This is a genomic window from Lentisalinibacter sediminis, from assembly GCF_040706615.1.
In the GTDB taxonomy this organism is placed as follows: domain Bacteria; phylum Pseudomonadota; class Gammaproteobacteria; order Steroidobacterales; family Woeseiaceae; genus Lentisalinibacter; species Lentisalinibacter sediminis.
The window spans coordinates 56,938-114,608 of the sequence record NZ_JAPDRF010000007.1 but is presented as its reverse complement, the minus strand read 5'-3'; the positions used below and the strand labels follow the sequence as shown (position 1 = coordinate 114,608).

The window sequence follows — 57,671 nt, the reverse complement described above, 5'->3', positions numbered from 1 at the left end:
GGAAGCGATTCTCGATCCAGTTCTCCAGCCCGTTGGAGAACTGCTTCTGCCAGCGGTAGATCGGCCGCATCACGGGATTCGGCCGGAACTGGCCCGAGCGACGGACGTGGGCGAGATGGGCCGGCAGGATCAGCAGGCACTCGACCAGCGAGAGCAGCAGGATCGGGATGACGATCATCGGGATGTTGATGAAGAACTTGCCGATGATGCCGGGCACGAACAGCAGCGGCATGAATGCCAGCACGGTGGTGAGGACGGCGAATACCACCGGCGTCAGCACCTCCCGGGTGCCGGCAACGGCGGAGGTGAGAGGATCGTTGTAGCGGCTGCGGTTGGCGAATACCGCCTCGCCCACCACCACCGCATCGTCGACCACGATGCCCAGCGTCAGGATGAAGGCGAACAGGGAGATGATGTTGATGGAGATGTCCGCCATCGGCATGAACAGGAATACGCCGAGGAAAGAGATGGGCATGCCGAGCGTCACCCAGAAGGCCAGGCGCGGCTGCAGGAAGATGCCCAGCACGATCAGTACCAGCAGAGCACCGAGGCGGCCGTTGTCGATCAGCAGCCCGATGCGGTCGCGGAAGGCCTCCGAGGAGTCGTCCGTGACCACCAGGTTCACGGTCTCGGGCAGGTCGCCCTGGCGGGTGTCGATGAACTCGTGCACGGCGTCGGCCACGGTCAGCGGCGACTCGTCGCCCACGCGAAAGACCTTCAGCCGCACGGCCGGGTGGCCGTCGTAGAAGGCTTCGGTGTCGGTGTCGCGGTAGCCGTCGACGATGGTCGCCATCTCGCCCAGCGTGACCCGGGAGCCGTCCGGATTGCTGATGACGGCGATATCTTCGAACTCGTCGCCGAACTCGCGCCGCTCGGTGGTGCGCACCAGCACGTCGCCGCCGGCCGTCTTCACCGTGCCTCCGGGCAGGTCGATGGAGGCGGCGCGCACCCGCCGGGCGATCTCCGGCAGCGTGAGGCCGTAGCGGCGGAGCTGCTCCTGGGGCACCTCGATGCTGACCTCGGGCGGTGGCAGGCCGTCCACCTCGATCAGCGTGATGCGGGGGTCGTCCAGGAGCTCGCCCCGCAGCTGCTCTGCCAGTCCGTCCAGCTCACGCAGCTCCAGGTCACCGTAGACGATCAGGTTCAGCACCTGCTCCCGGTTGGTCGCCAGGGAGATGACGGGGCGCTCCGCGTCCTCGGGAAAGGAGGTGATACGGTCCACGGCGCTCTTGACGTCGTTCAGCGCCTGGTCGGCATCGGTGTCGAGCAGCAGCTCGGCCAGCACCACGCCGCGGCCCTCGTTCACGACCGAGCTGACCTCCTTGATGCCGTCGACGCCGCGCACGGCCTCCTCGACCGCGAGCACCACGCCTTCCTCGACTTCCTCGGGGCTCGCGCCCGGGTAGGAGACGCTCACCGTGATGATGTCGAGATCGATCTCCGGGAAGACCTCCTGGCGCACCTGCTGGGCGAACAGCAGCCCGCCGACGATGAGCAGCAGCATCAGCAGGTTCGCCGCCACGGCGTTGCGGGCCATCCAGGCGATGGGGCCCCGCATGCTTGTGGGATCGGCGCTCATCCCGTCACGGGTTCCCGGCAGTCTCTTCCGCCCCGACCGGGAGTTCGTCCTGCAGCCTGAGCTTCATGCCCGGCACCGGCGAAGCGAGCGGACTGGTCACGACCAACTCGCCGGCCTCCAGGCCGCCGGTGATCATCACCTGATCCGGCTTGCGCCAGCCCACTTCCACCCGACGGATGTCGAGCCGCCCGTCCTCACCGTAGACGTAGACCCGGTCGCCGGCGTGCAGCCAGGCACGCTCGAGCGCCACCACCTCGGTGACCCGGTCGCTCTCGATCTCGACGTCGACATAGCTGTCGAACAGGAGCGGCAGGCCGCCCGTCTCCAGCGCCAGCGGATCGTCGATGCCGACCAGGACCCGGGCAAGCCGTCCGGCCGGGTCCAGATCCCCCAGCAGCCGCAGCACCCGGCCCCGACGCACGGCGGTGTCGGCACCGCTGTCGTAGCGGATCTCGACCGTCGAGCCGCCACGGCCCTGTGCGTCCGGCAGCTCGAGGGCGCCGAGCCGGTCCACCGGCACGGCCGCGCGCACCCACGCCCGGTCGGTACCGGCGAGAGCGGCGGCCTGGCTCTGCGGCGTAAGGGTCTGCCCCGGGTCGACGTTCTCGGTCAGGACAAGTGCATTGAAGGGCGCCGTCACCCGGGTACGCTGCAGGTTCAGTTCGGCCTGGCGGAGTTGCGCCCGGGCCGCCGCCACCGCAGCCTCGGCGACGGCCAGCTGTGGCTCGCGCAGCGCCAGCGACGGGTCGGCGGCCTCGTCCCGTTCGTCGGCGAACAGCCGCCATTCCCGCTCGGCGACCCGCCGCCGGCCCTGCTCGAGCGCGAGCCTGGCCTCGGCATCCGCCAGCCGCGTGCGGGCCGTCTCCACCGCCAGCTCGTAGTCCTCCGGCTCGATGCGGAACAGCAGCTCGCCGGCCTCCACGAGCCCGCCGGGCACCAGCGCGTCGTTGAGTTCCACCACGCGGCCCCCCACCTGGGGCTGCACCACGACGCGGCGCGCCGGTGTAACCACCCCCTGCGCCGGCACGGTGAAGCGTTCGGTCCGGCTCTCAGCGGGCCAGGTCTCCACCAGGGTGCCCCGATCCACGCGGGGCGCCTTCTCGGGCTCGGTGCGGGTGGCCAGCAACACGGCCGACAGCGCAATGCCGCCGACCAGTACCACGACCGCCGCGAGGGCTTGCCGGCGGCCGGGGCTCATGCGGCCTCCTCGCGCAACAGCGAGACGCCGAGCGCCCGGCACAGCTGGATGCGGCCGCTGTACTGGTCGCGCCGGGCGCCGACCAGTGACTGCTCCAGGCTCTGCTTCGATTGCAGCGCGAGCAGCACGTCGAGGAAATCCACCTGCCCTTCCTGATACGCGGTGCGCGTCAGCGTCAGCACCCGCTCCGCCTCCGCCAGCTGGCGGCGCAGGCTCGTTACCAGGTCGTCCCCGGACTGGGTCTGCGCCAGGGAGACGGCCACTTCGGTCCAGGCATCCAGCAGCGCGCCCGCGTACCCGATCAGCGCTTCCTCAGCCTCGGCGTCGCGCAGGTCGATGTTGGCGCGGCGCTGACCGAAATCGAACAGGTTGGTGGTGACCTCCGCGCCCGCCTGCCACAACGTGTCGGCGAATAGATCCGCCAGCATCGTCTCCACGGAAATCAGGCTGCCGCTCAGCGACAGGGACGGGAGCCGCTGCGCGATACTGGCCGCCAGCCGGCGGTCGCTGGCGGCCAGCGCCAGACGGGCGGCGCGGACGTCGGGACGAGCCTCCGGCAGGGCGGCCGGCACGCCGGGATCCGGCAGCGGCGGCACGGCCGGCAGTCCCTCGTCGTCCGGCAGCGGGACGGTATCCGGCGGGCTGCCGAGCAGGGCGGCGAGCTGATGCTCCAGCACCCGCCGCTGACCGCGAGCGACGCCCAACTGGCCGTCCAGCCGCTGCAGCTGCTGGCGCTGGCGTCCAACGTCGGCGGCGCCGCTCTGGCCGAGGCCGAACCGCAGCCGGGTGAGTTCGAGGAACTTCTGCGAGGTCGCCACCTGCTCTTCCAGCAGGGCCACCAGTTCACGCTGCGCGAGCAGCGACGCCCAGGTGTCCGCGAGCTGCGCGCCGAGGCTCACCTCCAGCGCCGCCAGCGACTCCGCGGCCGCCTCCGCCTGCAGTGCTGCGGCCCGGTACTCGTTGCGCACCCGGCCCCAGACGTCCACCTCGTAGCTCGCCGCAAGCGACCCCTGGTACTGCTCCGACACGCCGCCGGCGGGGAACCCCGGGGGCAGCGCGTCGCCGGGGATCTGCGCCGCGAGGAAACCCGCGCCAACCGCATCCCCGCGGCTGCCCTCGATGGCGAGGTCCAGACGCGGCAGCAGCGGCGAGCGGGCACCCCGGGCCAGCGCCTCGGCCTGGCGCAGCCGCGCCACCGCCCCCCGCAGCTCGAGGCTGTCGGCCGCCAGGCGCGATTCCAGTGCGGCCAGGGAATCGCCGCCGAGATTCCGGCAGACCGCCTCCGCCGGTGCGCCCGGTGCCGGGGAGTCCGGCCAGGCGGCCGGCACGGGCAGGACGTCCTCCGCGCCCTCCGGCGCGTAGCGGGGAGTCGAGCAGGCCGCCACACCGAGGGTGACGGCCATGATTCCGAGGAGGCGCAGGGACATGGTCAGCTTCGGCCAAGAGGGATGCCAATGATAACGCAGGCGTAGTCGCCAAACGTGAGAGCGCAGGGTATTCGGGATGCCCCGCCGCCCGGATGCGGCGGCGCGAGCCGTGGCGGACGACGCTAGTCCTGCAGCTGGAAGTTGATGCGGGTGGAAACCCGCTGGTCGATGGGCCGGCCGCGATAGACACGGGGCCGGAACCGCCACTGTTCGACCGCGCGCAGGCTGGCACCCTCGAATACCCGTTCGGGCTGCGCCTCGATCACCTCCGCATCGGCCGTGCTGCCGTCGGCGAGCACCGTGAACTCCACGTCCACCCAGCCCTCCTGCTCACGGCGGATCGCCGCACGCGGATAGACGGGCGGGACGATATCCGTGGCCAGCATCTCGCTGCCCGGCAAGACCCGGGCGGACTCGCGCCGGATGAAGGCAAGATCCACCTCGTCCTGCAGTGCTGCGACGGTCGCCTCGGCGGCCTCCAAAGTCTGCGTTTCCAGCAGCAGTTGCTCGGCCTCCTCCAGCGCACCTGCATCGATGCGGTCACGGATGGCCACGGAGATGGCGCTCACCAGACGCGCACGGAACGCGGCGACGCCCGGATCGTCCGCCAGGGTGGCTTCGGCCTGCGCCAGCCACGCGAGGGCGTTGTCGTCCGGCGGCGCCACCAGGCGGCCGGCGGCGAGGCTTTCCCGGCCCAGCTCCAGCGCGTCCGGCTCGGGTGGCGGTGCCGGTTCTCCGGCATCCGCAGCCGCGACTTCACCGGCGACGGCCTCCGCCGGGGCGGCGGCCGCGCTGGCCGCCTCGCTCTCCTCCGCGGCCGCGGCAGCCGCTGCGGCCGCCGCCGCTTCCTGCCGGGCGCGCCGTTCGGCGGCCTGACGGCGGCGTTCGGCCTCGCGGGCGGCGGCAGCGCGCTCGGCCCGGATGGCGCCGATCTGCTCCCGCGCCGTTTCAACGAGCGCATCGTCCACCTGCGGCAGCGCCTCTGCGACAGCGAGGCGATTCGCCGCCGTTCCGTCGTCACCGTCACGGGCCGCCTGCACCGCCTCCATGACCAGCCGCTGCTGCCGCGCGATGAGAGTCTCCTGCACCTCGACGATGACCGGATGGCCCGGCGTGACACTCGCCAGTTTGCTGGCCAACCGGGCCGCCTCGCTGAACTCGCCTGCCTCCATGAGAGAGCGCACCCGGCCGGCGACCTCACCGGCCACCTCGGTCAGCTCGCTCGCGGCCTCGGCGTGCTCGGGCTCGGCATCCAGCACCAGGGAGTAGAAATAGAGCGCGTTCTGTCCCGCCGGCTCCACCAGCATGCCGGCACTCGCCGCCATCCGCGCCTTGCCGAGATTGACGTCGGTGGCCTCGCCGGCGGCGGCACTGACGGAGAGGCCGGACGCCGCACTCTCGCTCGACGGCGACGCCGGTGCCGGCGCCTCGAACAACTGCTCCTCTTCGCCGCCGAGCCGATCCGCCAGGAACCACGCCGCCGCCAGGCCGACCACGACGAAACCCGCCACCACCAGCAGGATGTCGGCGGTGCGGCGGTGGCCGCCCGCGGAGGAATCCGCGCGCCGTGTCACTGCATCATTCATTCAGCTACGCACCCACAGTCTGCGCATCCCCCGGATGCGGCTCACGAATTGCGCCAGCATCGCCGCCCCATGCCGTGGCGGCCGGTCTGGGACCACGGAGTGGCGTCGTGCGAGCTCCGGGTTCTCCAGCAGCTGGATGTGGCGCAATACCGCGGCGTTCACGTTCTGTACCAGCCGCGCCTCGTCCATCGGCTTGGACATGTAGCGGAACACCTGACCATGATTGATCAGCGAGATCATCTCGGCGGCATCCCGCTCGTCGCTGACGACGATCGTGATGAGTTCCGGCAGATAACGCTTCAGCGTCGACAGCATGTTGCGCAGCATCGCGCCGTCGGTGCAGAAGTCCGTGACCAGCACGCCGGCACCGTCATCGGAGAGCATCTCCGTGACCTGCACCAGCGTGGACGCACGGGTGACCCGGTAGCGCTCTGCGAGTATGCGCTCGACGCTCTCCGCGAACGTGGCATCGGCGGTAAACAGCGCCACGCCCACATTGTCCATGTCTTCGCAGGCGCCGCCGCGCCGCGAACCCGGCGCCTCGTCGCCGCCGATCACGATGGTGTCGACGAACTCCGTCCCCGAGTCGCCGGCCAGGATGATCTCGGTCTCCGCCGGCTCGTCCTCGGCCGGCTCGTCCTCCGCCATGCAGGCGGTCACCTCCTGACGCGGCGGATCCTCCCTCTCCAGCTCCAGGGCCAGGTTCGGGACCGTCGCCGCATGATCCTCCTCCCGGACTGCGCGGGGCGCCGGCTCCCCGGCTGCCGGCGGGATCGGCTCGGGCGCGAGTTCGGGCTCGGGTTCCGGCTCGGGCTCGGGTTCCGGCCCGGGTTCCGGCTCCGGCGGCACGGGAGCCGCCTCCAGGACGGTCGCTGCACGGGCCGCCGCCCCCGACTGGCGCGCGGCCTGTACCGCCTCCGCCAGCGTCTCGCGCAGCTCCTGCGGCGGGCAGGGCTTCGACAGGAAACGGAATACCTCGCCGATGTTGATGGAGCCCTCGATGGCGTCCAGGTCCGCATAGCCCGTCAGCAGGATGCGCACCGCCGAGGGCACGCGACTCCGCACCTCTCCCAGCACCTCCACACCGGAGAGCCCGGGCATGCGCTGATCGGCGATGATCACGTCCACGTTCTCCTGTTCGGCGATGCGGATCGCCTCGGCTCCGTCGGTCGTGAGATGCAGTTCGTAGTCGCGGCGGAACAGTGCCCGCATGGAGTTGAGCACGCGCTTCTCGTCGTCGACGAACAGGACCTTCGGCTTGCCGCCGGGTTCGTCGTCGGGCCTGTCGATGCGCGCGGTCTGGGCCATCCCTTGCCGATCCCCTACATCGCCGCGGCGCGTGGCCGCGCCGTGGCCTGGTCCGTGGATTCGTTCGCGGCGTCGGCGTCTCCCATCGCCTCCACCGGCAGCTTCACCGTGAACACGGAGCCCTGCCCGGGCTCCGACTCGATCACCAGTTCTCCCATGTGGGCCGTGATGATCTTGTCGACGATGGACAGGCCGAGGCCGGTGCCCTGACCCACTTCCTTGGTGGTGAAGAACGGGTCGCGGATCTTCGTCATGACGTCCTCCGGTATGCCGCTGCCCGTATCCGCGATGCTGACCAGTACGTGTCCGTCCTCGTGGCGGGTGGAGAGCGTGATCTTCCCCTCGCCCTCGATGGCGTCGGCCGCGTTCTTGATCAGGTTCAGAAACACCTGGTTGATCTGGGACGGAGCGCAACGCACCGTAGGTACGTCACCGTAGTCCTTCTCCACGTTGACCTTGTGCTTGAGCACGTTCTTTGCGATCAGCAGCGACTTGTCGAGACCCTCGTTGACGTTGAACTCGCCGACCGTGGCACGGTCCAGCCGGCTGAAGTCCTTCAGGCTCTGGGCCATCTCGGCGAGCTGCTCCAGGCCCTCGATGCTGTCGCCGACGAGGTCGACGGACTCTTCCAGGTCGTCCCGGAGGCCGTCCTGGTTGAGCTGGCGATCCATGGCGCGCAGGCTGGCGACGAAGGCCTCCCGGTCCTGGCGGCCGTTGCGCAGCTGCTCCAGCAGCCGGCCCGCCTCCGCCGCGAACTGATCGAAGTGCTCCAGCCGTTCCTTCAGCAGGGTCGCGTTGCTCAGCAGGTACCACAGCGGCGTGTTGATCTCGTGGCTGATGCCCGCCACCAGCTCGCCCAGCGAGGACATCTTCTCCGCGTGCACCAGCTGGGACTGGGATTCCTTCAGCTCCTCATAGGCCTTCGTCAGCTGCTCGGTCCGGGCCTCCACTCGCTCCTCGAGCGAGGCGTTCAGCACCTCCAGCTCCGCGTTGGCGCTGTTCAGCACGCGATAGCTCTGATGTAGACGCCAGCCGACGAATGCGATGCTGGCCAGCAGCAGCAGGCTCAGCACGGCCAGCATCAGCCGGGCCCGGTCCGCACTGCCGACCACGGCACGATTGTGGGCGCGCAACGCGGCGAACAAGGCCTGGGCACGGTCGCTCGCCTGCGTATCGGCGAGCGCGGCGAGTGCGGCACCCGTCGGGTCACGCACGGCCGTGAGCGTGCGCGCCGCCTCGGCGAGGCGGTCGAGCTTGCCGGGCACCCGATCCATGGCCGCCGGGTCCGATTCCAGTTCGGCAATACGGCTCCGGATCGTCTCGGCGGTCGTCTCGCCGCCGCCACCGGCGAAGTCCAGCGCGCCGACCGCCAGTGCGAATACGTCCTGGGACAGCTCCTCCAGCCCGAAACTGCGCAGATCGCGCACCAGCAGCGGGGATTCGCTGCGGATGACCGATGCCGACTCTGCCAGTTGCGCGTGGCTGTCGAGGAAGCGTCGAGCTGCCGCCAGCGACTCATCGAGCGCCGACGTGTAGCCAGACAATGTCGATGCGATCGCCGCATCATCCGCCGCCGGCACCGTGGCCGAAAGCTCGTCGCGTCTGGAGGCCAGACGCTCCACCAGGCCGGCCGTGGCCGCCGGCACGGGGCGCCCCTCGCGGAAGGCCGTCTGCAGCCCTTCCTCGAGGGTCGCGAGTTCGTTCTGGCTCTGACGCAGCAGGTTTACGCTGTTGCCATAAGTCACATAGTATTCGGAGTCGACTGCGCGGGACTGGACGACCAGCATCGCGAGCACCCCCACCAGAGCGAGCGCGGCGACGGCGGCAAGAGCGTTTCTGAGCATCGCAGGGGCTCCCCTTACATAATGCGCGCAAGACTATCCCGGCAGCCGGACGTGCGCCGTGATGCCTATCACAGCGTGGCCATTGCGCCGACCGCGGTCCGCGCGACGGCCCAGCCGGGCCGGCAGCGCAACCGGCCGGTGACGGTCCATGGTAGGGAGCGCACGGAGACGCGAAAAACCGACAATGTCTCGTTTCAGACAAGAAATCCCGGAGACCGAATCGCCGGAAGGTGCCGGCACCGAGGCGCTGGCCCGTTTTCTGGGGCGCCATCCCCGGCTGTTCGTCCTGACCGGCGCCGGCTGCAGCACCGCTTCGGGCATCCCCGACTATCGCGACCCGGCCGGCGAATGGAAGCATGCCCGGCCGGTGCAGTACGCGGATTTCATGGCCCGGCATTCGGTCCGCCAGCGCTACTGGGCGCGCAGCATGGTGGGCTGGCCGCGCATGGCGGCGGCGCGGCCGAATGCCGCGCATCATGCCCTCAACGGACTGCAGGAACGGGGTCGACTCGAGCGCCTCGTCACCCAGAACGTGGACGGACTGCACCAGAAGGCGGGCACGGCGGACGTGATCGATCTGCACGGGCGTATCGACACGGTGGTCTGCATGCAATGCCGGACCGAGCTGTCCCGTGCCGACTGGCAAGCTGAAGTGGCGGCTCTGAACCCGGCCTGGGAACGGTACGTCGGCGCCGCCTCCGACCGCCCCGACGGTGACGTAGATCTCGCGGACGCCGACTACACCGGCTTCGTCGTGCCGCCCTGTCCCCGCTGCGGCGGGGTGGTCAAACCCCACGTCGTCTTCTTCGGCGAGGCCGTCCCGCCCGGCAGGGTCGCCGACGCCCGCGCCGCGCTCGGCCGCGCGGATGCGCTACTCGTCGTCGGCTCCTCGCTCATGGTCTTCTCGGGCTTCCGCTTCGCCCGCTACGCCGCGGAGGCCGGCAAGGCCGTGGCCATCGTCAACCGGGGGCGTACGCGGGCCGACGAGCTGGCGGCGCTGAAGGTGGACGGGGATTGCGGGGAGGTGCTGGGGGCCGTGTTGGAGGGGGATCGGGCCTGAAGGCCCTGCTACGGCGCGAAGAGGTCGGGCCTGAAGGCCCTCCTACCGTGGGAAGAGAAAGGCCGCCCCAACCCGCGGGGCGGCCTTGCGGTCGGGGACCTGTCAGAGGCGGTACTGGAAGCTGATCGCGAAGGTCGAGCCCGGGTCTTCCTCGAAGGTCACCACACCCTCGCGTTCGATCTCGATCTTCTCCTGCAGGAGGTTCTGCACCTTGGCCTTCACCGTGATGGTGTCGGTGGGATACCAGGAGTAGACGAAGTCCAGCGAGTGGAAGGGCTGCTCGTAGCCGTCCGGCGCGCCGTTGCGGCCGGCGACGTAGAGCCGCTCGCCGAAGACGTTGTAGCCGATCGACGCCGTGTGCTGACCGTTGGGCGAATCGTAGCCCAGCGACAGGTTCGCGACGTACTCGGAGGCGCCGGTCAGAGGCCGCACATCGTTGGTGGGCGCATCCGCCTCGGGCCCGGCCACCAGCTCGGAGTCCTGCAGCGTCACGTTGCCCTGGACGAAGAACGAGGACATGAAGTCGCCGAGGAAACCGAGCTCCTTCAGACCTTCGAATTCGATCCCGTAGACCTCCGCCGACTCCGCGTTGACGATCTCGCGGGCCGTCGTGGTGTCACTGGCCGCCGATTCGAAGAACTCGATGGGGTTATCGATGTCCTTGTAGAACAGCGTCACGGTCAGGTTGTCGCCGCCACCGAAGAACCACTCGCCGCGGACGTCGTAGTTGGTGACGTCAGCCGGGATCACACCGGGATTGCCGTCCACCAGGTCGCCGGTGCGCGGATCGATGTAGCTCGCATCCGTGATCTCGCGGAGATCCGGCCGCACGGAGGTCTCGCTGAAGCCGAAGCGGAGCTGGAAGGTGTCCGCCCACCAGGAGCCCATGTAGGTGACCGCCATGGAGGGGAATATCTCGTCCTTCTGGAAAGCCTGCTCAGCAAGCTGGTCGGGATCCGTCGTCACCTGCGGGTTCTGAATGGAATAGCTGAGGGGGTTCCAGTCCACGGCCACCTGCTTGTAGTCCTCCCAACGCAGACCGCCTGCGACGCGCCAGGTGTCGTTCCAGGTCCAGTCGAGCTTGCCGTAGAACGCGTCGGTCATGGTCGCGGCGAGGTAGCTCTGGTTGTTCGTACCCTGGATGGCGAAGATGAAGTCGTTCGCAGGATCCAGCAGATTCGAGGTGGAGAAGATGGAGCCCAGGTCGTCCGGACCGCCCTGCAGGATGTCGAAATCGCTGATACCGCTGCCGGGGCCGATGCTGAACTGGCGCTGGTCGTAGGTGCGCGCCTTCTGGTCGTGTTCGTAGCCGAAGCCGACGTCGACGAAGGAGTTGCCGAAGGCGAGCGGGTACGTGAGTCCCCAGCCATAGTTCTCCACCCTGTCGTCGAGGTCGGTGAAGCGATAATCGGCTGCCCGGTTGTTCAGGGCCACCGCCGAGGACAGCACATCGCCGGTCTCCGGGTCGGTGACCGTCTGCAGCTCGATGTCCACCTGGTTCGGGATATCGGTGCGCGCGCGGGAATCCGACCAGTGCCACTCTAACTCCGCGTCGGTGGGAAGCCAGCCCACCAGGCCCACCAGCCCTTCGGGCAGCACGTCGCGCGTGTCGTCGCCGATGCGGTGGGTGCCGCGGAGCTGGTTGACCACCATGTTGCGCTCCTCGAACTCGTAGCGCACGTTCTGGAATCCGAGTCCGTCGGACTTCTCCCGGTTCTCGTTGAAGAAGTTGCGGATGGCGGTCTCGTCGTCCGTGTTGCGCAGGAACAGGGTCGTGCCGGAGATCTCGTGATCGTCTGCGAACTGCAGACCGAGATTCAGGTTGCCGGTGATGCTGACATTGCGGGTGGTCTCGTTCTCGATATCGGTGCGTTCCTCGGGGAACTGGAAGTTGCGCGCTATCCTGCGGGTCTCGCGCCACTGCGTCTCGTAGCCGGCGCCGACGAGAAAACCGAGATTCCAGAGTTCGCCCAGAGCGTAGTTGCTGCCGATGCTGCCGCGCACGTCAATGTCCGGGTGCGGGTCCTTGCGCTCCAGTCCAACCCCCCGGTTCAGCAGGGTGGCGAGCTCCCGGTTGATCTGGTCGGCTTGCTGGAAGGCCTCGGCCGCGCTCAGGCCGGGATTCTCCGCACGCAGGGTGCTGGCGATGCCGTTCACGCTGACGTCGCCGTTGAAGCGCGCGATCTGCTGCGACAACTCGGCGGGCAGGCTGCGCGCCCCGCTGTCGGTGCCGAAGTCGTCATCGCTGGAGCCGGGGTAGGTCAGCACGTCGCCGCTGACCTCGGTGTTCGTGCCGGTACCGAACTCGAACTCGACGGTGAAGGCATCCGGGACGGTCTTCGTGCGGATGTCCACCGCGCCGCCGCCGAAGTCGGCCGGCAGCTCCGGTGACCAGGCCTTCTGCACGCGGATGGACTCCACGATGGACGTGGGGAAGATGTCCAGCGGGATGACGTTGCGGGTGAGATCGGGCGACGGAATCTGGCTGCCGTTCAGCGAGGTGGACGAGTAACGCTCGCCCAGCCCGCGCACGTAGATGAACTTGTCGTTCACCAGTGTGAGGCCGGGGACGCGGCGAAGTGCGGCTGCCACCGTGGAGTCGCCGAGGCGGCTCATGGCCTCGGCGCCGAGCAGGTCGACCACCACGGAGTCGTCCATGCGTTCGTTGATCAGATCCTCCGCCGCGCTCAACGAGCGGCCGACGGCGACGATCTCGTCGATTACTTCGTTGTCGGCGGGCGTCTCGATAGCGGGACGCTGGGGCGCTCCGTCTTCACCCACCTCCTGCGCGAGTGCGCTGCCCTGGTGACCCGCCAGTATCAGCGAGATGGCGAGCGCCAGCGGTGTCCTGGCGATTGCGGCTTTCTTCATGACTGTGCCTGTTGTCTGGTTTCCTGCAAATTGCTGCGTATAGGCAGCTGCGAGGCTGCCGGAACCCTGAAGGGGCGCCACCTCCATTCAGGAAGTGGCGCCCCGGGGTCCGACTCAAGCGGCGGAAGCGCCTGTCACTCGAACCACAGCGCCTGGGCGCGGTTGTCCGGATGGATGCCGTAGGTCCAGTTCTGGGTCCAGTCCGGGATACCCAGCGACACGGCGCCGATGAAATCGCCGCTCTGCGGGGCGCCGGCCGGCACCGCGCCGTCGACGGACATCGTGGCATAGGGGATCGAGAAGACTGGTATGCCGTCGGTGTCGCGCTCGAGGAGCTGCAGGTCGGGGTCGGCCGCCGCCGTGGCGTCCGTCGCGCCCGTGATCGTGGCGGAGACGCCGCCCTCGGCAGCGAAGAAGCTCTCCTCGGTGGTGGTGCCGTCCGGGAAGGTCTGGCCGCGGAAGGCCTCCTCGAAAGCCATGATCACCGAGTTGAACTCGAGGTCGCCGTCCAGGGCCGCCTGCTGGGTGCGGTTGTCGATGCGGATGCCGTAGTTATCGTTACCGCTGGTGGTGTCGGCGTCGGCGAAGGAGCCGATCAGCAGGGAATCGTTGATCCGGGCAAACAGGCCTTCGCGCAGACGCCAGCCTGCACCCGGGTCGTGGGTGGCCGTGCCCTGTCCGTTCGGCGACACGATGCAGGTGAGGTTAGAGATGGTGAAGTTGCTGTTCAGGCCCCGGGCGATGAAGTCCTCGACCACGGCCGAATCGAGGTCACTGAAGGAACCGATGCCGTCGGACTCGATGCAGTGGTTGCCGTCGGTCTCGGACTGGATGACCAGCGCGTTGGTGATGGAACCGTTCCAGCCCTCGTCGATGTCGATGGAGTCGTCGCGGACGTAGACGCCGACGAAGTTCTCGAAGCTGACCGAACCGCCGAACATCTCGATGCCGTCGTCGAACGTGGAGTAGACCTGCAGGTTGCGCACGACCGTGTTGCGGCCGACACCGCCGAAGGAGATGCCGTTCAGCTCGTCGCCGTTACCGACCGTGGCGCCGGTGTGCTTGACCACCACGTACTCGAGGCGGCCGGAGCTGTCGTCGTCGTTGTCGCCGCCGTACACGGACTCGTCGAGGCCCGCCGCGCCCTCGGCGTCGACATGGCACTCGCCGTCCAGCTGCAGGTCGACGTCGCGCGTGCCCGTGTAGGAGCACTTGTTGGTGACACCGAAGCCGTTGATGACCATGCCGCCCCACTGCTGCACTTCCTCGGGGCCGACCGTGCCGAGCACGTCAGACTCCGAGGTGAAAGTGATGGGCGCATCCTCGCGGCCGACCGCAAACAGCTGGGCACCGCGGTTGATGATTAGGAAGTTCGCGCTGGTGCGCCAGGCCAGCGTCGCGCCGGGCTCGACCCTGAGCACGGGGCCGTCACCGCCCTCGGCGATGCCGGCAGCGGCGAGTTCGGCATCGCTTTCCAGGCTCTCGCCCACGAACAGGCTGCCCTCGAAGATGTGGGCGCCATCGTTCGGGAGGTCGGGGACAATGAGGTCGACGGTGAGGTTGTTGCCCGCGTCGGCGAAGGCCGGCGAGTAGGTGCAGTTCGTGCCGTCGTAGCTGCCCTGGAGTGTCTGACCACCCGAGGTCACGTACGAGGCGCAGGGGTTGGTCGTGCCGCCGCCGGGATTCGACACGCTGTTGTCGACGCTGTTGTCGACGGTCTGCGGCGAGATGTTGATGTCTCCGCTGTCGCAGCCGGCAAGCGCGACGCCGGCGAGGACGGTGGCAAACAAGACTTTACGATTCATCAGTTTTCTCCAGGCGTAGGGTTCGTTCATGCGCTTCACTGCGCGTCGTGAATTTCCGATGTGAGTCCGGGCCGGGTACGGCGCCGCTCTTCCTCTGCGTTGTTGTTTTCATCGGCGAAGCAGCGGACCGGGCCGCCGAGGGCATGCAATCTACGCCCGGAATGCTCACGTTTTGTGACATCTCTGTTACAGATTGATGACGACTCCCGGAGGCTGATCGAGCACCCGCCCGTAATGTCTTGATCCGACAACACGAAGTCGTTCCCGCATCAGCTGTCGTGCAACGAGAACCGGTAACCGCTGCCGCGCACGGTCTGGATGTAGTGAGCAATACCGTAGGGTTCCAGGATCTTGCGCAGCCGCCGGATGTGGACGTCCACCGTGCGCGGGCCCACCTGGGTGTCCCGGTCCCAGACGTAGATCAGCAGCTGGCTGCGGCTGTACACCCGGTCCGGGTTGGAGACCAGGAAGCTCATCAGCCGGTACTCCCGCGGCGCGAGTGCGGCGGGCTTGCCCGCCACGGTAACCCGGTGGCTCGACTGGTCCACCAGGATCTCGCCGGCGCTGAGGACATTGCTCGCTCCCGAGCTTGCCGGTCTGCGCAGGCAGGCGCCGATACGCGCCATGATCTCCTCGATCACGTAGGGCTTGCCGACGAAATCGTCGGCGCCGGACTCGAAGGCGCGGACCACGTCCCGGGAGGCCGGCGCGCGGGAGGTCATGAGGACGCGAAGGGGCCGCAGCCGGTCGTTGCGGCGCACGTCCTGCAGCACCTCGACGCCGTGGATGTCCGGCAGCAGCGACTCGAGCACCATGAGGTCCGGCAGACGGTCCCGCACCTCGCGCACGGCCTGGCCGGCCGTGTCGGCCTCGCTGACCTTGTGTCCGAGTTCCCGCAGGTGCCGGGCGAGTTCAGCGCGGCATGCGACGTCGTTGTCGACCAGTAATATGGTGGCGGGGTCCATGGCAGCGCCGTCTTTGTTGCTTTTTTCCCGGCACCAAGGAGATCACCCCGTTTTTAAAGTGACGTTAAGGATTCATTGCCGTTTTGTTACGACGCGCCGTCCTGCCAACCGAACCCCGTGTCGACGCCGATGCCGACACCGAGGGCTTTGTAGACGCGCACCAGCGCGAGCAGCGTGCGGATCTCGGCGCGCACCCGCTCGTCGTCGGTCTCGGCGAGGCGGCGCTCGGCGTCGAGCACGGTCAGGAAATCGCCGAGCCCCTTCTCGTACAGCCGGGCCGCGATGTCCGCTGCCTGCGCGGCTGCCGCAGAGGCCTGCCTGAGTTCCGCGAGGGTGCCGCGCTCGCCGGCCCAGGCGGCCAGGGCCGACTCGGCATCGGCCAGCGCGCGCAGCACCGCGCCCTCGTAGCGCGCCAGCGCAGCGCTCTCCCGCGCCTCCGCCGCCCGCAGCTCGGCCCGCAGCCTGCCTCCCTGGAAGACCGGCCAGCGCAGGAAAGGCACGATGCCGACCGTACGGCTGTCACCGGTGGCGAAATTCGATACGTCGCCCGCCTCGAAACCGCCGCTGGCGCCGAGCGCCAGGCGGGGGAAGAACGCCGCGGTCGCGCCGCCCACCTGTGCCGTGGCGGCGGCGAGTTCGCGCTCCGCCACGATCACGTCCGGACGGCGACGCAGGATCTCGGCGCGCAGGCCGACCGGAAGGCTCGCCGGTGACTCGGGCAGCGCCAGTTCGCTTTCAAGGGCGGCCCGCACTTCGCCTGGCGTACGACCGGTGAGTACCGCGAGCCGGTCGGCGCTCGCGGCAGCTGCGGCCTGCAGCGCGGGCAACCGAGCCCGCGTCGCGCGCAGCTCGGCTTCGGCCCGCAGGGCGTCCAGCTCCCGGGCCAGCCCGATCTCGACTTTGGAGCGCGTGAGCGCGAGCGTCTCGGCCTGGGCGTCGACGCTACGGCGCGTGACCGCGAGGCGCTTGCGGGCGCCGCGGTATTCGATCCAGGCGCTGACGGTCTCCGCGACCACGGAGAGCGCGGTGCCGGCGGCGGCGGCGGCCGCCGCGGCGCTGCCGGCATCCGCCGCCTCCAGCCGCCGGCGGGAGGCGCCGAACAGGTCCAGCTCCCAGCTCGCGTCCAGACGGGCGTTGTAGAACTCGCCGTCCCTCGGGGCCAGCCCGGCGCTGATGATCTGGGAGGCGGCACCGGGCGAGTTCAGGCTCTGCTCATACCAGGTATAGCTGCCCTCGGCGTCCAGCCGGGGCCACAGCGCGGCCGCGGCCACACCGCGAAGCGCCCGTGCCTCCTGCACCCGGGCCACGGCCGCGCGCAGGTCCCGGTTTTGGGCCAGCGCCGCCTCGACGTAGCCGCTGACCTCGGGCTGCCGCAGGAGAGACCACCATTCCGCCGGCAGGCTCTCCGTCGTGACGCCGTCGGGCGTGGCCAGCCATTGCCCGCCGTCGCTCTCCGGCGGCTCGTAATCCGGTCCCACCGCGCAGCCGGCGAGGCCCAGTGCACCGGCCGTCATGAGCACGGCAAGCCCGGCGCGTTTCAGGAGGCGGTTGCTCATGCCGGCACGCTCCCGCCGGCCACCGCCGCGGCCTCGGCCCGACGCCACCGACGCCGGTGCAGCAGGCGATAGACGGCCGGCGTGAAACCGAGCGACAGCGTGATGGAGAAGAACACGCCGCCGGCGATGACGATGGCCAGCGGCGGCCAGAAATCCCCGCCGGTGAAGACGAGCAGCGGCACGAAACCGCCCACGGTCGTCAGCGTGGTGCTGGCAATGTGCCGGGTCGCACCCACTGTCTCCTCCACGATGGCATCCGCGGCGCCGGAGCGGGCGCGCGGATTGGCCCGGATGCCGGCCAGCACGACGATGGTGCCATTGATGGCCACGCCGATCAGGCCGGCGCTGCCGATGATGGCGTTGAAGCCGCGCGCATAGCCGCCGGCCCACAGCGAAAGCATGCCCAGACCGACCGAGAGTACCGCGACCACGCCAATGAGCGCGGCCAGCGTGACGCTGCGGAAGGACAGGATGATGGTCGCGGCCATCAGCAGCAGGAGTACGGGCATGTAGGCGAGCAGCTCGCCGAATGCCTCCGACTGTTCCTCGCTGTCGCCCGCCACGGTGAGCGCATAGCCGGAAGGCAGGGTGAAGCCGGCAGCGTCCATGCGCTCGCGCACGGCATTGGTGACGTCGATGGCCAGCGCGTCGCGACGGATGTAGCCGTATACGTTGTTCACCCGCTGGCCGTCGCGGCGGCTGATGCTGGCGGCCTCGGGTACCAGCGTGATCTCGCCGACGGCATCGGCGGGGATCCACTCGCCGTCGAGGGCGGGCGCCAGCAGCGAGAAGCCGGCGATCGCCGCCGTGGTCTCCTGGGCTTCCCGCGACAGCCGCACCCGCACGGGCAACTCCTCCAGATCCTCCAGCACGGTGCCGCCGGTCGCGCCTTCGAGGTTCGCCTGCATCTGCCCGGCCACGTCGCTGAGGCTGAGCCCGGCGAGCCGCACCGCGTACTCATCGGCGCGGAAGGCGAGTTTCGGCTCGCCCCCGGTCACGCTGGCGCGGGTCTGCAGTATCCCGGGCACGGTGTGCATGATGCGCCTCAGTTCGTCGCCGAGGCGCTTCAGCGCGGCGACGTCCGGACCCGTGATGCGGAAGCCCACCGGCGCGGCCACCGGCGGCCCCTGGGCGAACGGACTGACGATGATGGAGGCTTCCGGAAAGCGGTCGGAAAGCGCGCGCGGCAGTTCCCGGGTCAGGCGCTTGGCGCTCGCCAGCGTGTCCGTATAGACCATCGCATGGGCGTAGGCGGCGTTGCCGTCCTGGCGCATCACGCGGTTGTAATAGATGGTCGGATAACTGCCGCCCACGCGCCAGTCGACCCGCTCGACACCGGGTTCGCGCTGCACGGCTGCCTCGATACGAGCAGCCAGGTCGGCGGTGCGGGCTATCGCGGCATCCGGCGGCAGCCAGGCCTCGATCTCGAAGTGGTCCCGATCCGCCGGCGGGAAGAACTGCTGGCCGAGGGTGCCGGCCAGGACGAAGCCGGAGACCGGCAGCACGAGGCAGGCGCCGGCGGTGACCCAGGGACGGGCCACGGCGGCGGTGAGCAGGCGGCGGTAGCGCGCCGCCAGCGGTCGGGACCGGAAGCCGGCATCCCACCAGTGATAGGCCTGCTCCTGCCGGCGCCGCCGCAGATTGATGCCGGCGAGCACCGGAATGAAGGTGGTCGCGATCAGGAATGAGGCGGTGAGCGCCAGGACCACGGCGATCGCGATCGGCCCCACAAAGTCCCCCATGGGGCCCGGCAGCAGGAAGACCGGCATGAAACCCAGGATGGTCGTCAGCGTCGAGGCCAGCAGCGGCACGAACAGGTGAGAGAGTGCGTGGCGGACGGCCTCCGTGCGTTCCTCGTCGCGGTCGAGCTTCTTTTTCACCTCGTCGGTCATGACGATCGCGTTGTCGATGAGCAGGCCGATGGCGATGATCATGCCGAAGATCGTCATCTGATGGATCTGCTGGCCGAGCACATTCAGGCCGAACACCGTGAGCGCGGCGGACAGCGGCAGGGCCGCCCCCACGATCAGCGCGGCGCGCCAGCCCATGCCGACGAAGACCACCAGCATGACCAGCAGCGCGCCGGCGAACAGGTTGCCGCCAAGGGTGGACAGGCGCTCTTGCGTATAGCGGCTCTGGTCGAACGCCACCTCGACGCCGATGCCCTGCCCCACCGATTCACCGTAGTTCTCGACGGCGGCCCGTGCCCCCTCGGCCCAGCGGTCCACCCGGATCTCGGGTCCGGTGCGCGCGGCGACGAGGATGCTGCGAGCGCCCCCTGTCCGGGCGATCTCCGCCGGCGGCTCCTGCCAGCCCCGCGTTACCTCCGCAACATCTCCGACGGTCACCAGCGCCCCCGCGCGGTTGCCCTGCAGGGGGATCGAGCCCACGCGGGCGACGGAGTCGAGCTCGCCCGCCACCTCCACGAAGAGCTGGCGTTGGCCGCTGCGCAGCGCTCCTGCCGGCTGCTTGGGATCGGCCCCGGCCACCCGCGCAGCGGCCTCGGTGGCGGTCATGCCCAGCGCGGCCAGGCGGTCCCGGTCGAGGGTGACCGCAATCTCCTCGGCTGGCTGGCCGTAGAGCCTGACCAGCTCGGTCCCGGGCACGTTGCGCAGCCTGTCGGCCAGCTCCTCCGCCAGCCGGTTCATCAGGGTGAGCCGGGGCTCGCCACCCTGCTCCCAGTTGATCGAGGCCACCAGGCTGAAGGCGGTCGCGCTGAACTCGTCGTCGAAGTCCAGCCGGGCGCCGGGCGGCAGTTCGGCGGTCACGTCGTTCAGGCGGTCGCGTATGCGCGAGAAGATGCGCTCGTTCTCGCCGGGACCCACGCGATCCTGCAGCTGGATGTTGACCACGGAAACGCCGGCCCGCGAATTCGAGTCCAGCTCCGCGATCTCCGCGATCTCGCGCAACGCATCCTCGACGGGGTCGGTGACCAGCGCCTCCATCCTCGCCGCCGTGGCACCCGGCAACAGCGTGATCACCTTCGGATTGCGGTTCGTGATCCGGGGATCCTCGATGCGCGGCATGCTGCCGATGGCGGAGAGGCCAGCCAGCAGGATGACGATGACGCCCAGCACCAGAAGGTGGCGGTTGGCGAACAGCGCAAGCGCCGGCCGGGCGGCCGTCGGGACGTGGCGGCGCTCCATTACTCGACTTCCGTCCGGGGCTCACCCACGACGTCACCCATAACCTCGCCCATGGCCTGGCGGACGCCGACGCGTACCGTCTGGCCGGGCACGATGCGGTGCAGTCCCTCCACGACCACGCGCTCGCCGCCGTCGATGGCGCCGCGGACATAGACCCGGTCGGCCTGCTCGTGCAACACCTCGACCGGTCGCGCCTCGATGACATGGGTCGCCTCTCCGGCGGACTCGCCCGCAGGCAGCGGCACGGCCACGTAGTTCGTCCATACGCCACGGTCGCCTTCGGCCAGGGATCCCAGCGGCACCCAGAATCCCGGCGTCTCTAGGGGCAGCTCCAGCGCGAGCCGGGCCAGGTCGCCGGGCAGTACCCGGTGTCCGCCGTCGAGTTCGAAGATGGCGTCGACCGTCCGGGTAGCCGCATCTCTGAGCGGCAGCACGGCACGCAGGCGGGCGGTCATCTCCCGGCCGTCCACCTGCAGGACGTGCTCGTCCCGCGCCCGGATGGCGTCCAGCATGTCGCCGGCCACGCCGATACGGATCCGGGGTGCCGTGCGCTCCTGCAGCTCGAGCAGGACCTGGCCGGCGGCCAGCACCTCGCCCTCGTCGGCGGCGCGGCGGGTCACCGTCGCCTCGAACGGAGCCCGCAGCAGCGACTTGTCGAGGTCGACCCGCACGCTGGCCAGCCGTGCCCGGGCCGCCTGCCGGGCGGAGCGGGCCGCCCGCTCGGCACGCACGGCTTCGTCGTATTCCTGCCGCGAGACGCCGCGGAATTCGAGCGCCTCGCCGGTGCGCGCGAGGGTCGTCTCCGCCAGCGACAGCGTGGCCTCGGCCTGGCCCAGCGCGGCCTCCGCCTCCGCTTCACGGGCCTCGAGGCGCCCGGTATCCAGACGGGCAAGTGGCTCGCCCGCCGCCACGGTGTCGCCCTCGTCCACCAGCACCGCCGCCAGCATCCCGCCGATCTCGAAGCCCACGGCGCTGTCCCGCGCCGCCTCGACCCGTCCGGCAAACTCCCGGCGCACCACGTAGCCGTCGGCCGCCGCGACGCGTGCCACCGGCACCAGCAGCGCCGGGTCCCGCGTCCGGTCATCGCCGCCATCACCACCGCAGGCGACCAGTGCCAACAGCGCGGCGAAGACGACGCCGTACCGCGAAGGCCTCGTTCCCTGGCCTGTAATTTGTCTCATCGACCGGACTCCCCGAGGTGTTCCATCCTGTGACCGTGTGCACTAAACTAGACTGTGCAGTTTGATCTTAAATTACCTATACGGAACTGTCCAGTTTGATAACTGAAGCGACACACGGCCGGCCCGGACGGCCCAAGAGCCAGCAGAAGCGCGACGCCATCCGGCAGGCGGCGGTGCGCCTGTTCATGTCGGAAGGCCTGCAACGCACCTCGATGGATGCCGTCGCCGCCGAAGCCGGCGTCTCGAAGCAGACCGTCTACTCCCATTTCGACAGCAAGGACGCCCTGTTCCGCGAGTGCGTCCGTACCAAGGTTACGGACTACGGGCTGGAGGGCGAGGCCATGCCGCCGGGGACGACGGCCGCGGAGGCGTTGCACGCGTTCGGGCGCCAGTTCATGGAACTGCTGCAGGATCAGGAAGTGCTCAGCATGTTCCGCCTGCTGGCCGGCGAATGCCCGAGCTATCCCTCGATCGCGCGCGTGTTCTACGAAGCGGGTCCTGCCCAGAACTGCGAATTCCTGGGCGCGCTGTTGTCGAGGTTCGCGGCACGGGGCGAGCTCGTCCTGGACGACCCCCTGGAAGCAGCCTCGCTGCTGGTGGCCATGTTCAAGGCCCACTACTTCCTGGAGCTGCTGCTGCGCGTGCGCGAGACCATCGAACCGGAGGAGCTGGAGCGTCACCTTCAGCGGACGGTGCAGCGCTTCCTGTCGCTGCACGGCGGCGCCGGATCGCCGCGGGAATAGGGTTTGCCGACGCGGGAAATCCGCTGACTACGGGGGAGAAAGCACCGAACCGCCCGCGCCGGCAACGATCGTGCGCCCCGCCTGCACCGGCGGACCGCCTGTCGATTTCCTACTAGCAAGTCCCGTGCCAGGAAGCGCCCTCACCGCCGATCAAGCACTTGCGCTGCACACGCGGCCACGCTCCCCCGCCGGCTGCACCGCCGCGGTGCCGCCGGTCCACGCGTTGCCCAAATTTCGCGCATGGCCGGCACGGCAATTGCGCTTGAATAGTCGCAGGCGCGGCCCGACTCTTTGTAGATGACAGAAGAAGAACCCGTGGTCGTGTTCGAGTCCCCCCGGCCCCGGGAGACCGGGGAGCGCGCGCTGGTGCTGCAGTCCGTCGGCATCCGCCACGAAGTGTTGAGCGACGGCCGCAGCTCGCTGCTCGTGGTCCCCGCCGCCGAGGCCGCCCGTGCCCGGCAGGAACTGGCAGAGTGGCGGCACGAGAACCGGCACTGGCGCCCGCCCCGGCCGATGCCCGTGTTCCGCAAACTGAATCCTTGGCCCGGGCTGGCCGGCTATCTCCTGCTGGTCTGCGCGCTCGCGTGGGCCTCCTCGCAGAGCCTTTGGGGGCTGGACTGGTTCGGCGCCGGTCGGGTGAACGCCGCGCTGGTGCTGGACGGGGAATGGTGGCGCACCGTGACCGCGCTCACCCTGCACCTGGATCTCGGTCATATCACCGCCAACCTGGTCTTCGGCCTGGGCTTCGGGCTGTTCGCCGGCCACTATCTCGGATCGGGCGTCGCGTGGTTTGCCATCGTGGCCGCCGGCGCGTTCGGTAATGCCGTGAATGCCTGGATCCAGCCACCGGACCACAATGCCGTCGGCGCCTCCACCGCCATTTTCGGCGCGCTGGGACTGATCGGCGCATTCGCCTGGCGCCGCAGGCTCTACCCGCAGGACCGCTGGGTGTACCGGCTGGGGCCCATCGTGGGCGCCATCGCGCTGCTCGCCTACACCGGCAGCGGCGGTGAGCGTACCGACGTGGGCGCCCACCTCACCGGTTTCGTCTGCGGCGGTGTGCTCGGCCTGGCCTGCGCGCGACTGGATACGGACCGGCTCGCAGAGCCGCGCATTCAGCTGTCGGCGGGCCTCGTCACCGTCGGCATCATCGCGCTGTCGTGGGCGCTGGCGTTCGAGCACTGGTCCTGACCACCCGCTCAGCTTGATCCCGGCCCGCCTTGCTCTAGAATCGGCGGCATACAACAACCACCAAGCGGAGCGAAACCCCATGGAATTCGATCTTGAGCAGCTGGGCGCGAAGGCACAGACCCTGGCCACGGAGTTCGGCGTCGACATCATCGCCGCACTGGCGATATTCATCATCGGTCGCTGGGTCGCGAACCTCATCACAAAGGGCTTGCGCCGCCTGATGGAGCGGGCGAACGTCGACGCGACGCTGGTCAAGTTCCTCTCCAACATCGTGCGCGTCCTGCTGCTGATCTTCGTGATCCTCGCGGCCATCGGCCAGCTCGGTATCCAGACGACCTCTCTGATCGCCGTCCTCGGTGCCGCCGGCCTCGCCGTCGGCCTGGCGCTGCAGGGTTCGCTGTCCAACTTCGCCGCCGGCGTGCTGGTCATCATCTTCCGACCCTACAAGGTGGGCGACTACATCGAGGCTGCGGGCGTCGCCGGCACCGTGGAAGAGGTGCAGATCTTCAACACGGTCATGAAGACGCCGGACAACAAGAAGATCATCGTGCCGAACAGCCAGATCACCGGCGGCATCATCACCAATTATTCGGCCCACGAGACGCGGCGGGTCGACTTCACCTTCGGCATCGGCTATGCCGACGACATCGACAAGGCGAAGAAGATCATCGAGGAGGTGCTCACCTCCGACGAACGGGTGCTGGCCGATCCGGCGCCGCAGATCGTCGTGGCCGAACTCGCCGACTCCAGTGTCAACATCGTGGCACGGCCCTGGGCCAATGCGGCCGACTACTGGGGCCTGAAGTTCGACGTCACGGAGACCGTAAAGAAGCGCTTCGACGCGGAGGGCATCAGCATCCCGTTCCCGCAGCGCGACGTCCACGTGTACTACGAGACGCCGCAGAAGAGCTGAGGTGAGACTCGACGACCCGCAACTCGAGTCGGTCGCCGCCTCCGAGCGGGTCGTCGTCTTCCACTCCGGGCTGACGGATACCCGCCGCGTCAGGGAAGCGCTGGAGTCCCGACAGATTCCCCATCGCTTCGAATCGATGCCGATGGGGGATTCTGCCATGCGGGAACGCTTCCACCGGCTGCAACAGGGGACCGGCTGGCCGACGCTGCCCATGATCTTCGTCGACGGTGAATTCGTCGGCGGCGAGAACGAGTTCATGGCCCGCCCGCTGATCGCGGACGGCCCGCCGGGCGCCGCGACCTCGCCGGCCCGCTGGATGGGCTACGCGGGACTCGTGCCGTTCGCCCTGCCGGTGGCCGCCATCCTGGCCGGTGCCAACGACGCCTGGTTCCTCGACTGGCTGACCGGCTACGGCGCGGTGATCCTCTCGTTCGTGGGTGCCCTGCAGTGGGGGCTGGCGCTGGACGAGCGGCGCGAGCGCCGCGGCGAGCGCATCCTGGTGAGCGTGGTGCCGGCAATGGTCGGCTGGCTCGCCCTGCTGATGCCTCACGGCGCCGGCATCGCGCTGCTGATTGCCGGCTTCGTCGGTATCTACAGCTACGAGCGCATCACGCTGTGGCCGGGCGGCTATCCCGTCTGGTTCCGGCGGCTCAGGACCCAACTCACCGCCGGCGCCTGTCTGCTGCTCGGCGCTGGTCTGCTCGCCGCTTTCCTCACCGGCTGACCCGGCCGCCGGGCTCTGGCCAGCGGCTGCTTGATACTGTATTTTCATAAGGGGTATCCATTCAGCTCCACCTGGCACAAGATATGGGGATGCCGGATACCCCCGAAATGCCTGTTGCAGGCCGTGATTATCCACGGACCTGGGGGGAGTTTCTCGATTGGTTTCCGGATGATCAAGCCTGTCGTGAGTATCTGGAGCGGATTCGCTGGGGCGAGGGCTTTGTGTGTCCGGCGTGCGGGGAAGCGGCTGCGGCGTTTCGCGCGAGCCGGGGTCGCTGGATCTGCGCTCCCTGCCGCCATCAGTGCACGGTGACGGCGGGGACGGTGTTTGAGAAGACGCGCACACCGCTTCGCAGCTGGCTGGCTGCGGTGTGGTACCTGGTCAACCAGAAACAGGGCGTCAACGCCCTCGGCCTGCAACGGGTGCTGGGGCTGGGCAGTTACCAGACGGCCTGGGCGATGCTGCATCGGCTTCGCCGCGCGATGATCCGCCCCGGGCGCGAGCGCCTGCACGGCGTGGTTGAGGTGGATGAGACCATCGTCGGGCGTTCGCCGGCCAACCGGGTGCGCGATACCGAGGAAAAACAACGCGTTGCCGAGAAGCGAGCCGCAATGCGCTCGATCATTATGGTTGCCGTCGAACTGAGGGAGCCGACCGGCTTCGGGCGCATAAGACTGCAGCGCGTGCCGGACAAGTCCGCGGCCGCCGTGGTGCCGTTCGTGCTGGAGGCGATCGAGCCGGGTTCTCTGGTACGAACCGACGGCTCCGAGGCGTATCGCCGGTTACCCGAACTCGGCTATCGTCGCGAGAGGGCGGTCATGCTGGGCGCCGAGGATGCCGCCCACGTAACGATGCCGGGCGTCCACCGGGTTGCGGCCCTGCTCAAGCGCTGGCTGATGGGAACCCACCAGGGTGCCGTTCAGCCGAAGCAGCTCGACTACTATCTCGATGAGTTCACCTTCCGCTTCAACCGGCGCACCTCGGGTTCCCGCGGTCTGTTGTTCTATAGGCTCATCGAACAGGCCCTGGTGACCGAGCCGGTCACCTATGCTCAAATCACCCACAACACCACATCTAGGGGTAGGTGGAGCTGAATGGATACCCCTTATTTTCATACAGTATGAACAAGCCGACCCCGCAACCCGGCCGCGGCGCCGTATCCAGCGCGCCGGGACGTTTCGCAACCCGTTACAACGAGCCCGAGGACGCCGCGGGACCGGCGCCGGACACGCACCTGCACGACGAACGCGCCGTGTCCATTGTCAGCCGCAACCGCTCGCCGGACGTCCCTTTCGAGCAGTCACTGAACCCGTACCGGGGCTGCGAGCACGGCTGCGTGTACTGCTACGCCCGTCCCACCCACAGCTACCTGGACCTGTCGCCCGGTCTGGACTTCGAGTCGGAGATCTTCGTGAAGACGAATGCGGCCGACCGCCTGCGCGAGACCCTGATGAATCCCCGCTACGAATGCCGCCCGATCACCATCGGTGCCAACACGGACGCCTACCAGCCGGCGGAGCGCAGCCGTCGCGTCACCCGGGGCGTCCTGGAGGTGCTGGCGGAATTCCGCCACCCCTTCAGCGTCATCACCAAGTCCGCGCTCATCGAGCGGGACCTGGACATCCTCGGCGAGATGGCAGCGGACGGCCTCTGTTCGGTGGCGGTCAGCGTGCCGACGCTGCAGGACGATGTGAAGCGCCTGCTGGAACCGCGGACGCCCTCGGCGGCCCGCCGCCTTCGCACCATCGAGCGGCTCGTGGCTGCCGGCGTCCCGGTCACCCTGATGCTGGCGCCGGTGATCCCGGCACTCACCGATCACGAGATCGAACGGATCCTGGCCGCGGCTGCCGCAGCCGGCGCCGACCGGGCCACCTGGGTGCTGCTGCGCCTTCCCCACGAGGTCGCGCCGCTGTTCCGGGAGTGGCTGGAAGCTCACTATCCGCAGCGGGCCGCCCGTGTCATGAGCCTGGTGCGCCAGTCCCGGGGCGGCCGGGATTACGACCCGGCCTGGGGACGCCGCCAGCGCGGTACGGGCGAGTACGCCGCGCTCATCGCCCGTCGCTTCGCCGTGGCCCGCCGCCGCGCCGGCTACGGCGAGGGCGAGCGGCAGCTGGACACCTCGCGCTTCCGGCGGCCGCATCCGGCGGGCCAGCTCGCGCTCACCCTCTGACGGCTACCAGGTGTAACGGACCCGGTAGGTGACCGTCTTCTCCGTATCCGCCGGGATCGTGACCGGGAAACGGACGGTACCTGCGTCCGCCTTCTCCCATTCGTCCGAGCTCGACAGGATCTCCCAGTTGATCCAGCGATAGAGAGGCTCCTGCACAATGACCTCGACGGCCTCCTCCTTGCGGTTGGCCACGGTGATCTCTATGTCCTCCTCGAGCCAGTGGGCCCGGGTATCGATGCGGAAGTCGCGCTGCACCCGCTCCCCGGTAACGTCGAAGGCCGAACCGAGCCGGATGCGCACGTCCTCGTTGCGGGGCGTGTGATCGATCACATCCTCGCCGATGAACTCGAGGCTGCCGTCGGCCTTATCCACCTGGGAGACGCGGATGCGCCCGGCGGGCAGCGGCACGCCGAGGCCGTCGGTCTGCCGGTTGGTGAATTCCACGTAGACGTCCACCTTCGGGTTGGAGGCCACCCCGTACTCCCGGGCCGTGCGCGGCTGGCCGTAGGCCGCATAGCCGCGGGCACCCTGATAGACCAGCACCTTGCGCGCCGGCACGCCTGCGGCCGCAGGGAAGAGCTCCAGCTGTTTGGTGGAGCGGTCCGGGAGGCTCGTGGCACGGCCCAGCGTGTAGAGGTGGAATTCGAAGAACGCCTTCTGCTCGAAGCCCGCTGTGTCCGCCATTGCCATGGCGAGCGCCTCCGTGCGCATGCGTTGCTGGTAGCCCGGCGCCTGACCGCGCTGGACGTCGCCCGCGATCAGTTTCAGGCGGGCATCTTCGTAGCTCGCGCCGGACTGGTTCACGATACTGACCCAGGCATTGACGTCCAGCCTGCCGGAATTGGCGTCATCGCCCTCGTTCCAGGTGAGGTTGTAGTCCGCCCACCAGGTGATGCCGGCAGTCTCGTAGGCCACCCGGGTGCGATGCCGGCCCGCGCGCTCGCTGAGGACGTCCCAGATCAGGGTCGGGCGGGTGATCAGCCCGCCCGGCAGCTCCGGGAAGCCGACGCGCTGGTACTGACTGACCACCTCGACGGTGCCGTCGGGCATGCCGAGCACCAGCCCGCCCGTAGTACTCATCAGCGTGCCCGTGAGCACCTCGGACTCGCTGCCCACGCCGCGGTGGACCGTGACGGGACGGTCGAGGTAGCGCTCCAGCAGCCGGTCGGTGCTGACCAGGTCGAAGCGGAAGTCCTGCTCCAGCACCCGGGTCCCGTCCGGGTCCGTCAGCGAGCGGAATCGCACCGTGGTAGGGTCGATGAGCGCGGCCACGTCGGTAAACTCCAGCGTGCCGCGGCCGCGGGCGAGGCCCACGGTGCGGTCCTGGCGGACGATGGCGTAACCCGGCACCGACGGGCCCGACCAGCCCCCGCGGCCGGGCAGCGGCCGGTAGAGATCCGGCGAGACGGCACCCGGCCGGGCCTGGCTGTATATGGTGAGGCTCGTCGAGGGGTCGGCGGCAGCCGCCACGCCGCCGAGCAGACTGAGGATGGAGATACAGATGGGGATCAGGGTCCTGGTCACGGCACATTCTCCGGATGTCTGGGTTCCGGCACTGTAAACGCAACGGCAGGCCGTGCGGGGTTCGGCCCCGGCCCGGCCGTCATCACGCGGCGGCGAACTGTCGCCGCCATCGCCGGTCTACAGGTCTTTGACCGGGACGCCGCTCCGTCCATAATCGATTGCCATGACGTCCGCCATGAAAGATCACAGCCGTTCGGACTCGTCCCCGCCGCCGGGCGCGGCGGCGCTCCTGCCGACCCTCGTGGGCGCGCTCGCCGCCGTGATCTTCGCAGTGTTCGCCATGGTCGCGCCCGCCACGGCCGATGACGACGCCGACGCGATGCCCGAGGCCGGCGACGCGGATAGCCTGCCCATAACCGCGGCCGAGCCGGAAGACGAACTCCCGGGCCTGCACCGCGAACTGGACCGGGCTTTCCGGACCTACCGGCGCCTGTATGACAGCGGCCGCTATACCAGCGCCATCGAGGCCGGCAAGCGGGTGGTGGTGCTTTCCATCGAGGTGAACGGCAGGGATGACCTGCAGACCGCCCGCGCGCTCACCAACCTCGCCATCGCCCAGCAGCAGAACGGCGAGTACGAGGCGGCGGTGCAGAACTACGAGGCGGCCATCGACATCGTCGAGCGGGTCGAGAGCCGCCTGAGCAAGCACCTGATCAATCCGCTGCGCGGCCTGGGCAACACCTATCTCGACGCGGGCCGGCCGGACGAGGCGATCCGCGTCTACGACCGGGCCGTGCACCTCACCCACGTGAACTCGGGCCCCCAGAATCTGGATCAGGTGGACCTCCTCGACGCGTTGGCGGAATCCTTCGTGCGTCTGCAGGATCTGGAGGAGGCGAGCGAGATCCAGGACCTGTCCTATCAGCTCTACGCCCGCCGCTTCGGCGAGGACAGCACGGCAATCCTGCCCGCGCTGCAGCGCCGGGCCCGCTGGCTGCACCGGCTCGGCCTGTTCAGCCAGGAGCGTGACGTGTGGAACCACGCCATCGACGTCATCGAGGCCGAGTACGGAGAGGATGACCTGCGCCTGATCGAGCCCCTCAACGGCCTCGCGCGCACCTATCTCTACGACATCGAGCAGACGGTCAGCAACCGGGGCGAATGGGCTCTGCGACGGGCGCAGGAGATCGCGGAGGATCACCCCGAGAGCACGCCGTCGCTGGTGGCCGAGGGCTTTATCGACACGGGTAACTATCACACGCTGCGGGGCGAGGCGCAGAAGGCGCGCCGCGCATACCGGCGCGCCTGGGAACTGCTGAGCGAGCACGAGAGCCTGGCAGCCATGCGCGACCGGCGCTTCGACCGGCCGGTGCTGATCCGGCCCGCCCGTGCGCCGGCCTACGCGGACGAGGAGACCAACCCGGTGGTCAACCCGGTGTACCGCGGTCGCGAATTCGACCGGGGTGTCGTCGTGGCGGCTTTCAGCGTCAATGCCCGTGGCCGCACGGAAGACATCGACGTAGTCGAATCCGAGCCGCCCGGCCTCATGGACGACGAGGTCAAACGGGCGGTGCGCCGGATGGTGTACCGCCCCCGCTACCGGGACGGCCAGCCGGTCTCGACGCCCGGCCAGACGTTCCGCCATCGTTTCTCCTATATTGCCGAGCGCCTGCCGGACGACATCGCGGCGGTCATGGAAGAGCGCGAGCAGTCGGCCGGCACGGATTCCGCCGCGGATGCCCCCGGCAAGGAGCCGGCCGACTAGGGGCTGTTAGCAGGCCCTACCCGCCCGCCGGAGGCGCCGCACGGTCGAAGCGCCGGGCGATGCCGAGCCCGGCCAGGATCAGGAGCATGGCGGCATAGGCCTCCGGCCGCAGCCGCTCGTCCAGCACCAGCGCGCCGGTGATCACGGCCCAGGGCGGCACCAGGAAACTCTGCATCGTCATAAAGCCCGCGCCCGCCTGGGTGACGAGGAAGAAGAAGATCACCGCGGCGAAACCGGTGGAGAGCATGCCTAGTGCCGCGACGGCGGCCAGCGGGCCTGGCGGCAGGACCCAATCCTGCATTACACCGCCGTCCACCGCGAAGTACAGCGGCAGCAGGATGAGGCTGCCGGCGACGGTCACTGCCGTCGACATCACCAGCGGGTGATGGGACGGCCCCAGCCGCGTGATCACGGCCGTGGTGGCATAGCACAGGGCACCGCCCAGCACCGAGAGCAGTCCGATCAGCGAGCCGTCACCCGCGCGCCCGCCCAGCAGAAATTCCGGGCCCACCAGCAGCGCGACGCCGACGAAGCCGGCCAGAAAGCCGGCGATGCGCCCGGGCGTGAGCGGCTCGTCGGGCAGCAGGAAGTGGGCGAGCAGGATCACGGCCAGCGGCGTCACCGCCATGGCGATGCCGGCGAGCCCGGATGGCACGCTCTGCTGGCCCCAGCTGATCAGGAAGAACGGCAGGCAGTTGCCGATGACCGACAGCAGGACGAAGAACGCCCAGGAGCCCCGGTCGGCCGGCAGTCGCAGGCCGGCCAGCCGCATGACGGTCCAGAGCGTGGCGGCGGCCAGCACGATGCGCCCGGTGGTGATCGCGAGCGGGCTGAACGCCGTCAGCGCAATCTCCATGGCGAGATAGGACGAACCCCACACGGCCACGAGGCCCGCCAGGCCCGCCCAGTGCAGCGGGCCGGGTCTGCCTAGCGGGAGCACGACGGGGGCACGAACGTGACGATGTCTGGCAGCGTTCCGGCGGGCTCGGAAAGGCCGGCTCAGTAAGGCCGGCTCAGTAAGGCCGGCTCAGGAAACGGCCGGCGGGCTCGCCGACCACCTCGCCGTCGTGGTAGACACGGCGGCCGCGGAGGTAGGTGCTCTTCACCCGCGCCGTCAGCTCGACGCCCTCGAAGGGCGAGTAGCCCTGCTGGGACTCCGATGCCTCCGCCTGCACCGTGTACGTCTCGTTCGGGTCCACCAGCACCAGGTCGGCGTCCAGGCCCACGGCGATGTCGCCCTTGCGGTTCAGGCCGTAGCGCCGCGCCGGGTTGAAACTGGTGAGCTCGGCCATGTGGTTGTAGGACATGCCGCGCCTCGAACCCTCGGTGATAAGCCCGGGCAGCAGGTACTCGGTACCGCCGAAACCGGATTTCGCCAGGAAGATGTCGTCCGGGTTCTCCTGGCTCACCTTGAACTCCTCCTTGCAGCAGGCATGGTCGCTCACCACCCAGTCGAGCTTGCCGTCCAGCAGCTGCTGCCAGAGGTATTCGACGTCCTCCCGGGGGCGGATGGGCGGGTTCACCTTGGCGTACTTGCCGCAGGGGGAATCCACGTCGAGCACCAGGTGGCCGATGGTCACCTCCCGGCCGAAGCTGATATGGGGGAAGGCCTCCGCCATCTTCAGGGCCGCCTCCACCGCCTTGCGCGAGCTCAGATGCAGCAGATTGATGTTCGGCAGCTCGGTCTCGTGGGCGAGATAGGAGGCAATGAAGATCGCGAGCCCCTCGGAGTGCGGCGGCCGCGACGCGTTGTAGGCGTGCAGGCCCGTGAGCTTGCCTTCCGCCTCCACCATCTTCGTGTAGGCCGCCATGATCTCCGCGGTCTCGCAATGCAGGCTGAGACTGATCTGGTCGGCTTTGTCGGGATGGCTCTCCATCGCCCGGCGGATGCCGCGCATGACGAACTCGAAATGCGCGATGTCGTATTTCTCGTCCTCGCCGATCATCAGGAACTCGGCCTGGGAGGAGGAGCGCCCGTGCAGGCCGTAGCCGCCGTAGAACATGAAGATCTTGAACGAGGTGACGCCATGGGTGTCCACCAGGTACTCGATCTCGTCGATGTGCTCGCGCATCATCGGCGCCAGGTGGTAGGCGTAATCCACGTGGAAGCGGCCCTCGGAAAGTTCCAGCACCTCGGGGAAGAACTCCCGGTACGGCCCGCTCTTGTTGAGGTAGTACTGGCCCGTGCGCATGTAGTTCAGGCTCGAGGTCACTCCGCCCATGGCCGCCGCGCGGCTCTCGGTGACCGCATCCTCGGCCAGTGGCGAGTAGATGCCGGTGTGCATGTGGGCATCGACGACGCCCGGGAAGGCGAGCAGGTTGCCGCCGTCGACGACTTCCCGCGCCGAGGAGGCGTCGATGCCGGGAGCCAGCTGCGCAAACTTGCCGTCGCTGACCGCGACGTCCAGGGCGTCCACGCGGGTGCGATTGGGCCGCACCACGCGCACGTCCTTGATCAAGAGATCGTAGGGGGTCTGTTCGCTCATCGTCACTCCTCGCTGGCTGTCGGGCCGCGCGGCGAGCTGATGATAGCGATAGACCGCGCCGGCAGCCCGCAAGCATACTGCAGTCGGGCGCCGAATCCGACTCCGCGGCGGCGGTATCCTGTGTCTGCTCCGCCAAGCGAACCCCGGGCCGGACGCGAGGTCTATAGCCGCTGATGAGATCCGTCGTCACAGCAGTACTGCTCTTCGCATTCTGCGCCGGCACCCGTGCCGGCGACTGCGACGGCGAGTGGATCTGCGTGGAGGTGGAGGAGTCCCCGTCGGGGGTGGTGCTGTCCGGGCGCAACCTCACCGAGTTCCCGCTGACGCTGACGGTGCGGGTGCGCGGCCACGGCCTGGCGTCGGCGGCCCGCACGGTGACCCGGACCCTGGACGGCGGCGATCTCACCGAGCTGCTGCGCATGCCGGCGGAAGGCGGGACCCGCTATCGCTACCGCTACTGGTACGACTGGACGGTGGGGGACCAGCGCGCACAGCACGACGACGCCCACCTCTACCGGCTGCCCTACGCCCGCGGCGAGAGCTATCCCGTGCTGCAGGGCTACGGCTCGAGCTTCAGCCACACCGGACTGGAGCGTTATGCCGTGGACTTCGACATGCCGGAAGGGACGCCGGTGCACGCGGCCCGCGGCGGCGTCGTGGCACGCGTCGAGGAATCCCACGACATCGGCTGCTGGGAGGAAGGCTGCGGCCGCCATGCCAACTACATCGTGATCCTGCACGACGACGGCACCACCGGCGAGTATTACCATCTTCGCCGCCAGGGCGCGCTGGTGGCGGCGGGCGATCGGGTCGAGGCCGGGGACCGCATCGGGCTGTCGGGCAATACGGGCCACACGACCATGCCGCACCTGCATTTCGCCGTTTACCGGGCGGGCGCCTGGGGCCGGACCCAGTCGCTGCCGGTGCGCTTCGCCCACCGCGACGGCATCAGCGAGCGCCCCCGCCGCGGCGAGCGGCTGGTGGCGGAGTGAAGGTGAGCCGGACCGGGCACAAACCCCCGCCTTCGGTTATCCTCAAGGCATGAGACCCGCTGCTGTCATGGCACGCTCCGCCCGACCCGCACGCGCCGGCGGGGTCGGCTCGCTCGCGCCGCTCTGGCTGCTCGCGACCCTCGTGCTGCTGACGACCGGTTGCGCCGTCAACCCCGTCACCGGCGAGCGCGAGATCCGGCTGGTCTCCGAGGCCCAGGAAGTCGCTCTCGGCCAGCAGAATTATCTGCCGATGCGCCAGTCCCAGGGCGGCGACTACGTCCTCGACCCGGCACTCGAGGACTACGTCCAGCAGGTCGGCCAGCGTCTCGCCGCAGTGAGCGACCGACCGCTGCCCTACGAGTTCCACGTACTGAACAATTCGGTGCCGAACGCCTGGGCCCTGCCCGGTGGCAAGATCGCCATCAACCGGGGACTGCTGACGGAACTCGAGTCCGAGGCCGAACTGGCGGCCGTGCTTGGCCACGAGATCGTCCACGCCGCCGCGGGCCATTCCGCCGACGCCATGGAACGGGCCATGGTGCTGCAGGGCGCGGTGCTGGCGACGGCAGTCGCCACCAGCGACAGCGACTACGGCAGACTGGCCACCGCGTCGGCCTCGATCGCCTCCCAGCTGATCAACCAGCGCTACAGCCGCGGCGCCGAACTGGAGTCCGACCTCTACGGCATGCGCTACATGTCCCGCGCGGGCTACGACCCCCAGGGCGCGGTGGACCTGCAGGAGACCTTCGTGCGGCTGAACGAGCAGCGCCGCAGCGACTGGCTGAGCGGTCTGTTCGCGAGCCACCCACCGTCGACCGCGCGGGTGGAGGCGAACCGGCAGACGGCCGCCGGCCTGCCGCCCGGCGGAGAGATCGGGGCCGAGCGCTACCGCGAGATGCTGGCGACGACGCGCAACGCGCTGCCCGCCTACGAGGCCTACGATGCCGGTCGCAAGGCGCTGGCGGAGGATAAGCGCGGCGTCGCCCTCGAGAAGGCCAACGAGGCCATTCGCATCGAGCCCGGAGAGGCCCACTTCTACGCGCTGCGTGGCGACGTCTACCTGCTGGACGAGAAATACGATCGCGCGCGCAGCGAGTACACCCTGGCGCTGGAGCGCAACGACGGCTTCTTCTACTACTACCTGAAGCGAGGCCTGACCGCCGAGCGGCTGGGCGACGATGCCGAGGCCCGCCGCGACCTCGCCGCCAGCCTCGAGCTGCTGCCGACGGCGCCGGCCTATCTCGCACTGGGCGACATCGAGCGGCGGGCCGGCAACCGCGCGCAGGCAGTCGAGTATTACCAGAAGGCGAGCGGCGAACAGGGCGAGGTGGGCGCGCGCGCGCAGGCGGCGCTGATGCGGCTCGATCTGAGCCAGAATCCGGAGGCGTATCTGCGCAGCCGGACGGGCCTCGCCGACGACGGTCGCCTGCTGCTGCAGATCGACAACCCGACCCGCGTCGGCGTCACCGACGTGGTGGTCGCCATCCGCTACCTGACCGGCTCCGGTTCCGCCTCCGAGACCCGCCGCCGGATCTCCGGCGTACTCGAGCCCGGCAACAGCGTGCGCCTGGACACGGGGCTCGGGCCGTTCACATCGCCGGACCAGTACCAGGTGCGTATCATCGAGGCTGCGGTCGCGCGGTGACGCCCGGCCGCGGCGCCACCCGAGACCCTTGATCGCGCACTTGATCGCGCACTGGCCGGACGCATATCCGCCGGACAGCCACAGGAGAGAGCCATGTTCGGTCTGAACAAGAAGACGTCCCTGCCATCCGCGGACGAGGCGCTGCCCGGCCGCGACACGCCGATGCCGGTACCGGAGTGCCACTTCGTCCTCGACGCGCCGCTGCAGCCGCCATTCCCGGAGAGCTGCCGGCAGGCCGTGTTCGGCCTCGGCTGCTTCTGGGGCGCGGAGCGGCGCTACTGGCAACAGCCGGGCGTGTACACGACCGCCGTGGGCTACGCGGGCGGGCGCACGCCCAACCCGGACTACCGTGAGGTCTGCAGCGGCATGACCGGTCACACCGAAGCGGTACTGGTCGTCTACGATCCCGCGAAGGTCGCCTACGAGGAGCTGCTGCGGGTCTTCTGGGAGTCCCACGACCCGACCCAGGGCATGCGCCAGGGCAACGACGTGGGCACGCAGTACCGCTCGGCCATCTACGTCTTCGATGCCGACCAGAAAGCGGCGGCGGAGGCCTCCCGCGATGCCTACGCGCAGGTCCTGGCCGATGCCGGCTACGGCACCATCACCACCGAGATCGCAGACGCCGGGCCGTTCTATTACGCCGAGGACTATCACCAGCAGTACCTGGCGAAAAATCCGGGCGGCTACTGCGGCATCGGCGGCACCGGCGTAAGCTGCCCCACCGGCGTCGCCGCCGCCGGCTGAATCTCAGTCCCCGGCGCCGGCGGCCGCCAGGCGCAGCGCCGCGGCCGCGTCCAGCCGGCCGTGCCCGTGGGTGGAGCGGCGCCCGCCGTCCAGCGCCATCGCACTCTCCTCCAGCAGCCGGCGCAGGCGTGCCGCCGGCAGGTCCGGATGCAGCGACAGCACCAGCGCTGCCGCGGCGGAGACGAACGGCGCGGCGGCGGAGGTGCCGCTGAACGCGTCGTACACCAGCGTGGGCGAGAAACCCCGCCGGCCACGCAGGTCGGTGGTGAGTATCGAGACGCCGGGTGCCAGCAGCGAGAGATTCCGGCCACGGCTGCTGCCCCACCAGTGCTCGCCGTCCCGGGAGCGGCGGGTCTTGCGCCGGTCCCAGGGATTCGAGGCGCCCACCGCCAGCACCTCCGGCAGCGTGGCCGGATAGTCCAGGGCCGACTGGCTGTTGCCGGCCGCGGCCACGATCAGGCAGCCGCGACCGCGGCGGCCGGTCCGCGCGGCCCGTTCCAGCGCGCCGGTAATGGCATCGGCCGGCGGGCCGCCGCCCCAGGACAGGTTCAGGATGTCAGCGCCGCTCTCCCCGGCGCACCAGTCCACGGCCTCGGCGGTGTCGAAATCGTCGGACAGCCAGTAACCCTGCGCGCCACCGCGGGCGATGCGCGCGGCCACCAGTGAAACGCCCGGCGCGAGACCCGTCGCGCGGGGCCCGTCGGCGGCCACGATGCCCGCCACCGCGGTACCGTGGGCGTCGTCGCCGGCGGGGCGGCCGTAACGGTCGTCGGCCACGAAATCCCGCTCGGCTGCCGCCGCCGGTCGCAGGTACGGGTGGGCCAGGTCGACGCCGTCATCCAGGATGGCGACCCGCACCCCGCGGCGTCCGGTGGTGAGCGCCCAGGCCGCCTCTGCACCCACGTCAGCGCCGGCAACGCCTACCTCGCCGTCATTGTCCAGCGCCCACTGGCCGTCCACCAGTGCGATGCCGGCGCCGGCCGAGACCGGCGGCGGCCGATACAGCCGCAGGAAATTGGGATGGGCCACGGCGACGTTACCGCGGCGGTAGAGCCGCCGCGCCGCGTCCGCCGCATGGCGCAGCCGGCCGATACCGGTCGCGTCGCACACCGCGCGCAGCAGCACGCGGCCGCGGCGTCCCTCACGGACCACTTCCAGCGACAGCCGCCGGCAGGCCCAGTCGACCTCGGCGGCGCCGGCGCCCTCCACCACCAGCGTCTCGGTCGGCACCGCCAGCGGGGCACCGACCGCCGGCCGCGTCACGTACAGCGGCAGGTCGGGGAAGCCGGCGAACAGCGGCCGGATCCGGGCGGCCGGCGCCACCAGCGCGTCACGCACCACCCTGCCGCCCGCCTCTACCGAGACGGCCATCGCCCGCTGGTGGCTGTAGTACGAGAGCCGGTGCATGGCTCCTCCCGCGGTTGACGACTATGGGCCGGACTGCAGGCCGGGCACCATGTTAGCCCGGGCCGGCGCCCCGGAGTATCAGTCGCCGGCGTCGGGCTCCGGCCAGCGCTGGGGCACTTCGCGCAGGCCGGAGAGGTCGTAGCCCTCGGACTCGAGGAAGGACAGGATGCGCCGGTACTTCTCGTCGGGTATCTGCGGCTCCCGCGCCATGATCCAGACGTAGTCACGGGCGTTGCGGCCGATGACGGTCGTCTCGTAGCCCTCGTCCAGCCAGACGATCAGGAACTCGGCCTTGAACGGCCAGACGAACTGCATGCCCCAGACGGCATTGCTCGGGTCGTCCCGCACGAAACCGGTGGGCGTGTAGACCTTCAGGGGTCCGTCGAAGCCCTCGTTGCGGAAGCGGAAGGTGGTGGCGATGGTGCCGTCGTCGTTCAGCTCGTAGGACTCGATGGCGTTGTACGCCTGGTCCTCCAGGAAGGTGGGGATGTGCGCGATGACGTACCAGTCGCCCATGTAGCGGGGCAGATCGACCTCGTCGACGACGTGGATCGGGTCTTCGGGAGTGGTGGCGCATCCGGCGAGGGAGGCGCACAGCAGAACGGCGAGCAGTCTCTTCACGTCGGCTCCATACAAACTTCGATGGCCGTTGTATTCGATCTGTCAAGCACCGCGGATGCAGCGCCGGATGCCGCGACCGATCCCGTTCCGGTAGTATGTCGCGACCACCGACCAGGGAGATTCGGACATTGGCGAACAAGAAGACCGGCGTGAAGAAGAAAGCGCGGCGCAGGCCGGGGCGTCGTCAGGCGGAGGAGGCCATCCGCACGCTGCTACTGTGGGCGGGCGAGGACCCGGACCGGGAAGGTCTGCTCGACACGCCCGCGCGCGTGGCCCGCGCGTACGAGGACTGGTTCTCCGGCTACCGGGAGGACCCCGTTCGCTTCCTGAAGCGCACGTTCCAGGAGGTGGAGGGCTACGACGAGATGATCGTGCTGCGCGACATCACCTTCGAGTCCCACTGCGAGCACCACATGGCACCGATCATCGGCCGGGCACACGTCGGCTATCTGCCCACCAACAAGGTCGTGGGCATCAGCAAGCTGGCCCGGGTGGTAGAAGCCTTCGCCCGCCGCTTCCAGGTGCAGGAGAAGATGACCGCCCAGATCGCCAACACCATCCAGGACGTGCTGAAGCCGAAGGGCGTCGGCGTGGTGATCGAGGCCGAGCACCAGTGCATGACCACCCGTGGCATCCACAAGACCGGCGTGTCGATGGTCACGAGCCAGATGCTCGGCACCATCCGCGAGGACGCCCGCACCCGCGCCGAATTCCTGCGCATGATCGGCCACGGCAGCTGACGCCGACCTGGCCGCCGACCGGCGGCGGCCCCACACCGACGCGACATTGAGCGACATCGGCCCCCGCAAGCTGATCGTACTGCTGGCGGCGGCGACCGCCATGGGGCCGCTCGCCATGCAGATATATCTGCCCGCGCTGCCGGCGGTGCAGTCGGCTTTCGGCACCTCGCTGGCGCTGACCCAGCTCACCTTCAGCGCCTTCGTCTTCGCCATCGGCCCGGCCCAGCTCCTCTACGGACCGCTGGCCGATCGCTGGGGGCGGAGGCCGGCGCTGATCGCGGGCCTGCTGCTCTGTTTCGCCGGCAGCGTCGCCTGCTACCTGGCCCCCGACATCTACTGGCTGATCGGCGCACGGATGATACAGGCCGTGGGCGGCGCCGCCGGCCTGGTAATCGCCCGCGCCATACTCAGTGATCTCTACGGCACGGACGAGATGGCCGGCCGGCTCGCCACCCTGGTGATGGTCATGGTGGTGGCGCCGACCCTGGCGCCGCTGGTGGGCGGCTACCTCACCGACTGGTACGGCTGGCGCAGCCTGTTCCTGGTGGTAAGCGTACTCGGGCTGCTCGTGACCGCCGCGGTGCTACGCTGGCTGCCGGAGACACTGCCCGACGAGGACGACGGGGAGCGTGAGTCGCTGACTCTCGGTGTGAAGCGGCTGATGGGCAAGCCGCTGTTCCATGCCTACACCGCCCAGGCGGTGCTGTCGGTGGGCATGTTCTACGTCTTCATCTCCACCGCACCCTACCTGATGGAATCCGTCATGGGACGGCCGGCCAGGGAGTACGGATTCTGGTTCCTGCTGCTGGCCGGCGGTTATACGCTGGGCAATCTGACCTCGACCCGCTACTCGCACCGTCTCGGCGTCGACGGCATGATCCTGCGCGGCAGCCTCGTCGCCGCCGTCGGCACGCTGGCCATGGTGAGCCTGACCGGCGCCGGCTGGTGGGCACCGATGGCGCTGTTCCTGCCGATGACGGTGGTGACCTACTCCAGCGGCCTCGCCGCGCCCAACGCCCAGACCGGCGCCGTGCGCCAGTCACCACGTCGCGCCGGCACGGCCTCGAGCCTGCTCGGCTTCAGCCAGCAGACGGTCGGCGCATTGCTGGTCCAGTTCGTCTCGATGCTGGACAACGACTCGCCGGTGACACTGGCGGTGTTCCTGCTGGTGCTCGGCCTGCTCTCGGTGGCGTGCGCGCTGGCCATTCGCGCACTCGGCGCGCGCGCCGCGCAGGCCGCCTGAGGCTCAGCCCGCCTTCAGCGCGTGCGCTTCCACGCTGGCGGCGCTCTGGGCAGGACGACGGACGTCCGCGAGGTCCGGGCGGCTGTCGATGAAGGCCTGGTAGCCGTGCTTGCGGATCAGCGCCACCTCCGAATCGTGCACGGGATAGAGCTGCAGCACTCGCACCCTGCGCTCCTCGATCTCGAGCCGCTCACCGGCCAGACCGAAGAGGGCAGGATTGTGCACGAGGAAGGCACGCATCGGGCTCGAGCGACTGATCTCGTCGCTGACCGAGACCGTGTCGCCGACCTTGAAGGCGCCCCGGCCGCGGTAGCGCTCCGCGATCACGCCGATGGCACGGGCCCAGGCGGCGTTGGGACTCTTCACCGAGATCATCAGCTCGGGACGCTCGTCCCCCGCCGGCGGTTCCACGCTGGACATGCCGACGGTGAAGGCCGTCAGGTGATCCGCCACCGGGAACTCCAGATAACTCGCCACCAGCACGGGAGGGCCGTCATCGGCCGCCGGGATATAGGTCAGGTTGGCCCTGCTGCCGCAGCGCTCGTTGAGATAGTCGAGTAACAGCTCCTCGGCGGATTTCCAGAACTGCAGTCCCCGGTTGATGACAGGCATGTCGCACGCTCCTTGTCGGTTGATGGCCGGCGGCGCCGTCCTCGCGTATCAGCTTCGCAACGTCGTCCCGATCCGGCCGACTATCGCAGGCGAATGTGTCAGGCTGATGGCGTCACGTGCATGGAGTGCAATATCCGTGCCGCGTCGCTCGCACCACTTTCCGGGGCGGCACGGCGCGATCCTGCACCACGCTGGCGCAGGACCGCCCGCTGCTGCGCCGCGATGGGGCGCCCGTTGCGGCGCGGCAGCGGGCCGGCGCACCGTCAGAGGCCGAGGACCTCGCGGCCCTGCTCGAAGCGCACGTCCACCGGTATGTCTGCCGCATTCACCCGTGCGAGCGCGGCGGCCAGCTCGGGCCGGATGACGCCGAGGGTATCGGTGAACGCCTTCGCGCCCTCGTAATCGCCGTCGCCCTGCAGCGTCAGGATCTTCGCCGAGAGCTTCGTGATCGCCGCCTGCATGGCTTCGAAGTCCACCCGGTAGCGGCCGGTGGCCTCGTCCAGCGTGAATGCGCCCTCGTCGGCGAAGAAATTGAACCGCACCATGTTCGCTTTGCCGTGGGCGCTGGAGGCACCGAAACGCACCGAGCGGAAGATGCCGGCGAGGAACGTGGTGTAGTAGTCCATCAGTTCCGTGTCGCCGAGTTCGCCGCGCTCGTGCAGCTCCGTGATCATGTACAGACCCAGTACGTCGGCCTTGCCCTCCTCGATGCTGGAGGCCACGTCCTTCAGCGCGGCACGCACGGTACCGGAGCCGTCCACCGTGTTCTTGATGCCGAGGCCGTGAGCGACTTCGTGGAACATGGTGTTGGCGAAGAAGGCGTCGAAGGTCACGTGGCCGCGTTGATCCTCGACGATCAGCACCTCGGCGATGGGCTGCATGATCTTCTCGAACTTGGCGCGCATCGCGTTCTTCAGCTGCAGCCGCCGGGTGCCCTTGGCGAGTTGCACCTCCTCGTCGTTCGGCAGGTTGATCGCGATGGTCTTCGCGCCCGCGTTCGCGTCGCCGGCATAGTAAAGGGCGTCGTAGGCATTCAGGTCCGAGTCGCTGCCCGGCTCCTCCGCCTTGTAGCGCTCCGGCACGGGCAGGCCGCGCTGCAGCTCCGGCAGGAAGGCCGTGAAGCGCGACAGCCGGTCGGACCAGGCCATATCCTTCAGCAGCACGAAGGACTCGTAGGCCGCCCGGTAGCCGAACAGCTGGTCCTCGTAGGTCTCGACGGCACCGATGACCACGTCGATCCGGTTCGTTTTCATGTCGAGCCAGGCCATGTCGCTCGGCTGGTAGTCGTCGGTGACCAGTGCGTCGGCCCGCAGCCCCAGGTACCGGGCGAAGCCCTCGTCCTCTGCCAGCGTCGCGGCCTCGCGCAGTAGTTCGGCGGCGCGCTCCAGTGGGTCGGCATACGCCTCGTGGTAGGCGATCAGCTCGAGATCACCGGCCGCATCCCTTCGCACGAGCGAATAGAGACCGTCCTTGCCCGGCTGCTCCCAGGCTTCGAACTCATCCACCGTCATGTCGGGCGGATAGAAATTGGCGCCGGCGGGCCTGGGCCGCACGCCGGTCACGAACGGGCGGTCGTCGGCCAGGCGATCCCAGGGCCCGTAGTTGATGCCGGCGAACTGGCGCACCGGGCCGGCCGGCAGGTCGGCGAGCCATTCCTCGTGGCCGTCGCCCCAGGCCTGACGCCAGAACAGGTCGTCCATGATCTTCGAGGCATCGATCAGCAGCCCGATCATCCTGCGCTGGTCGTCGCTGAGGTCACCAAGGTCGGCGGTGAGCGTGAACGGCGCGTAGTCGGCCACCCGCTCGGCGACGGCCTCGGCGTCCGGCAGCGGTTGCGCCGCCGGCTGTTCGCGCATGCCGGTTTCCGCGCTCACGGTCTCCTCCGGCGGCGCATCGCTGCCGCAGGCGGCGAGAGCCAGGACCGAGAGCAGCAGAGCCGGGACCGCGATCGTGGTAATCGCAGCAATGGGGCGGGTGCGGCGCGTATGGCCTGCGCGGCCGGCATGACCAGCCCGGACGACCGAGCCGAACGGGCGCAGGGATTCGGTACTGAATTTCATCGCTGAGCTCCGTGCAGAAAAGGGGCATTATTGCACGACAGATCGGGGCTCTTGGGGAGGAGCGGCGCCGATGAGAGACAGTGCGATCCGGTTGCCGCCCACCGCGGACGACGAACTCACGCCGCGCAGCGAGGGGCTGATGCTGGCCGTGGACCCCGGGCTGAGCCCGGCGGCGGCAACCCGCGCCGCTCGCCGCGCGGTCGCCACCGCACTGCCGGGGGAGTGGGTGGTCGAACGCCTGCCCCGCTCGGGCGGCGTGTACCAGGCGCTGCGCCGGCGCCCGTCGCTGCAGCCGCTGGTGCGCCAGGTCTGGGAATTCGCGCGCCGCCTCGACACCCACCCCGACGTTATCTGGGCGGAGGCCGCGGTAATCCAGCCGGGCCACGATCCGGACCCGGCCCGGGTCGGGCGCCGTGGCCCCAGCAGCGGTGCCGGTGCGCGGCCGCTGCCCTGCTCCGCCGACAGCGAGTGGAGCCTGACCAATGCGCGTCTTGTCGAGGCCTTCGCTCTGATCGACGGCCCGCCGGGCGGGGGCATACGGGTCGCCCACCCGGATACCGGCTACACCCCACATCCGGAGATCCGCCACCCGGAGCGGCTGGCAGTCGGGCTCGGCTACGACTTCGAGGCCGATCGCCGCGATCCCAGGGATCCTCTGCGCCGCCGCAATCCGGGCCACGGCACGGCAACCGCCAGCGTCATCATGAGCGCCATTGGCGACGACGGGGGCGAAGAAGGGGGCAACGAGGAAGCGGACGGCATCGCGGTAAGCGGCAGCGCGCCGGCGGCGACGCTGGTACCCCTCCGGGTGTCTTCCGGCGTGGTGCATTTCTCCTTCCGGCGGCTCGCCCTCGCCATCGATCACGCCATCGGCATCGACGCGGACGTCATCTCGATGAGTCTCGGTGGGCCTTTCGCCAGCCGCAGCCTCGAGCAGATGCTCGATGCCGCGGCGGCCGGGGGCATCATCAGCCTCGCCGCGGCCGGCAACATCTGGCCCTGGGTCGTGCATCCGGCCCGCTCCTCCCGGGTGATCGCGGTCGCGGCCAGCAACTGCCGCGACGCAGTCTGGCGCTACAGCGCCGCGGGCGGCGACGTGGATCTGGCCGCACCCGGCCAGGACGTGTGGCGCGCGCTGGCTGCGCCCGGCGGCCGCTACAGCGACGCCCGTGGCAGCGGCACCTCGTACGCCGTGGCCACGGTGGCCGGCGCGGCGGCCCTGTGGCTGTCCCGTCACGGCCGTGACCGGTTGCGCCGTCGCTACCCCGGCGCGGCGCTGCCGGGCGTCTTCCGCGACATCCTGACCGGCGCCGGCGTCCGCCGCCCGGACGGCTGGGACACCGGACGCCACGGGGCCGGTCTCCTGGACGCGGTGGCGCTGCTCGAGGCAGCCCTCCCCCGCCGCGGCCCGTCGGCGGTCCGGCCGGAACCGGCAGCCGGCACGGATCTCAACCACTGGCGCGAGTTCAGCCGCTATTTCCCGGACCTGGACGAGGCATCGGTGCGCCAGGCGCTGGCCCGGCTGACGGAAGGCGGCGGCGAAGATCCGGAGCCCTTCCTCGCCCGCTTTGGCGACGAGCTCCGCTTTCACCTCGCGACCAGCCCCGCGTTCCGCGCCATGCTGATGCGCCGCGGTCCCCGCAGCGCACGCCGTCCCCCGGCGGCAGTAAGCGCCCACCTGACCCGCTACGCCTCACGCGAACTCCGCGCCACCCTCCAGAACATGTAGGAGGGCCTTCAGGCCCGACCCGGCTGTGGGAGGGCCTTCAGGCCCGATTCCTTCTTTCCTGGCCGCCCTGCGGGGGTATCCATCTTGCTCCCGACAAAAGGTCGCGGCGATGGATACCCCCGCATGACGGCCGTGCCCGCGGTGGCGTAAAGGAAGCGCCAGTCAGCAGCGCCTGCTGACTGGTGCCAAACCTCTCGGCTATGGGCCCGTCAGCGGGTGGGTAAGGGTTGCGGGGTCGTCCGGAACGCGCTGCAAGCCTCGATGGGCGTGTAGGAGGGGCTTCAGCCCCGATCCGCGCTCGGCCACCTCAGGCGTAGATCGGGGCTGAAGCCCCTCCCACACTGAGCGTCCCCGCGACCTTTGCCCACCCGATGGCGGGCCAACGCCAAAAGAAAGCCGGATCGGGCCTGAAGGCCCTCCTACGGTGGGTGGTCGCAGGGCGAGGGCGGTCAGGACTTCAGGAGGAAATCCGGGACCTCTTCCAGCTCCGGGGCCCGCACCAGGTGCAGCGGACCCGTGCTGTCGGCCGCCTCCCGCCGTGCGAGTTCGCCGTACAGCGCGACGATCGTCTTCGCGCAGTCGGCGGCCTCGGCACCGCTCATCTTGCGGACCGAGGCACGCACCGGCCCTTCCCCGTTCAGTGGCGTCACGCTGTGCAGGCACCGGCGCAGGGCGGAGAAGCGGCCCAGAAGACGCCGTGGCAGCTCCTCGTCGTGGATGCCGCTGAGGTGGTCGCTGTAGGCGCACACCAATCGCTGCTTGATCGGCGCATGACCGGCCAGCGCGAGCACCGCTTCATGAAAGTGCTTGGTCAGGGGCGACATGGGCTCTCCCGATATTGTTCTTCTGATCTCCGCCGGTCTGCGGCGGCCCTCGGAGAGCTGACTGGGCGGAACCCGCGCGGCTCGTTCTCGCTCTTTTGCCGGCTTGTGGCGGTGCCCCACGCCAACCAGTCACTTGGGACCTTTTCTTATAGCAAAATAGCGGAACGTCTTACAACTCCCCTTCGAGATGACAGTTTTATGAAGACCCGTCGCCGCCGCTCACCCGCAACGCGATACGCCACTCCTCGTCGTCCAGCCGTTTCTCGGTCACCCAGGCGTCGTTCATCTCCGCCGGGGCCCACTCGACGGCCAGCGTCTCGTGCATCACGTAGTCCCGGTACTCCGCCAGTGCCTCCTCCACGCCCGGCGTGCCACTGATCGAGAGCGCGATGCGGTCCGAGACCTCGAGACCGGCCTGCTTGCGCGCGTCCTGCACGGTGCGCACGAGTTCGCGGGCCAGGCCCTCGCGCACGAGCGCATCGTCCAGACGGGTGTCCAGGGCCACCAGATAGCCGCCCTCCTCCGCACAGGCAAAGCCCTCGGCAGAGCTGGTCTCCACCAGCACGTCCTCCGGGCCGAATTCCAGGGTCTCGCCGCCGGCCTCGACGGTGAAATCCCGGCCGGCGGCAGCCGCGGCCGCGATGGCCGCACCGTCCGCCGCCGCCAGAGCCTCACGGATGGCCGGCACCAGCTTGCCGTAGCGCTTGCCTATCCTCGGCAAATTGGGCTTGATGCGGTACTCCACCAGCTCCGCGTCCCGGGCGATGAACTCGAGTTCCTTCACGTTGAGCTCCTCCAGGATCTGCGCGCGGTGGCTTCCGGCCGCCTCCGCAGCCGCATCGTCCGGCACCCGCAGCAGCAGCCTGCCCAGCGGCTGGCGGGTGCGGAAACCCGTCTGCGCGCGCGCGGCCCGGCCGAGGCCGACCACCTTCTGCACCACGCCGAACTCGAACAGCAGATCCGGATCGCGCCACTCCGCGGGCAGCTCGGGCCAGGCCGTCATGTGCACACTCTCCGGCGCCTGCGGATACACGTTGCGCACCAGATTCTGGTAGACCTGCTCGGACAGGAATGGCGTGAACGGCGCCATCAGCCGGTGCACCGTATCCAGGCACTCGTACAGCGTCAGGTAGGCGGACTGCTTGTCGTCGCCCGCCGCCGACTTCCAGAAGCGCCGCCGGTTGCGCCGCACGTACCAGTTGCTCAGCTGGTCGATGAACTCCTCGATGGCGACGCCGGCAGTGCGGGCGTCGTAGGCATCCAGCGACTCCCTCACCCGCCGCTCGGTGTCGGCCAGCAGCGCGAGGGCCCAGCGGTCGATCTCCGGCCGCGATTCCAGCGACACGTCGCGGGAAAGGTCCACTTCGTCGAGCCGCGCGTACAGCACGAAGAAACCGTAGGTATTCCAGAAGGTGTTGACGAACGAGCTGGCCACGTCGGCCACGATGTCCACCGAGATCCGCTTCTGCTGGTCCGGCGAGATCCGCGCCAGGAAGTACCAGCGCAGCGGATCGGCGCCAACCTTGTCGAAGACGTCGTACGGGTCGACGATGTTGCCCAGCGACTTCGACATCTTCTTGCCGTCCTCGTCCACGATGTGGCTGAGGCAGATCACGTTGCGGTACGCGACGCTGTCGGAGACCATGGTGGCGATCGCGTGCAGTGTGTAGAACCAGCCCCGGGTCTGGTCGATGGCCTCGCAAATGAAATCCGCCGGGAAGTGTGCCCGGAATGCCTCCACGTTCTCGAACGGGTAATGCCACTGCGCGTAGGACATGGCGCCTGAGTCGAACCAGCAGTCGATGACCTCGGGCACACGGCTCCAGGTAACGCCGTCGGCCTCGAAGGTGACGTCGTCCACCGCCGGGCGATGCAGGTCCAGGCCCTCGAGCCTGCGCCCGGTGAGTTCCTCCAGCTCGGCCAGGGAGCCGATGCAGCGGTAACGGCCCTCGCCGTCGGTCCAGACCGGCAACGGGGTGCCCCAGAATCGTTCCCGGGACAGGGCCCAGTCCACGTTGTTCTCCAGCCAGTTGCCGAAACGACCCTCACGGATATTCGCCGGCACCCAGTTGATGGTGCGGTTCAGCGCCACCATGCGGTCCCGGAACTCGGACGTGCGGATGTACCAGGCATCCTTCGCGTAGTAGATCACCGGGTCGCCGGTGCGCCAGCCGAAGGGGTAGTTGTGCACGTAGCTGCCGGCACGGAACATCCGGCCCCGCTCTTTCAGCAGGTCGATCAGCACCGGATCGGCGTCCTTGAAGAACAGGCCGGCCACCGGTTCCACCTCGGGCAGGAAGCAGCCGTCCAGCCCGACGCCATGCAGCACCGGCAGTCCGTGCGCCTGCCCGAGTTCCAGGTCGTCCACGCCGTAGGCCGGGGCGATGTGCACGATGCCCGTGCCGTCCTCGGTGCTGACGAACTCCGCCGACAGAACCCGGAAGGCGTCCACATCGTCGTCCACGGCCAGGTATTCGAACAGCTGCTCGTAATGCATGCCGACCAGGTCGCCGCCCTTCACCCGGCGGATGACCTCCACCGGCTCGTCGCCGAACACCGCGGGCACCAGCGTCTCGGCCACGATCAGCGTCTCCTCGCGGTGGCCCACGTAGACGTAGTCCACGTCCTCATGCACGGCCAGCGCCAGATTCGACGGCAGCGTCCATGGCGTCGTGGTCCACACCAGGAAGTAGGTCTCCTCCTCGTCGGCCACGGCGAAGCGCACGTAGACGGAAGGATCCTCCACCTCCTTGTAGCCGAGGGCGAGTTCGTGGGAGGAGAGCGTGGCGCCGATGCGCGGATCGTACGGAACCACCTTGTAGCCCCGGTAGATCAGGCCCTGGTCCCAGATGCGCTTCAGCAGGTTCCACACGGACTCGATGTAGCTGTTGTCGAGGGTGTAGTAGGCCTCCTCCAGGTTTACCCAGAAGCCCATCCGCTCGGTCATCTTCTCCCAGTCGCCGATGTAGCGCATGACCGACTCGCGGCAACGGCGGGTGAACTCCTCGATGCCCACCTGGCGCTCGATCTCCTTCTTGTCGAAGATGCCGAGTTCCTTCTCCACCTCGTGCTCGACGGGCAGGCCGTGGGTATCCCAGCCGGCTTTCCGGGGCACGTGATAGCCCCGCATGGTGCGGTAGCGGGGGAAGGCGTCCTTGAACGTGCGCGCGAGCACGTGGTGGATGCCGGGCCGGCCGTTGGCCGTCGGCGGCCCCTCGTTGAAGCTCCACTGTGGCCGGCCCCGGCTCCCCTCCAGGGTCTTGTCGAAGATGCGGTGCTCGCGCCAGAACGAGAGCACCTCGTCCTCGACGGCCGGACCCTCGTAGCGGCTGGCAACTTCTCTCAGCTTCATTTCATCCCGTCCAACGAAAAAACCCCGGGCGCCGTCAAGCGCCCGGGGCGATGTGATTCCTCATGCACCGCGGTACCACCCGGTTTCCGCCCGGCCCTCCCGGGCCGGACCTCGAGGGGTCGTCACGGTCGTTACAATCGTCCGTGGCAACCCGCGGCCGTGTATCGGCAGCCACCCGGTCGAGCCTAGTCGGGGCCGCATGACGCCCTTTCGGTCGACGGCTCCGGGGTGATGTTCACCACCCACCGGCCACGAGGCTCCCACCGTCCCACGCTCGCTTCGGACCGGCGCCGGGTGGCTACTGTCCCCATCGACGCCCCAGACGCGGAAGCTAGCGCCGGGCGCCTGAAAAGGCAAGCCCGCGTGATGCCGCGGTCGCCGTGGCCCGGGGGCTCGGCTACCCTGTGCCATCTCCCGTTCGATCCGCAATCCCGAGCCCAAGGAGCACGGCGTGAGCAGCGACTTTCCGGCACCCCGATACATCGACACCAACGGTATCCGCATGGCGGTCTACGAGCAGGGCCACGCCGAGGGCGAGGCCGTGGTGCTCTGCCACGGCTTCCCCGAACTCGCGTATTCCTGGCGCCTGCAGTTACCCGCTCTCGCCGATGCAGGCTACCGGGCGCTCGCGCCGGACCAGCGCGGTTACGGCGCCACCGACAAGCCCGGGGCTGTCACCGATTACGACATCCGCCACCTGGTCGGGGACATGACCGGCCTGCTCGATGCCCTGGGCCTCGAGCGCGCCTGCTTCGTGGGCCACGACTGGGGCGCGCTCCTGGTCTGGCAGATGGCGCTGCTGGCGCCGGAGCGCATGCGCGGCGTCGTCGCCGTGAACATCCCCTTCTACCCGCGGCCGCCGGCGGACCCGATGATCATGATGCGCCAATTGCTCGGGCCCGACTTCTACATCGTGAACTTCCAGGACTCGGATGAGGCGGACCGGCGTTTCGCGGCCGACCCGGAGCGCTACTTCCGCGCCATGATGCGGCGGCTGCCGGTCACCCGGCAGGCCTTCGAGCAGATCCCCGACGACAAGCGCCGGCCGTTCAGCATGCTGACCGCCATGGACGAGCCGCCGAGGGGCGCGGACCTGCTGGCCGAAGAGGAGCTGCAGGTCTTCGTGGAGGCCTTCCGGCGCGGCGGCTTCACCGGGCCCATCAACTGGTACCGCAACTGGACGCGCAACTGGGAGCTCACAGAGGGGATCGAGCAGCGGGTGCGCATACCGGCGCTGTTCGTCGGCGCCGAGGACGACGTCCTGATCGCGCCCCACCACATCGAGGCCATGCACGAGTACGTCGACGACCTGGAGGTCCGCATGATCAGCGACTGCGGCCACTGGACACAGCAGGAGCGCCCGGAGACCTTCAACGCCATCCTGCTCGACTGGCTGGAGCGCCGGCGCGCGCAGTGACCGGACACGCTGCGGGAGTCTGCCCCGCCGGCCCGGCCCCCGCCGCCGGACTCAGGGCTCGACGACCAGCTTGCCCCGGACGTGGCCTGAGCGGCTCTCCGCCAGCGCCTCGAGCGCCGCGTTCAGGGGGTAGCACCGCGCGACGTGCACCCGCAGTTCGCCGCGGCTCATCATGGCGCCGAGTTCGGCGAGCTGCGCGCCCTCCGGCAGCACGGCGATCATCTCCGCCGAGACCCCGGCCTGCTCGGCCCACTCCGGGTCCGGTACCTCGACGATGCTCACCAGGCGGCCGCCCGGCCGCAGCACGTTGAACGAGCGGCGCAGCGTGTCGCCGCCGACGGTGTCGAACACCACGTCGACCGGCTCCACGGCATCCTCGAACGGGCCGGCCGTGTAGTCGACGAAACCGTCCGCGCCGAGTCCGCGGACGAACTCCTCGTTGCGTCCCGAGGCGGTACCGATCACCGTCGCCCCGAGGGACTTCGCCAGCTGCACCCCCACGGAGCCGACCCCGCCCGCCGCCGCATGGATCAGCACCCGCTCGCCGGCGGCCAGCCGTGCCGTCTCCACCAGCGCCTGCCAGGCGGTCTCGCCGGCGACCGGCACCGCCGCCGCGTCCGCGTAGGAGAGATCGTCCGGCTTGCGGGCGATCTCGGTCGGCATGGCGATGACGTACGGGGCATAGCAGCCGCAGCGCTCGAGCGAGACGTAGCCGAACACGGGCTCGTCGACGGCGAACGCATCCACACCCTCGCCCACGGCGGCCACGTCCCCCGCCAGTTCACAGCCGAGCGTCAGCGGCGGCGCCAGACCGAGGAACTCGCCGAAACCGTCCGCGATTTTCCAGTCCACCGGATTGACCCCCGCCGCAAGTACCCGGACCAGCACCTCGCCGGGCCCCGGCACGGGCCGTTCCGTGGCAGCCAGACGCAGACCTTCCTCGTCGCGGTAGCGCTCCAGGCGCACCGCCTGCATTTCCTCAGCCAAAAAAGAACTCCTTCAGGATTCGTCGACGGCGTCGGTCAGTTGAGAACCCGGTACCCGCGCCCGCGCAGGCAGTTCTTCACGACGCGTTCCTTCTCGCGCTGATTGTACAGTGCCGAGCGCGCGCCGCCGCCGATGGCGCCATAGCCGGCGCCGCGATCCGCGTCGCCGCTGATGGCGCCGGCCGCTGCGCCGACCACTGCGCCGGCGGCCGCCCCTTTTGCGGCGCCCCCGGCAACGCTCACCTCGTCGGCGTATTCGCGGCACTCACGCAGATCGGTCTCGTACTGCGCCATGTTGACCCCTTTCGTATCGACGATGGGATCAGGATGCGACGCGCACCCGGCCGAGAGCGCCAGGGCAACAGCGACGGCAGTGACAGTCATTCTCATGGGATGTTCCTCCAGCAGACCCGTCCGTAACGCCAACGCAGCTGAGCGGCGCCGGTTGACCGGCAGCGGAGATCCCGTCCGGCGGGCGCCGCACGGTCCCGTGCTCAGTGCAGCGTATCCGACACCGTCAGATCGCTGTCCTCGCCGAACATGGCGCGGTCGAAGGCCCCGAGCAAGGTGGCTTCGCTCTGGGCGCCGATCACGAACAGGCGCTTGTTAATCATGTAGTCCGGCACGCCGGTCACGCCGGCCTTGCGAGCCTGCGCTTCCTCCGCCAGTACGATCCGGTCGACACGCTCGTCGTCCAGGTACTGCGCGGCCGTCTCGGGCGTGAGGCCGGCCTCCCTGGCCAGTTCAACCAGCACGTCGTGCCGGCCGATGTCGCGGCCTGCGCCGAAGAACGCCCGGAAGAGCCCATCGGCGAGTTCGTTCTGGCGCCCCTCGATCTCGGCCAGCTTCATCAGTCGGTGGGCCGCCCGGGTGTTCGGCACGCGGACGATGCGGTCGAAGGCCAGCTCGAGGCCTTCCCCGGCGCCGAGGCGGGTCAGCTGCTCCAGGGCGGGCTGCAAAGCCTCGGGCTCGCCGAACTTGTCGCGCAGGTAGTCCTCGAGGGCCATGCCTTCGTCGGGCATGTCGGGGTTGAGCTGGAACGGATGCCAGGCGACCTGGACCGGACCCAGCACGGAGGCGAGCGCCTCGTCCAGCCGATGCTTGCCGATGTAGCACCACGGGCAGACGAAGTCCGCGATGACGTCCACGCGCAGCGCGGCGGGCGCCTGTGTCTCGGTACGATTGACGAGCTCTAGGATGCTTTCCTTCATGTCACCGGGGCGCCATGCGCCATTGCTCCTGCTCTCCACACTCCGCGGACCTTGGGGCTGCCGCGGCGTTTTCAATGCCGGACAGCGCCAGGCCACCGGGCATCCGCGCGGCCGGGCCACCCGAATACCTGTTGGAGTACCAGACAGGCACCACGGTTCCCGGAGACCCCATGACGGATATCCAGCTCGGCAGTTTCGACACTCCCATTGACGTAATGGTACAGGGGGCCAGCCGCGGCATCGGCGCGGCATTCTGCGCCGCGATGGCCACCTCGCCGTCGGTGGCCCGGGTGGTCGCGACCAGCCGGGATCCGGAAGGCTCGGAGCCACTGGCGGCGATCCGCCGGGATATCGGCGACCGGCTGCTCACCGTCCCGATGGACGTCACCAGCGAGACCAGCATCGAAGCCGCCGCCCGCGCCGTCGCGGACCGCGTCGAGCGGCTCTCGCTGATCATCAACTGCGCCGGTCTGCTGCACGACGGCGAGCCACTGCAGCCGGAACGCAGGCTCTCCGAGGTCGCCCCGGAGGCGCTGCAGCGCAGTTTCGCCGTGAACGCGTGGGGACCGCTGCTGGTCGCCAAGCACTTCGCCGGGCTGCTGCCGCGGCGCGGGCGCGCAGTATTCGCCAGCCTGTCTGCGCGGGTCGGCAGCATCGGCGACAACCGGCTCGGCGGCTGGTACGCCTACCGCGCCTCGAAGGCCGCCCAGAACATGTTCACGAAGAATCTGTCCATCGAGTTGCCCCGGCGCCATCGCGGCACCCTCGTCGTCGCGCTCCACCCGGGCACCGTGGATACGGGCCTGTCCGCGCCGTTCCAGTCGCGGGTTCCCGACGAGCAGTTGTTCGACGCGCCGCTGGCCGCCCGGCAGCTGCTCGAGGTCATCGACGGACTCGGGAAGGACGACAACGGCGGTTTCTTCGCCTGGGACGGTCAGCCGATCCTCTGGTGACCGGGCCGCAAAAGAAAACCCCGCCCGGCAGAGCCGGACGGGGTTTTCGCCTCGATGAGGCTACCGGTCGGAACCGGGCGTCGACGTATTACATCATGCCGCCCATTCCGCCCATGCCGCCCATGTCGGGCATCGGCGGGTGGTCCTCCTCCTTCGGCGCGTCCGCCACCATCGCTTCGGTGGTCAGCAGCAGGCCGGAGACGGAAGCTGCGTTCTGCAGCGCCGAACGGCTTACCTTGGTCGGATCCAGGATGCCCAGCTCGACCATGTCGCCGAACTCACCGGTAGCGGCGTCGTAACCGTAGTTACCCTTGCCCTCGGCGACGGCGTTCAGCACCACCGAGGCGTCGCCGCCGGCGTTGCTGACGATCTGGCGCAGCGGCTCTTCGAGGGCACGGCGCAGGATGTTGATGCCGGTGGTCTGATCCTGGTTCTTGCCCTCGAGCTTCTCGATGCCCGTGCGGGCACGGATGAAGGCGACGCCACCGCCGGGCACCACGCCTTCCTCGACGGCGGCACGGGTGGCGTGCAGCGCGTCCTCGACGCGGGCCTTCTTCTCCTTCATCTCCACTTCGGTGGCAGCACCGACCTTGATCACGGCGACACCGCCGGAGAGCTTCGCGACGCGCTCCTGCAGCTTCTCGCGGTCGTAGTCCGAGGAAGAATCCTCGATCTCGGCGCGGATCTGCTCGACGCGACCCTCGATCTCCTGGGTGCGGCCTGCACCGTCGATGATCGTGGTGTTCTCCTTGGTGATCTGCACCTTCTTGGCCTCGCCGAGATCCTCCAGCGTGGCCTTCTCCAGGGACAGGCCGACCTCCTCGGAGATGACCTGGCCGCCGGTCAGGACTGCGATATCCTGCAGCATGGCCTTGCGACGGTCACCGAAGCCGGGCGCCTTCACCGCAGCCACCTTCACGATGCCGCGGATGTTGTTCACCACCAGCGTGGCGAGGGCCTCGCCTTCGACGTCCTCGGACACGATCAGCAGCGGGCGGCTGGACTTGGCGACGTTCTCGAGTACCGGCAGAAGATCGCGGATGTTCGAGATCTTCTTGTCGTACAGGAGGATGAACGGGTTATCCAGCTCGGCCGACTGGCTCTGCTGGTTGTTGATGAAGTACGGCGACAGGTAGCCGCGGTCGAACTGCATGCCTTCCACGACCTCGAGCTCGTTGGTCAGCGCCTGGCCTTCCTCGACCGTGATCACGCCTTCCTTGCCCACCTTTTTCATGGCCTCGGCGATGATCTCGCCGATCTCGGTGTCGGAGTTGGCGGAGATGGAGCCCACCTGGGCGATGGCCTTGTCGTCCTCGCAGGGCTTGGACAACTTGTGCAGCTCGTCGACCACGGCGGCGGAGGCCTGCTCGATGCCGCGCTTGAGATCCATGGGGTTCATGCCCGCGGCGACGGCCTTCAGGCCTTCGCGCAGGATGGCCTGTGCCAGCACGGTCGCCGTGGTGGTGCCGTCACCGGCCACGTCGGAGGTCTGGGAGGCGACTTCCTTCACCATCTGGGCGCCCATGTTCTCGAACTTGTTCTCGAGCTCGATCTCTTTGGCGACGGACACGCCGTCCTTCGTGACGGTGGGTGCACCGAAGCTCTTGTCGAGCACGACGTTGCGGCCCTTCGGACCCAGGGTCACCTTGACGGCGTTCGCCAGCACGTTCACGCCGGCCATCATCTTGTGGCGGGCGTCATCGCTGAAACGGACTTCTTTTGCAGACATTGTCTCTATTCCTCTTTTCGTAAATTCAGTCGGTGTCTCTCGATGATCGACGCGGGGCTCAGCCTTCGATGACCGCCATCACGTCGTCTTCTTTCATCACCAGGTAGTCCTCGCCTTCCACCTTGACCTCGGTGCCGCTGTACTTGCCGAACAGCACCTTGTCACCGGCCTTCAGGTCGAGAGCGCGGACTTCGCCGTTCTCGAGGATCTTGCCCTTGCCGACGGCGATGACTTCGCCCTTGATCGGCTTCTCGGCGGCCGTATCGGGAATCACGATCCCACCGGGGGTCGTGCGCTCTTCCTCCATGCGCTTGATGATCACGCGATCGTGAAGCGGACGAATCTGCATGGGTGCGTCTCCTTTTGGTAAACTGCTGTTTTTTCGATCAATTATGGAATTCTGGATGGCCGTGCTGTTAGCACTCGCCATCAGTGAGTGCTAATGATAGTGCCGGTCAGCCAAATTTCAAGAGCCGCCGCACCGGTGATGCCATGACAGGGGCGCCGCCGCCCGCTATCCTCGGCGCCGGCCAGGGAGATCCTTATGTCAAAGACGCTGCTCGTACTGTGCACCTGCCCGGACGAAGAGACCGCCCGCAGCATTGCTACCGCGCTGGTCGCGGAAAAGCGGGCGGCCTGCGTGAACATCGTCGGGCCCCTGCGCTCGGTCTTCAGCTGGCAAGGCGAGGTGTGCGACGAATCCGAGCTGCTGCTGATCGCGAAGACCACGGAGGCCGTGTGGCCGGAACTGGAGGCCCGGGTCGTGGAGCTCCATCCCTATGACGTGCCGGAGGTTATCGCCACACCGGTGACGGCTGGCTCCGCGGCCTACCTGGACTGGGTGGCGGCATCGGTCTCGTCCCCTGCGGCCGATGCTTTGGACGATTCTGTGACGGAGAAGGAATAATCCCGCGTCCGGCGCGGTCACACTGTATGGCTGTCCGTCTGCGGGGCGTCCCGTCAGCGGGCCGTCCGAGGCAACGCCGGTAATGAGAGACAGCATGAGCCCGAACAGACATCCCTGCCGCCGCCCGGCCAGCGCGGCCGCCACCCCCGTCGCGGCCCTCCTGACCATGGTCGCGATGATCGGTATCGTCGCGACCGGCTTCGCGCCGCCGGCCCATGCGGTCTCGCCGGAGGACCTGCTGCGCCCCGAGCAGGCATTCCGCTACCAGGTCGAGGACACCGGCGAGGCCCTGCTCGTGCGCTGGACCGTGGAACCCGGCTACTACCTCTACCGGCAAAAGCTCGGCATCGACACCGACAGCGACGACGTCCTGCTGGGCGATCCCGCACTGCCCACGGGCGAGATCCACGAGGACGAGTACTTCGGGCGCCAGGAAATCTATCGGGGCGACTTCACCATGCAGGTGCCCTACGTCAACGAGGGCGCAGGCACCGTGACCCTCGAGCTCCGCTCTCAGGGCTGCGCCGACATCGGGCTGTGCTATCCGCCCCAGCGCTGGACCGCCGAGGTGACGCTGGCGGGCGCCGCGCCCGAGGCCTCGCCAACCGTCTCGCTGTTCGGCAACGGCCGGCCGTCCGGCGGACTGGCCGCGACGGGAGGCGGAGAGTTCCTGCCGCCGGACGTGGCATTCCGGCCGGTGGTGAGCGCGCTGGACCCGTACACCGTCGAGCTGGCATGGCAGATCGAGCCCGGCTACTACCTCTATCGCGACAAGCTGTCGGCCACCGCCGTCAGCGACGGCGTGCAGCTCGGCGCCCTGCAGACGCCGGCGGGCAAGAAGAAGTTCGACGAGTACTTCGGTGAAACCGAGGTCTACTACGACGAGGTCGTCGCGCGGGTGCCGCTGAACCGGGCGAGCCGGCAGGGGCAGAGCCTGGTGCTCGAGCTCGGCTTCCAGGGCTGCGCCGAGGACGGTATCTGTTACCCGCCGCTCAAGCGCGAGGTAAACGTCTCCCTGCCGCCGGCCACCGCCGCCGACGCGCCGCGACCGGCGGACGAGGCGATGACGGCCGCGCCGGTGTCCGAGCAGGACCGCCTGGCCGCACTGATCGGCGAGGGTAATCTCGCGGCGGTGCTCGCCACCTTCTTCGGCGCCGGCCTGCTGCTCGCACTGACGCCGTGCGTGCTGCCGATGATCCCCATCCTGTCCGGCATCATCGCCGGCGAGGGCAAGGATGTGACGCCGGCGCGCGGCTTCACGCTGTCGCTCTCCTACGTGATGGGCATGGCGCTCACCTACACCGTGGCCGGCGCGCTGTTCGCCGCTGCCGGACAGCAGGTGCAGGCGATCTTCCAGCAGACCTGGATACTGGTCACGTTCGCCGGGCTGTTCGTGCTTCTGGCGGCGGGCATGTTCGGCGCATTCGACCTGCAGATGCCCTCGTCCATACAGACCCGCGTGGCCGCCATCAGCGGCAAGCAGAAGAGCGGCACCATGGTGGGCGCCTTCGTCA

The 57,671-nt window shown here is 69.0% G+C and carries 43 protein-coding genes and 1 pseudogene (2 of these 44 only partly in view); 18 read left to right on the top strand and 26 right to left on the bottom strand.

All coding sequences use genetic code 11. The features are described from left to right. From ACJMKX_RS15545 to ACJMKX_RS15520, 6 genes are all read right to left on the bottom strand, one after another. Positions 1-1,579, bottom strand: the start of a protein-coding gene (locus ACJMKX_RS15545; protein WP_405227497.1) for an efflux RND transporter permease subunit. Its footprint begins 1,625 nt before the window's first position; 1,579 of the gene's 3,204 nt are visible here — the first part of the coding sequence; the start codon lies at positions 1,577-1,579; its stop codon lies beyond the left edge, outside the window. A 4-nt stretch (positions 1,580-1,583) separates the two neighbouring features. Beyond that, a complete protein-coding gene (locus ACJMKX_RS15540) occupies positions 1,584-2,777 on the bottom strand; it encodes an efflux RND transporter periplasmic adaptor subunit (RefSeq protein ID WP_405227494.1) in 1,194 nt (397 codons plus the stop codon). Then, entirely contained in the window at positions 2,774-4,204 is a 1,431-nt protein-coding gene (locus ACJMKX_RS15535) for a TolC family protein (RefSeq protein WP_405227491.1), read from the bottom strand. The genes ACJMKX_RS15540 and ACJMKX_RS15535 overlap by 4 nt, the downstream gene beginning before the upstream one ends. Positions 4,205-4,326: 122 nt before the next feature. Then, a complete protein-coding gene (locus ACJMKX_RS15530) occupies positions 4,327-5,790 on the bottom strand; it encodes an energy transducer TonB (protein ID WP_405227488.1) in 1,464 nt (487 codons plus the stop codon). After that, complete coding sequence (locus ACJMKX_RS15525; protein WP_405227485.1) at positions 5,791-7,098, bottom strand: response regulator; 1,308 nt, start codon at positions 7,096-7,098, stop codon at positions 5,791-5,793. A 14-nt stretch (positions 7,099-7,112) separates the two neighbouring features. Continuing rightward, positions 7,113-8,942 carry an ATP-binding protein gene (locus ACJMKX_RS15520; RefSeq protein ID WP_405227482.1) on the bottom strand — a complete coding sequence of 610 codons (1,830 nt, stop codon included), beginning with the start codon at positions 8,940-8,942 and terminating at the stop codon, positions 7,113-7,115. A gap of 184 nt (positions 8,943-9,126) precedes the next feature. Here ACJMKX_RS15520 and ACJMKX_RS15515 point away from each other — a divergent pair, with 184 nt between their 5' ends. Beyond that, positions 9,127-10,002, top strand: coding sequence for an NAD-dependent protein deacetylase (locus ACJMKX_RS15515; protein WP_405227479.1), 876 nt, complete (start codon positions 9,127-9,129; stop codon positions 10,000-10,002). Positions 10,003-10,104: 102 nt separating this feature from the next. On the opposite strand, the gene ACJMKX_RS15510 is transcribed toward ACJMKX_RS15515, so the two are convergent. From ACJMKX_RS15510 to ACJMKX_RS15485, 6 genes are all read right to left on the bottom strand, one after another. Next, complete coding sequence (locus ACJMKX_RS15510; protein WP_405227477.1) at positions 10,105-12,873, bottom strand: TonB-dependent receptor domain-containing protein; 2,769 nt, start codon at positions 12,871-12,873, stop codon at positions 10,105-10,107. A gap of 134 nt (positions 12,874-13,007) precedes the next feature. Then, entirely contained in the window at positions 13,008-14,678 is a 1,671-nt protein-coding gene (locus ACJMKX_RS15505; RefSeq protein WP_405227474.1) for a serine/threonine protein kinase, read from the bottom strand. A gap of 269 nt (positions 14,679-14,947) precedes the next feature. Next, positions 14,948-15,643, bottom strand: a complete 696-nt coding sequence (locus tag ACJMKX_RS15500) for a winged helix-turn-helix domain-containing protein (RefSeq protein WP_405227473.1) — start codon at positions 15,641-15,643, stop codon at positions 14,948-14,950. An 86-nt stretch (positions 15,644-15,729) separates the two neighbouring features. After that, entirely contained in the window at positions 15,730-17,199 is a 1,470-nt protein-coding gene (locus ACJMKX_RS15495) for an efflux transporter outer membrane subunit (RefSeq protein WP_405227470.1), read from the bottom strand. Continuing rightward, positions 17,196-20,345 (bottom strand): efflux RND transporter permease subunit, encoded by a 3,150-nt coding sequence (locus ACJMKX_RS15490; RefSeq protein ID WP_405227467.1) that lies wholly within the window; start codon positions 20,343-20,345, stop codon positions 17,196-17,198. Before ACJMKX_RS15490 ends, ACJMKX_RS15495 begins: the two co-directional genes overlap by 4 nt. Next, on the bottom strand, positions 20,345-21,526 hold the full coding sequence (locus ACJMKX_RS15485; protein WP_405227464.1) for an efflux RND transporter periplasmic adaptor subunit: 1,182 nt from the start codon (positions 21,524-21,526) through the stop codon (positions 20,345-20,347). The genes ACJMKX_RS15490 and ACJMKX_RS15485 overlap by 1 nt, the downstream gene beginning before the upstream one ends. Positions 21,527-21,621: 95 nt before the next feature. Here ACJMKX_RS15485 and ACJMKX_RS15480 point away from each other — a divergent pair, with 95 nt between their 5' ends. The 6 genes and pseudogenes from ACJMKX_RS15480 (at position 21,622) to ACJMKX_RS15455 (ending at position 27,267) form a co-directional block, all read left to right on the top strand. Then, positions 21,622-22,269, top strand: a complete 648-nt coding sequence (locus tag ACJMKX_RS15480; RefSeq protein WP_405227461.1) for a TetR/AcrR family transcriptional regulator — start codon at positions 21,622-21,624, stop codon at positions 22,267-22,269. 297 nt (positions 22,270-22,566) lie between these two features. After that, positions 22,567-23,460: a rhomboid family intramembrane serine protease gene (locus ACJMKX_RS15475; protein WP_405227458.1), complete on the top strand. Its 894-nt coding sequence runs from the start codon at positions 22,567-22,569 to the stop codon at positions 23,458-23,460. A gap of 79 nt (positions 23,461-23,539) precedes the next feature. Beyond that, positions 23,540-24,373 carry a mechanosensitive ion channel family protein gene (locus tag ACJMKX_RS15470; protein ID WP_405227456.1) on the top strand — a complete coding sequence of 278 codons (834 nt, stop codon included), beginning with the start codon at positions 23,540-23,542 and terminating at the stop codon, positions 24,371-24,373. A 1-nt stretch (position 24,374) separates the two neighbouring features. Further along, positions 24,375-25,097, top strand: coding sequence for a DUF3429 family protein (locus ACJMKX_RS15465; protein ID WP_405227454.1), 723 nt, complete (start codon positions 24,375-24,377; stop codon positions 25,095-25,097). A gap of 55 nt (positions 25,098-25,152) precedes the next feature. Further along, positions 25,153-26,191: pseudogene (locus ACJMKX_RS15460) on the top strand (IS1595 family transposase). 26 nt (positions 26,192-26,217) lie between these two features. Then, positions 26,218-27,267 (top strand): PA0069 family radical SAM protein, encoded by a 1,050-nt coding sequence (locus ACJMKX_RS15455; RefSeq protein ID WP_405227451.1) that lies wholly within the window; start codon positions 26,218-26,220, stop codon positions 27,265-27,267. A gap of 3 nt (positions 27,268-27,270) precedes the next feature. On the opposite strand, the gene ACJMKX_RS15450 is transcribed toward ACJMKX_RS15455, so the two are convergent. Continuing rightward, positions 27,271-28,791: a DUF4139 domain-containing protein gene (locus tag ACJMKX_RS15450; RefSeq protein ID WP_405227448.1), complete on the bottom strand. Its 1,521-nt coding sequence runs from the start codon at positions 28,789-28,791 to the stop codon at positions 27,271-27,273. A gap of 175 nt (positions 28,792-28,966) precedes the next feature. On the opposite strand from ACJMKX_RS15450, the gene ACJMKX_RS15445 reads away from it, so the two are divergent. Continuing rightward, positions 28,967-30,496: a tetratricopeptide repeat protein gene (locus tag ACJMKX_RS15445; RefSeq protein ID WP_405227446.1), complete on the top strand. Its 1,530-nt coding sequence runs from the start codon at positions 28,967-28,969 to the stop codon at positions 30,494-30,496. Between the two features lie 16 nt (positions 30,497-30,512). Here the strand turns inward: ACJMKX_RS15445 and ACJMKX_RS15440 are convergent, their stop codons facing one another. Both ACJMKX_RS15440 and ACJMKX_RS15435 read right to left on the bottom strand, forming a co-directional pair. Then, positions 30,513-31,436: a DMT family transporter gene (locus ACJMKX_RS15440; protein WP_405227443.1), complete on the bottom strand. Its 924-nt coding sequence runs from the start codon at positions 31,434-31,436 to the stop codon at positions 30,513-30,515. 73 nt (positions 31,437-31,509) lie between these two features. After that, positions 31,510-32,982, bottom strand: coding sequence for a dihydroorotase (locus ACJMKX_RS15435; protein WP_405227440.1), 1,473 nt, complete (start codon positions 32,980-32,982; stop codon positions 31,510-31,512). 173 nt (positions 32,983-33,155) lie between these two features. Between ACJMKX_RS15435 and ACJMKX_RS15430 the strand changes: the two genes are divergently transcribed. The 3 genes from ACJMKX_RS15430 (at position 33,156) to msrA (ending at position 36,366) form a co-directional block, all read left to right on the top strand. After that, positions 33,156-33,974: a M23 family metallopeptidase gene (locus ACJMKX_RS15430; RefSeq protein WP_405227437.1), complete on the top strand. Its 819-nt coding sequence runs from the start codon at positions 33,156-33,158 to the stop codon at positions 33,972-33,974. Positions 33,975-34,041: 67 nt separating this feature from the next. After that, the gene (locus ACJMKX_RS15425) at positions 34,042-35,619 is read left to right on the top strand and encodes a M48 family metalloprotease (protein WP_405227434.1); all 1,578 of its coding nucleotides are present in this window, start codon (positions 34,042-34,044) and stop codon (positions 35,617-35,619) included. Positions 35,620-35,712: 93 nt separating this feature from the next. Further along, positions 35,713-36,366, top strand: coding sequence for a peptide-methionine (S)-S-oxide reductase MsrA (gene msrA / locus ACJMKX_RS15420; RefSeq protein ID WP_405227431.1), 654 nt, complete (start codon positions 35,713-35,715; stop codon positions 36,364-36,366). Between the two features lie 3 nt (positions 36,367-36,369). Here msrA and ACJMKX_RS15415 read toward each other — a convergent pair whose 3' ends face one another. Then, positions 36,370-37,773: a S8 family peptidase gene (locus ACJMKX_RS15415; protein ID WP_405227428.1), complete on the bottom strand. Its 1,404-nt coding sequence runs from the start codon at positions 37,771-37,773 to the stop codon at positions 36,370-36,372. A gap of 78 nt (positions 37,774-37,851) precedes the next feature. Then, complete coding sequence (locus ACJMKX_RS15410; protein ID WP_405227425.1) at positions 37,852-38,394, bottom strand: lipocalin family protein; 543 nt, start codon at positions 38,392-38,394, stop codon at positions 37,852-37,854. Between the two features lie 128 nt (positions 38,395-38,522). Here ACJMKX_RS15410 and folE point away from each other — a divergent pair, with 128 nt between their 5' ends. Together folE and ACJMKX_RS15400 are read left to right on the top strand one after the other, a co-directional pair. Next, positions 38,523-39,134 carry a GTP cyclohydrolase I FolE gene (folE, locus tag ACJMKX_RS15405; RefSeq protein ID WP_405227423.1) on the top strand — a complete coding sequence of 204 codons (612 nt, stop codon included), beginning with the start codon at positions 38,523-38,525 and terminating at the stop codon, positions 39,132-39,134. 46 nt (positions 39,135-39,180) lie between these two features. After that, positions 39,181-40,377 (top strand): multidrug effflux MFS transporter, encoded by a 1,197-nt coding sequence (locus ACJMKX_RS15400; protein ID WP_405227420.1) that lies wholly within the window; start codon positions 39,181-39,183, stop codon positions 40,375-40,377. A 3-nt stretch (positions 40,378-40,380) separates the two neighbouring features. Here ACJMKX_RS15400 and ACJMKX_RS15395 read toward each other — a convergent pair whose 3' ends face one another. Beyond that, positions 40,381-40,989, bottom strand: coding sequence for a suppressor of fused domain protein (locus tag ACJMKX_RS15395; RefSeq protein ID WP_405227417.1), 609 nt, complete (start codon positions 40,987-40,989; stop codon positions 40,381-40,383). A 263-nt stretch (positions 40,990-41,252) separates the two neighbouring features. Next, positions 41,253-43,049 carry a dipeptidyl-peptidase 3 family protein gene (locus ACJMKX_RS15390; protein WP_405227414.1) on the bottom strand — a complete coding sequence of 599 codons (1,797 nt, stop codon included), beginning with the start codon at positions 43,047-43,049 and terminating at the stop codon, positions 41,253-41,255. A gap of 70 nt (positions 43,050-43,119) precedes the next feature. Here ACJMKX_RS15390 and ACJMKX_RS15385 point away from each other — a divergent pair, with 70 nt between their 5' ends. Beyond that, on the top strand, positions 43,120-44,778 hold the full coding sequence (locus tag ACJMKX_RS15385) for a S8 family peptidase (protein WP_405227412.1): 1,659 nt from the start codon (positions 43,120-43,122) through the stop codon (positions 44,776-44,778). A gap of 449 nt (positions 44,779-45,227) precedes the next feature. On the opposite strand, the gene ACJMKX_RS15380 is transcribed toward ACJMKX_RS15385, so the two are convergent. Both ACJMKX_RS15380 and ileS read right to left on the bottom strand, forming a co-directional pair. Continuing rightward, a complete protein-coding gene (locus tag ACJMKX_RS15380) occupies positions 45,228-45,602 on the bottom strand; it encodes a hypothetical protein (protein ID WP_405227409.1) in 375 nt (124 codons plus the stop codon). Between the two features lie 196 nt (positions 45,603-45,798). After that, positions 45,799-48,954 (bottom strand): isoleucine--tRNA ligase, encoded by a 3,156-nt coding sequence (ileS, locus tag ACJMKX_RS15375; RefSeq protein ID WP_405227406.1) that lies wholly within the window; start codon positions 48,952-48,954, stop codon positions 45,799-45,801. 451 nt (positions 48,955-49,405) lie between these two features. Here ileS and ACJMKX_RS15370 point away from each other — a divergent pair, with 451 nt between their 5' ends. Further along, entirely contained in the window at positions 49,406-50,371 is a 966-nt protein-coding gene (locus ACJMKX_RS15370; RefSeq protein ID WP_405227403.1) for an alpha/beta fold hydrolase, read from the top strand. 51 nt (positions 50,372-50,422) lie between these two features. Here ACJMKX_RS15370 and ACJMKX_RS15365 read toward each other — a convergent pair whose 3' ends face one another. The 3 genes from ACJMKX_RS15365 to ACJMKX_RS15355 all read right to left on the bottom strand — a co-directional run bounded on the left by ACJMKX_RS15365 (position 50,423) and on the right by ACJMKX_RS15355 (position 52,568). Further along, positions 50,423-51,358 (bottom strand): NADP-dependent oxidoreductase, encoded by a 936-nt coding sequence (locus ACJMKX_RS15365; RefSeq protein ID WP_405227401.1) that lies wholly within the window; start codon positions 51,356-51,358, stop codon positions 50,423-50,425. Between the two features lie 35 nt (positions 51,359-51,393). Further along, positions 51,394-51,747, bottom strand: coding sequence for a glycine zipper family protein (locus tag ACJMKX_RS15360; protein WP_405227398.1), 354 nt, complete (start codon positions 51,745-51,747; stop codon positions 51,394-51,396). Positions 51,748-51,851: 104 nt separating this feature from the next. Further along, positions 51,852-52,568, bottom strand: coding sequence for a DsbA family oxidoreductase (locus ACJMKX_RS15355; RefSeq protein ID WP_405227395.1), 717 nt, complete (start codon positions 52,566-52,568; stop codon positions 51,852-51,854). A gap of 170 nt (positions 52,569-52,738) precedes the next feature. On the opposite strand from ACJMKX_RS15355, the gene ACJMKX_RS15350 reads away from it, so the two are divergent. Next, positions 52,739-53,521 (top strand): SDR family oxidoreductase, encoded by a 783-nt coding sequence (locus ACJMKX_RS15350; protein ID WP_405227393.1) that lies wholly within the window; start codon positions 52,739-52,741, stop codon positions 53,519-53,521. 88 nt (positions 53,522-53,609) lie between these two features. On the opposite strand, the gene groL is transcribed toward ACJMKX_RS15350, so the two are convergent. Both groL and groES read right to left on the bottom strand, forming a co-directional pair. Continuing rightward, positions 53,610-55,250 (bottom strand): chaperonin GroEL, encoded by a 1,641-nt coding sequence (gene groL / locus ACJMKX_RS15345; protein ID WP_405227390.1) that lies wholly within the window; start codon positions 55,248-55,250, stop codon positions 53,610-53,612. Positions 55,251-55,308: 58 nt separating this feature from the next. Beyond that, the gene (gene groES, locus ACJMKX_RS15340) at positions 55,309-55,599 is read right to left on the bottom strand and encodes a co-chaperone GroES (RefSeq protein WP_405227387.1); all 291 of its coding nucleotides are present in this window, start codon (positions 55,597-55,599) and stop codon (positions 55,309-55,311) included. Between the two features lie 195 nt (positions 55,600-55,794). Here groES and cutA point away from each other — a divergent pair, with 195 nt between their 5' ends. Both cutA and dsbD read left to right on the top strand, forming a co-directional pair. Next, a complete protein-coding gene (gene cutA / locus ACJMKX_RS15335; protein WP_405227384.1) occupies positions 55,795-56,157 on the top strand; it encodes a divalent-cation tolerance protein CutA in 363 nt (120 codons plus the stop codon). Positions 56,158-56,251: 94 nt separating this feature from the next. Then, positions 56,252-57,671 carry the 5' portion of a protein-disulfide reductase DsbD gene (gene dsbD, locus ACJMKX_RS15330; protein ID WP_405227381.1) on the top strand. The gene runs 914 nt beyond the window's last position, so 1,420 of the gene's 2,334 nt are visible here — the first part of the coding sequence; the start codon lies at positions 56,252-56,254; its stop codon lies beyond the right edge, outside the window.

What these genes read in the sequence shown, in the direction of transcription:
- ACJMKX_RS15510 (WP_405227477.1), bottom strand. Translation starts at nt 12,873, where the DNA reads ATGAAGAAAGCCGCAATCGCCAGGACACCGCTGGCGCTCGCCATCTCG.
- cutA (WP_405227384.1), top strand. Translation starts at nt 55,795, where the DNA reads ATGTCAAAGACGCTGCTCGTACTGTGCACCTGCCCGGACGAAGAGACC.
- msrA (WP_405227431.1), top strand. Translation starts at nt 35,713, where the DNA reads ATGTTCGGTCTGAACAAGAAGACGTCCCTGCCATCCGCGGACGAGGCG.
- ACJMKX_RS15490 (WP_405227467.1), bottom strand. Translation starts at nt 20,345, where the DNA reads ATGGAGCGCCGCCACGTCCCGACGGCCGCCCGGCCGGCGCTTGCGCTG.
- ACJMKX_RS15395 (WP_405227417.1), bottom strand. Translation starts at nt 40,989, where the DNA reads ATGCCTGTCATCAACCGGGGACTGCAGTTCTGGAAATCCGCCGAGGAG.
- ACJMKX_RS15390 (WP_405227414.1), bottom strand. Translation starts at nt 43,049, where the DNA reads ATGAAATTCAGTACCGAATCCCTGCGCCCGTTCGGCTCGGTCGTCCGG.
- ACJMKX_RS15380 (WP_405227409.1), bottom strand. Translation starts at nt 45,602, where the DNA reads ATGTCGCCCCTGACCAAGCACTTTCATGAAGCGGTGCTCGCGCTGGCC.
- groES (WP_405227387.1), bottom strand. Translation starts at nt 55,599, where the DNA reads ATGCAGATTCGTCCGCTTCACGATCGCGTGATCATCAAGCGCATGGAG.
- ACJMKX_RS15475 (WP_405227458.1), top strand. Translation starts at nt 22,567, where the DNA reads ATGACAGAAGAAGAACCCGTGGTCGTGTTCGAGTCCCCCCGGCCCCGG.
- ACJMKX_RS15415 (WP_405227428.1), bottom strand. Translation starts at nt 37,773, where the DNA reads ATGCACCGGCTCTCGTACTACAGCCACCAGCGGGCGATGGCCGTCTCG.
- ACJMKX_RS15470 (WP_405227456.1), top strand. Translation starts at nt 23,540, where the DNA reads ATGGAATTCGATCTTGAGCAGCTGGGCGCGAAGGCACAGACCCTGGCC.
- ACJMKX_RS15350 (WP_405227393.1), top strand. Translation starts at nt 52,739, where the DNA reads ATGACGGATATCCAGCTCGGCAGTTTCGACACTCCCATTGACGTAATG.
- ACJMKX_RS15355 (WP_405227395.1), bottom strand. Translation starts at nt 52,568, where the DNA reads ATGAAGGAAAGCATCCTAGAGCTCGTCAATCGTACCGAGACACAGGCG.
- ileS (WP_405227406.1), bottom strand. Translation starts at nt 48,954, where the DNA reads ATGAAGCTGAGAGAAGTTGCCAGCCGCTACGAGGGTCCGGCCGTCGAG.
- ACJMKX_RS15430 (WP_405227437.1), top strand. Translation starts at nt 33,156, where the DNA reads ATGAGATCCGTCGTCACAGCAGTACTGCTCTTCGCATTCTGCGCCGGC.
- ACJMKX_RS15520 (WP_405227482.1), bottom strand. Translation starts at nt 8,942, where the DNA reads ATGCTCAGAAACGCTCTTGCCGCCGTCGCCGCGCTCGCTCTGGTGGGG.
- ACJMKX_RS15525 (WP_405227485.1), bottom strand. Translation starts at nt 7,098, where the DNA reads ATGGCCCAGACCGCGCGCATCGACAGGCCCGACGACGAACCCGGCGGC.
- groL (WP_405227390.1), bottom strand. Translation starts at nt 55,250, where the DNA reads ATGTCTGCAAAAGAAGTCCGTTTCAGCGATGACGCCCGCCACAAGATG.
- ACJMKX_RS15505 (WP_405227474.1), bottom strand. Translation starts at nt 14,678, where the DNA reads ATGAATCGTAAAGTCTTGTTTGCCACCGTCCTCGCCGGCGTCGCGCTT.
- ACJMKX_RS15455 (WP_405227451.1), top strand. Translation starts at nt 26,218, where the DNA reads ATGAACAAGCCGACCCCGCAACCCGGCCGCGGCGCCGTATCCAGCGCG.
- ACJMKX_RS15535 (WP_405227491.1), bottom strand. Translation starts at nt 4,204, where the DNA reads ATGTCCCTGCGCCTCCTCGGAATCATGGCCGTCACCCTCGGTGTGGCG.
- ACJMKX_RS15495 (WP_405227470.1), bottom strand. Translation starts at nt 17,199, where the DNA reads ATGAGCAACCGCCTCCTGAAACGCGCCGGGCTTGCCGTGCTCATGACG.
- ACJMKX_RS15360 (WP_405227398.1), bottom strand. Translation starts at nt 51,747, where the DNA reads ATGAGAATGACTGTCACTGCCGTCGCTGTTGCCCTGGCGCTCTCGGCC.
- ACJMKX_RS15435 (WP_405227440.1), bottom strand. Translation starts at nt 32,982, where the DNA reads ATGAGCGAACAGACCCCCTACGATCTCTTGATCAAGGACGTGCGCGTG.
- ACJMKX_RS15540 (WP_405227494.1), bottom strand. Translation starts at nt 2,777, where the DNA reads ATGAGCCCCGGCCGCCGGCAAGCCCTCGCGGCGGTCGTGGTACTGGTC.
- ACJMKX_RS15500 (WP_405227473.1), bottom strand. Translation starts at nt 15,643, where the DNA reads ATGGACCCCGCCACCATATTACTGGTCGACAACGACGTCGCATGCCGC.
- ACJMKX_RS15485 (WP_405227464.1), bottom strand. Translation starts at nt 21,526, where the DNA reads ATGAGACAAATTACAGGCCAGGGAACGAGGCCTTCGCGGTACGGCGTC.
- ACJMKX_RS15530 (WP_405227488.1), bottom strand. Translation starts at nt 5,790, where the DNA reads ATGAATGATGCAGTGACACGGCGCGCGGATTCCTCCGCGGGCGGCCAC.
- ACJMKX_RS15515 (WP_405227479.1), top strand. Translation starts at nt 9,127, where the DNA reads ATGTCTCGTTTCAGACAAGAAATCCCGGAGACCGAATCGCCGGAAGGT.
- ACJMKX_RS15385 (WP_405227412.1), top strand. Translation starts at nt 43,120, where the DNA reads ATGAGAGACAGTGCGATCCGGTTGCCGCCCACCGCGGACGACGAACTC.
- ACJMKX_RS15445 (WP_405227446.1), top strand. Translation starts at nt 28,967, where the DNA reads ATGAAAGATCACAGCCGTTCGGACTCGTCCCCGCCGCCGGGCGCGGCG.
- ACJMKX_RS15425 (WP_405227434.1), top strand. Translation starts at nt 34,042, where the DNA reads ATGGCACGCTCCGCCCGACCCGCACGCGCCGGCGGGGTCGGCTCGCTC.